Here is a 40,756-nt window from a genome sequence, read left to right on the forward strand (position 1 = left end):
CTTCATTCGAGGCAAAAAGCGCCTCGTAATCAGGAGTTCCAACACCCTCCTGTTCTGAACGAGCCGCTTCCGCTTTTAAATGATATCCAGCTCCGGTGACTAGAACAGTCGGTCATTTCGCGCCTTCCTGTGAGGCAAAAAACGCCTCTTCGTCAGGAGCTCCAATGCCCTCCTGTTCTGAACAAGCCGCTTCCGCTTTAAAGTCTATTATTGATTCAAGAACGCGCGTAGCATCCAAGCGTGTTTTTCTAGTTCTGTGTAGATGCCTAGTAGTAGGTCAGATGTCATTTCGTCATCAGAGTCTTGAGCGATTTCCATGCCTTTTTTCAGTTCGACTAGCATCATTTCGTAGTCTTTCATGATTGCTTCGACCATCCCTTCTGCAGTTTCTCCGTATGCTGCTTCTTGAATAGAAGATATTTCTAAGTATTCTTTCATTGTTGCTACTGGTTTGCCGCCAATTGCTAAAATACGTTCTGCAATTTCATCGATGTGAGTAGCTGATTCTGTGTAAAGTTCTTCGAATTTCTCATGTAATGTGAAGAATTGAGGTCCTTTTACGTACCAATGGAAGTTGTGTAATTTTGTGAATAAAACGCTCCAGTCTGCTACTTGTTTGTTTAATACTTCGATTACTTGTTTGTTCATTATGATCAATCTCCTTTTGAGTTGTTATGTGATATCAATTACTAATTTATAATAATTATAATGTAGTAATTCGTATAAATCAACCCTTTTGTTGGAATTAATTTGAACAAATTATGAACTGTTGTACATGAAAATCCCTATTACGTTGAAGTAATAGGGATTTTGTTTGATATATAGCTGTTGTTCTAAACGAGCTGCTTCCGCTTTTAGGTGATATCCAGCTTCAGCGGCTAGAATGTTCGGTGGCTTCGCTTTTTCCTGCGAGGCAAAGAGCGCCTCTACGTCAAAAGCTCCATCCCCCTCACATTCTGAGCAAGCCGCTTCCGCTTTTATTTGTTACACAGCCTTCTGTTTTTCTTCTACATCCTGTCCATCCCAGCACTCTGTATTTTGTAAGCCAGGGATAGAGCTTGCAATGAAAACAGGATCTTTTCCTTGTTTCTTTTGCTTCATATAGTCTACTAATGCTGCATAGGCGAATTTGCTTAGGAATGAGATGGCAATTAAGTTTGTCAATACCATTAGTCCCATGAATAAATCAGCTAAGCTCCAAACTGTTTGAAGGGCAGCGATTGATCCGAAGAATACCATTCCGACAACTGCAACGCGATAAATCATTAACCATGTTTTGCTTTCTTTAATAAATGCGATGTTTGTTTCACCATAATAGTAGTTTCCTAGTAAAGAACTGAACGCGAATAGGAAAATAATAATTGCTAAGAAAGTACTTGCCCATGGTCCGATTTGTGAACTTAATGCATTTTGTGTTAATTCGATACCTTGTAAGTTTGTTCCTTTGTAAAGGCCCGAACATAATACGATAAATGCTGTTGATGTACATACTAAGAACGTGTCTACGAAAACACCTAATGCTTGAACAAGTCCTTGTTTAACAGGGTGAGATACATCTGATGTTGCGGCTGCGTTAGGAGAGCTACCCATACCTGCTTCTGTTGCGAATAGACCGCGCTGAATTCCGAACTTAATTGCTGCTCCAATACCACCAGCGATAGCTTGGTCTAAGCCGAATGCACCATTAAATATTTCCATAAAAATGCTTGGTAACATAGTAAAGTTGTTAATAACAACAAAAATAGCCACACCAATATAAATGATTGCCATTGGAGGAACAATCATTTCCGTAATACGTGAAATGCTCTTAATACCACCGAAAATAATAACTGCAACTAATAAAGCTAATAGAGCTCCTACGATCGTTCGCTCTAGTCCAAAAGCATTTTCAAATGCTATTGTTACTGTGTTTGCTTGTACAGAGTTGAAAATTAATCCGTACGCAACTGTAATAAGAAGTGAGAACCAAACACCCATCCAGCGTTTGTTTAATCCTTTTTCCATATAATATGCTGGGCCACCACGGAATCTGCTTCCATCTTTTACTTTATAAATTTGCGCGAGCGTACATTCTACGAAACTAGTAGCTGCTCCAAGGATAGCGATAAACCACATCCAAAATACTGCGCCAGGTCCGCCCATTGAGATAGCTAATGCTACACCAGCTAAGTTTCCGATACCGATACGTGCAGCTGCACTTAAGCAAAATGCCTGGAACGGGGAGATACTATCTTTCTTTTTTTCTTTTCGATTAAATCCTTTACTAATTAAACCGACCATCTCACCGAAATGAGTAATTTGGACAAACTTCAATTTAAAAGAGAAATAAAGACCGAAGCCGATTAGCATTGCAATAAGAATATATGACCATAAAATATTATTCGTTACCTCAAGGAATCTGCTAAAGATATCAACCATATAATACACTTCCTTTTTTCCGTAATAAGAAAATTATATGCAAAAAATATACGAGAATCAATTTTTCTAAAAAATTATGTTACTTAAAGTTATTTTATGTTATGATTATGTTACATCATAATATTTTTAGAATTATTTACATTTTAAAAAACTAAATGTAAAGCGAGAAAGAGGGGATGATTTGAAAGAAGAAACTTTATGGAAAGTAAGCCTTAAGAGTTTGAAAATGAGAAGTAATATATTTTTTATCATTACATCTTTAAGTATCTTTTTAGGAGCCACTTATTATTACAATAAAAGATTTCCAAATCATAGGTATCCTGAATGGTTAGAGTTTCTAAAGTTGATTGGATGAATAAAAGACAGAAAAACAGAAAATTTAAATAAAAATGTTGTGGAGGAGCTAAATATGAATATTAGAGAAAGTGAACTTCCGGGTATTGGTTATAAGTTTCAAATCGTTACGAAAGGTAACGAGAAGATGGTGATTGTTATTCATGATGACGGGCGTAGAGAAATGTATCATTTTGATTCAGACCATGAAGAAAGTATCTCAAGTATTTCATTACGTGACTCAGAGGCGAGACAAATTGCAGCAATATTAGGTGGAATGGTGTATAAACCTAGAGCATTAGAAAATGTTGAAATGGTCTTTGAAGGTTTAGCGATTGAGTGGTTTAAAGTAGAGAATGCAGCGCCAGCAATTGGAAAAACAATTGGTGATCTTGAAATAAGAAAAAACTATAGCGTAACGATTATTGCAGTTATGAAAAAGAATATGAAAAAGCTATTTAATCCAGGACCAGAAACAGTAATTGAGGAAGGCGATATGCTTGTAGTTTCAGGCGAGAGAGAAGAAATTAAAAAAATTATTAATGAGTTACTTTCGAATAGGGGGACTGACTAGATGGATACGTTAATTTTTGAAGTGGGTACAGCGTTAGTATTAGTTGCAATTGCGGCAGTAATTGCTGGAAAGTTTAAATTCTCAGTCATTCCGTTTCTAATTGTTCTTGGAATGTTAGTGGGGCCACACGCGCCGACAATAGGTGTGATCGATTTCAAGTTTATTGAAAGTGCAAATGTCATTTCGTTTCTTGGACGGATTGGCGTTCTGTTCCTTCTGTTCTATCTAGGACTAGAATTTTCGATGAAAAAACTAATTAAATCTGGACGTTCTATTGCGATTGGCGGAACGATCTATATTTTAATTAACTTTTCACTTGGGTTATTGTACGGATTTATAATGGGATTCCCTTTACTAGAAATCTTAATTATTGCGGGGATTATTACGATTTCTTCTAGCGCTATCGTTGCAAAGGTGTTAGTGGATTTAAGAAGAACTGGTAATAATGAGACCGAATTAATTTTAGGAATTATCATGTTCGAAGATATATTCCTGGCTGTATATTTATCAGTCGTTTCTGGATTAGTTCTAGGGGATCACGCTTCATTCTTGGGTGCCCTTACTTCAATTGGAATTGCTTTAGGATATATGCTTCTATTCTTTATTGTAGCTAGAAAGGCGACGCCGTTATTAAATAAATTGCTCAATATTAGTTCGGATGAAATTTTCATTATTGTAGTATTTGCTTCATTATTCTTTATTGCAGGATTTTCGGAAACAATTCACGTTGCTGAAGCAATTGGAGCACTTCTTTTAGGGTTAGTTTTCTCTGAGACAGAGCATAGTGACAGAATTGAACATCTCGTTGTTCCATTTAGAGATTTTTTCGGAGCTATTTTCTTCTTCAGTTTCGGATTAAGCATTGATCCGTTCTCACTGGGCGGAGCGATATGGTTAACGTTAGGTGCTGTCCTTCTTACAATCATCGGAAACTTTATAGCAGGGATGATTGCAGGACGACAAGCTGGATTATCTCATAAAGCGTCAACAAATATTGGATTAACAATCGTTTCAAGAGGAGAATTCTCCATCATTATGGCCAATATCGGTATCGCTGGTGGTTTAATGTCAGTCTTGAAGCCATTTTCAGCACTATACGTGCTTATACTATCTATCTTAGGTCCACTTCTGACGAAAGAGTCAAAGAATGTATATAAATTTTTAAATAAAGTCTTTAAGTGGGATATGAAGAAGAGCTAAATTTTTAAAAATCAAAGTACAAAATATGTATGAAAAAGGGATCTATGTCGACATAGATCCCTTTTTTTATTGGCATTTTTTTAAGGATGAAAGAATACGTTTAATATTTACCATATTGTGGCATACATATAGAAAAAGGTGCTTGGAAAGGGGAATAAAGAGAAATGGAACTCCAGTTTCAAAATGTATATCAACAAGTGGAGAATTGGTATGTGTTGGATTCGGAGCTTCCTTGGGATGTCAAAAGGCTTAGAGATGATTTGTTTTCACTTATTGAAATATGTAAAACGCCAGTTATTTTTTGTGATACGTGTGATGCGAATCATGTACTTCGATCATTAGGGGAAGAGGAGGAAGAGTTTCTATTCCCGATAGGTGGTTTTTATCATAAAGAAAAACAATTAATTTTTGTTTGTATGTGGGAAGAGTATGAGCAAGTGCTCAAAACACTGCTGCATGAATTTCGTCATGCGATGCAACATAAGAGAGATGTATTGTATGTTGGAAGTGAATTGTACGAAGATAGATGGATTGAGAAAGATGCGAGAAAGTTCGCGGAGAGGAAGCTGGATGAATATAAAAATAGAAAGTTAATGTAAAGCATAGTGGAGAAATGACGCTGTGCTTTCTTTGTTTCTTACTAAAAATAAGTAATTGACTTTTATAAAGTTTAGTTCTAAACTAATGGTATAAAACGAGCGAGGTGATGAAATGAAAACAGAAGATAGACTAGGTTTACTACTATGGTTTCGTTTATCACGTTTTTATAATAAAAGTATTCGTGAGACGAATCAGCATTTGAAAGAATGGAATGTATCTGCCGCGCAGTTTGATGTACTAGCTCAAGTTGGAGGGCATGATCGTTTAACGCAGCAAGAGCTTGGAAATAAGCTATTTGTTACGAAGGGTAATATTACGCAGCTTTTAAATAAAATGGAGCAACTCGAGTGGATTCGTCGTGAACAAGAAGGTACTACAAAATATATTTCGTTAACTGAAAAGGGAAAAGCTTTATATGAAGAAATCGTCCCGCCTCAAGAAACATTTCAAGCGGAGCAGTTTCAAAATTTAAATGTAGAAGAACAACATCAATTATTACAATTACTAAAAAAGTTACAGTAAAAAATTTTAAAATAAATCTTGAATTCGAGATAATATGAGGTGAAGGGTATGTTTAGAAAAGTTGATCATAAAAATATGGGAAGAGCAAATCACGGTTGGTTAAATACACATTTTCATTTTTCCTTTGCAAATTATTATAATCCTAATAACATGAACTTTGGTGCATTACGTGTAATTAATGATGACCTAGTAGCACCGCAAACTGGCTTTGATATGCATCCACACCGCGATATGGAAATCATTTCGTATGTTGTAGACGGTGCTTTAACACATGAAGATAGCATGGGGAACCGCGGAACAATTGAGCGAGGACATGTTCAATATATGAGTGCTGGCACAGGTGTATTTCATAGTGAGCATAATTTAGGAAATGAAACACTACGTTTATTACAGATTTGGATTTTACCAGACCGTGCAGATCATAAGCCAAACTATGGTGAATTTAAATTTGATTGGAGTAAGCGTGAAAACGAATGGTTCCATATGGTATCTCCATTAGAAGGAGAGGCTCCAATTCAAATTCATCAAGATGCGAATTTATATTCTTTATCGTTAGAAGCAGGAAAAGAAATTCATTTTCCTGTGAAAGAAGGTCGTCAGTTGTATGTTGTTCAAATTGAAGGAAGTAGTGTAATCGATGGTGAGACACTTGTTATGCGTGATGCGGCAGAAGCGATTGAAGAAGATATTCATATTGAAGCGAAAGAGCAATCACACTATTTAGCAATTGAATTGAAAAAGCAATAAAATGTTTATAAAAAAGAGGACGTCCGATAGGATGTCCTCTTTTTTTGAGTGGAATTGTCAGAAAAAACTTTCTCAAATTATGGAAAAAGGTATTAGCTAAAAAAATAAGAATTGTATAAAAGTGTCAAAAATCTTTAGGGAATGGGGAATGTTATAGTGAAAAAGCAAGTCATTTCATCAGCATTAGCGTTAACTGTTATCGCCGGGGGATTTGGAACATTTGGAGCAACGACAACGAAAGCGGAAGAACAAAAAATTCAATACCATCAAGAATTTAAAACGCCTGCATACATAGGTGAAGAATGGAAAGCACCGGAAGGACTAGATAAAAAAGAAACGGTCTTTCAATATTTAGAGAGTAAGAAAGATATGTTCAAATTAGCAGGAAATATTGATAAACACTTTAATGTCGTTGGGGAAGAAAAAGATGCTGAATCCGGTACAACACACGTGAAGCTAGTTGAGAAACATAATAACATTCCTGTGTACGGTTCAGATCAAACAGTTACACTAGATAAAGAGAATAATGTAAAAGCATTCTTCGGACAAGTTATTCCGAATTTAGAGGATAAAAATATTCCTGCATTTGCAAAGATTAGTGCAGAGCAAGCAGAAACAATTGCAAAGGCAGATATTGAAAAAGAAGTTGGTAAAGTAAAGAATTATGACGGTGTGAAAAAAGATTTATATGTGTATGAAAAAGATGGAAATTACTATCTTGCATACTTAGTGAAAGCATCGATTTCAAAGCCAGCTCCAGGGTATTGGCATTATTTTGTTGATGCGACAAATGGAAATGTGATTGAGAAATATAACGCTGTAGATCACATTACTGGATTTGGTTACGGAGTATTAGGTGCTAGACAATCATTTGAAATTGCTCAAGATGAGAAAACAGGACAATTCAACTTGTTTGATGGTAAACGAGGACAAGGTATTCATACATTTGACGCAGAAAATATGGATGAAAACTTGTTTAATTTATTCTCGCAATGGCTTGGATATACAGGAGAAGAAGTTGAAAGTAAATCTAAGTTCTTCGAAGATAAAGCTGCAGTTGATGCGCATGTAAATGCAGGAAAAGTGTATGATTACTACAAAAAGACATTTAATCGTAACTCTTTCGATGATAAAGGTGCAAAGCTAATTTCTACTGTTCACGTTGGAGAAAGCTGGAATAACGCAGCTTGGAACGGTGTGCAAATGATGTATGGTGATGGCGATGGTAAAACATTCATTCCATTATCTGCTGGACTAGATGTTATCGGTCACGAATTAACGCATGCTGTCACTGAGCATACAGCAAATCTTGTTTATAAAAATGAGCCGGGTGCGTTAAATGAATCGTTATCTGATATTATGGGTGTTATGGTTGAGAAGAAGAGCTGGGATTTAGGTGCTGACATTTATACACCTGGTAAACCTGGTGATGCACTTCGTTCATTGAAAGATCCAGCGTCTATTCCAAACCCATTAAAACCAGGTGAAGGTTACCCAGATCATTACAATAAACGCTACACTGGAACAGCTGATAATGGCGGCGTTCATATTAACAGTAGCATTAACAATAAAGCTGCATACTTAGTATCTGAAGGCGGGGAGCATTACGGCGTGAAAGTAACAGGAGTAGGCCGTGAAGCGACAGAAAAAATTTATTACCGTGCTCTTACGAAATATTTAACTGCAAACTCTGACTTTAAGATGATGCGTCAAGCAGCACTTCAGTCAGCTGAAGATTTATATGGTAAAAACTCTAAAGCTGTACAAGCTGTAACGAAAGCTTATGATGCAGTAGGCGTAAAATAATAAGAGAAAAAGACCTGACTAGGATGTCAGGTCTTTCTTTATCCCGCTTTTATGGGCAGTGGGGATGAGGAACCCCCCACTGATTCAAGTTTCACTTTATTTAGTCGCGAATACCTAATGCAATTTTCGCCATACGTGACATGCGTTCTTTCGACCATGGTGGATTCCAAACGACATTTACTTCTATTTCATTGACTTCAGGTACGTTCGTTGATAATACTTTTTTAACGTCTGATACAATTTGCCCAGCCATTGGACAACCGATAGAAGTCATCGTCATCGTAATGATAGCATTATTATTTTCATCTGCTGTAACGTCATAAACTAATCCAAGATTAATAATATCAACACCGAGTTCAGGGTCAATAACAGCTTCTAAGTTTGCATATAACTTTTCTTCAAATGCTTGTTGTGACATGTGTAGCACCCCCTACATATTAATGATATCGATTCTCATTATAACGGATATATGTATAAAGTGCAGGAAATGAGCTCAAAAAAATATTCCTCTTGGAAGAGGAATATTTTTGGAATGGCTATTCAGTTTTAAAATGAGATACGAGTTGATCTAATTCTTCAACTGTTTGTTTCATTTTTTTAGCTGTTTGTGTCATCTCATTCATCGTAACGACTTTTTTCTCAGCAGATTGTGCTGTTGCCGCTGTTTCACTAGATACTTCAGTAGAAATAGAAGCGATGTTATTCAGTGAAGCGTTCATTTCTTCAGCACTTGCAGCCATTTCTTCAGCAGTTGCTGAGATGTCTTGCATTTGAGTAGATACTTTGTTTACTTGTTCTACAATTGTTGTGAAAGAATTGCCAGCTTCGCGAATAACATGAATGCCTTCAGATGCTTCCGAACGGCCTTGTGACATCATAGAGTTAGCAGTTTCAGTGTCTTGTTGAATTTGATGTAGTAGCTGGTTAATATCTGTTGCCGCTGTTTTAGATTGTTCAGCAAGTTTTCGAACTTCGTCAGCCACGACAGCGAAACCTTTTCCTTGTTCGCCAGCACGAGCTGCTTCAATAGAGGCGTTTAAAGCAAGTAAGTTTGTTTGTTCTGCAATATTAGAAATAGATTGTACAGCTGTATCAATATATTTTGTATGAGTGATTAGACGTTCGACCACTTCTGATGTAGCATTTACCGCGTCGTGTATCGTTGTCATTTGTGAAACAGATTTTTGAATAACAGTATTTCCATCGTTAGCTTGTTCAGATGTAGCTACAGCAAGTTCAGTTACAGATGAAGCAGATTCAGCAATGCGCTGAACACTTACTGTCATATCGTCCATTGCAGTTGAGCTTTCTTCCATGCTAGCAGATTGTGATTGAATACTTGCATTTAAGCTAGACATCGAGCTTTGAACTTTTATTGTTGCCTCACGTGATATATTCGTCTTTTCTAGCATATTTTCAGAAGCGTTTTGTACTTCTACAGATGTTTTTTGAACACGGTTAATGATATGTTGTAGGTTTTCTAACATTTTATTAAATGATGTTGCGATCGTACCAATTTCATCATTACTATTTACTTGTAGGCGGGCTGTTAAGTCACCTTCTTGAGATGATAATTCTTTTAGTTTACCATCAATTTGTTGAATTGGTTTTACAAGTTTACCAGAGAACCACCATGCAAGAATCATAGCTACAATAATACAAATAACAAGTGATAAGAAAATAACATATTCAATTTGTAGTGAAGATTGATCAATTTTTTTAATAGATTGATCACGTAACTTAGCTTGTTCATTACTGTAATTTGTGAAGTCACCAATTACTTTATATACAGTACCATTTTCTGCATAAGCTACTTGCAGGGCCTCTTCCCACTTTTGTTCTTTTGCAAGAGTGAAAACTTTCTCTTCAATGAATTTTCTCCAAGTGGATCCTGATTCCATTGTATTTTTTACAGATTGAGAAAGGTTAGGATAAGAAAGAAGCTCATCTTTCTTATCTTCAAGAAGTTTACTCATTTCGTTAAATTTGTCTAATTCAACTTGATCATGTTGTAATAAATACCCTCTTAAAGCAGAGAGCTGTACTTGATAAGCATCCCCGCGCTCTTTTAATTGTGTTGCAAGGGGGGAAATCTCTTTTTGTAATGCTTCAGCTTGACGAGATTGATCAATAGCAAAAAACAAAATAAAAGCTAAGGCGATTCCAAATAAAGCGCAAATCGTTCCCATCATGAACATTAGTTTTTTTCGAATGCTAATAAAACTCATATCATAAAATCCTCCTTTGTGAAATCATAGTATTAGAATTAATTAATGTAAAAAATTGAAAGAAAGCTTTACTCCGTTTGGAATAAAGCTTTCTTCTTTCCTTTAGGAATTATAGCAGACGGAATGAGAGATAGAAAGAGATATTTTAAAGTGAAAAAAGAGAGATTGTAAATCTCTCTTTTTTCACTTTAAGCATTTGTTTTAAAATGGGAAACGAGGACTTCAAGTTCTTGTACGGTCGTTTTCATTTCAGATGCTTTTTTAGCAACGACACTCATTTTGTTTACTTGGTCACCAGCTGAAGTTGCTGTTTGTGATGTTTCGGCGGCAACTTCATTTGAAATAGAAGCGATGTTATTTAAAGCTGCATTCATTTCTTCAGAACTTGCGGCCATTTCTTCAGCAGTTGCAGACACCTCCTGCATTTGTGTAGAAACTTTGTTAATGTGGTTAACAATTTCTGAGAATGAAGATCCAGCAGTACGAATGACTGTAATGCCTTCAGAAGCCTCTGACTGACCTTGCGTCATCATTTCATTTGCTATTTTTGTATCTGCTTGAATTTGATGAAGTAAATGGTTAATATCAGTTGCTGCTAGCTGAGATTGTTCAGCAAGCTTTCGTACTTCATCGGCAACAACAGCGAAGCCTTTTCCATGTTCACCAGCACGAGCCGCTTCAATGGAAGCATTTAAAGCGAGTAAATTCGTTTGTTCCGCGATATTAGAAATAGATTGAAGTGCAGTATCAATATGATTTGTATGTGTAATGAGTCGTTCTACTACTTGTGATGTAGCGTTCACAGCTTCATTAATGGTATGCATTTGTGTAATAGATTTCTCAATGACTTTATTCCCACTATCAGCTTTTTCTGAAGTCGTAACAGCTAGGCTAGCAACAGAAGAGGCGGATTCTGCAATACGTTGAACACTCGTTGCCATATCGTCCATTGCAGTTGAACTTTCTTCGATGCTGGAGACTTGTGAACGAATATTATGCTCAAGAGCATTCATAGTTTCCTCAGTTTTTGCTGTATTTTCCATAGAAGCAGTTGTTTCGATAAACACATTTTCAGATGCTTCTTTTACACTTGTTGATGTTTGTTGCACTTGTTTTATTATACGTTGTAAATTAGCGAGCATTTGATTAAAGGAATTGGCGATATCACCAATTTCATCTTTACTCGTTACATGCAATCTAGCAGTTAAATCACCATCTTGCGAAGCTAATTCTTTTAATTTCTCATCAATTTGTCGTATCGGTTTAACGAGCTTACCAGAGAACCACCATGCTAATAAAATAGACGTTACTGTACATGTAATGAGTGAGAAGAAGATAATATATTGAATAAGGGATGAAGAAGATTCCACGTCAGCAATTAATGCGTCACGTTTATCATTTTCTTCATTCGCATATTTCGTAAAACGACTTAAAAGGTCGTTTACGTAATCGGTTTGAGCTAAAGCGATTTTAGATGCTTCGTCCCATTTTCCTTCGCGAGCGAGAGGGAGGACTTCATTATCTATGACGCTTCGCCATTTTCCGCCCATTAAAATGGCTTCTTTCATTCCTTCTGGGAGTTTTTTATCACTTGTTACTTTTTCTCTCGTATCAGCTAGTTTTTTTCCTTCTCGGTTGAATTTATCCAATCCTTTTTGATCATGTGATAGTAAATATTCTTGTAAACCAGCAACTTGTGCTTGGAACCAATCACCGCGTTCTTTTAAAATCGTTGCTCTTTTGGATACGTCATTTTTTAACATTTCAATTTCGCTCGCTTGGCTCATAGCGAATGAAAGAATAACAATAAGAGCAATGCTAAATAAAGAAGAAATGCTTAAGAGTGTGAACAGTAGTTTTTTTCGAATACTAACATATTTCATCGTTACCCCTGCCTTTTAAAAACTGTTTATTATAATTTATAAATATCGAGAGCAGAATTAATAAAAACATCATTATGAAGTTATTAATCTGTTCAATGAAAATTATAGCAGATAATGGAATATGGCAGATTGATATGAGTAAATGTTCTTAAAATGTATACATTTGTATATCAAAAAATTCATAAATAAAAATGAGAAATGCTATTGTAATTTGAAATAACATCATGTATACTTCTAATTAGTTGATAACGATTATCAGTATCAACTAAAGACATTACTCTTCGTTATGTTGGTCATACCCCTTTTTGACGACGTAAGTCAGAGACGAAATGTTGAAATATCTTGTGTCCTATTCTACAGAATTATGGTAATCTCCAACCTCAACTTATATGCGTGAGCATGCAAAAAGGATCCTATCCGTGAAGGGATCCTTTTTTGCATGCTGTCGCAATTAATGTATAGAGACCCGGCACACGCTCTTCCATTCCTTCCGGTGCAGTAGAAGGGAAGACCCATCTTTGATGAGGCCCGTGTTCTTCAACTAGTTTTTCAATTTTAAAATGTTCCCCCGCAAGTGTTGTAATAATTTCTCCTAGCGTCCAGCGACGGATGGTTGTTTTCGGTAACGATTCTTTCTGCGCTTCTGTAAGAAGGATGCTATAAGCAACATCCTCTTCAATTAATTCTTTATCAAAATAATTTCCATTGGCCCGAAATGATGGATGGTCGACTCCTAATAATTTCGTGTAAACAGGGTGATAGTCACGAAGGATCAGCATTCCATCTTCTTTAAGTAAAGTAGCAATTTTTTGAAAGAGCGGTTTTAAATCTAAAAAATAATGGAGTACACCGAGTTCCAGCAATACGATATCAAATGATTCGGAGAGCTGCGCATGTAATACATCAGAAACGACATACTGTATAGAGACACCTGCTGCTTCTGCAAGTTCATTTGCATATTTTGCATTACTTGCTGAAATATCAACAACTGTTACGCCAGCTCCTAAAAGAGCGAGAGCAACAGCTTTATTCCCTTTTGATCCGAGTAAATTAATAATACGTTTTCCTGTTGGAGATTGTATGTAAGGTAAATAGTGATTTACCTCGCGCATAGGGTCTTCCATGATTTTTTTCGCATAATCAGCTGGTGCCCCGTGGCGATTCGTCCAAGCTTCATAAGCAGCTGCATTCCAGCTTTTTTCATTACGTGTGCTTAGTTGTTTTTGATTCAATCATATCACTCCTTTCGTGAACGTATAGGTATTCTATGAGAGGATGGGATTTCCTTTTCTTTTTGAATAAAAGTTTGATTTTTCTGTTATTAAGTCGTACAATACATGTTATACGTAAAAGCGTTGAAAAGGAAAAGTAGGATGAACACATTCTTTCCAGAGAGCTTCGGTAGCTGAGAAGAAGCAAGAATATTCATTTGAACAATGGCCTTTGAGCTTCGTCCTGAACTTATCAAATGATAATAGTAGGCGGCGACGAGAGTTGGTACTCGTTATCAAAACCACAGTATAAGAGCATATAGCTCCGTACTTGTTAAGGCTAATTATGTGAGTAATTGGCGAAATAAGGTGGTACCGCGACTGTTTATACAGCCCCGCCCTTATCTTTTTTAAGATAGGGGCGGGGCTTTTTATATTTAAAAGGAGGAATGTAAGATGAGTATTTTTATTGGAGGCGCTTGGCCGTATGTAAATCTCCTTGAACCGTTTTTACCATTTTCAAGTGAAAAAATTAGAAACACATTATCGATTGTGAAACGAAATTGGGAGCCTCAAAACACGTTGCCGAATAGAATTGATAGCGTGCAGCCACTATTTGAACGGATTGATGTAAAACAAATTGAGCATGAGATAGAGAAATTATATGGAGCAGTAAAGTGAGATAGAGAAAAAGACCTTTCAAATACATGAAAGGTCTTTTGTTATGCAGTAGGATTCTCTTTCTTATCTTTTAAGAAGAACAGCACAGCAAGGATTACGAGAATAATAGCTGCAATATCATATGTTATTTTGAATGTGGTATTAAAGTTTAAGTACTCTACTAAAGGAGTTTTGACTGCCCCAGCATATATGCAAATGGGAATGAGGAGCACATCGTAAAATTTCTTTTCTTTCATATATCTTATTAGGAAGAAGATACACATAATAGCAAAAAAGGCTACGCTTAAAATAGTCATTTATACCTCCAAATAGATTTAAAATTATATCACATTGTAACTGCATTTACATTTATATGCAAGTTGCTATTTTCATGCGCTATGCACGCTACTCTGATTCTTTTCTTTCCTAGCCGTAAGTAACTGAGGAGTGAAAATCCCAAGTAGTATAAAGATGATCCCAATCCACTGCATAAACGTTACGACTTCATGTACAAGTGTAATAGAAGCGATAATGGCGGTTGGTAATTCAGCTGCTCCTAGTATTGTACCAAGTCCTGTTCCTACTTTCGGTACACCAATTGAAAAACAAATGACAGGTACGACAACGCCGAACAACCCGAGGAAGAAAGCATATTTCCAAAGGCCGGCTTGCAGGGCACCATCGGTTAAAAAGGTTGGCGGGAAGAATAGGCATACGATAAGAGTAGCGCTTGTTGTCATAAGAAAGCTTTTCGTATAAGGCGGAACTTCTGTAGCAACACGCCCGCTTGCAAAAACATAGAATGAAAAAGAGACAGCGGCTAATAGACCAAAGATCATACCTTTCGTGGAAAAGCTTTGCCCGAGGCCTTCAAAGACACCGCCTGCAAACAATGTACCAGTAAATAAAATAATGATAGATATAACTTTCTCACGGCTTGGAAATGTTCGGTTTGCAATTGCTTCAATAACAACACCAATCCATGTGAACTGGAAAAGTAGGACGACAGCGATAGATGCTGGTAGTTCTTCTACAGAAATAGCGTAGAAGATACCGGTCATACTCATCGTTGTGCCAACTGTTAGTAAGGAAAAGAATTGCTTTTTTGTTACTTTATGACGTGAAACGAAAAGAACGAGCAGAAGAAGACCGATCCACCCGAAGACATATTGACCTCCTAATAGTTGATGGGCTGAAAATCCATCAATGAATCCGAGTTTGAAAATAGTTGAAAGTACGCCGTAGCTACAAGCTCCGAATAAAACGAGTAATGAATACTTAAATTTCTCCATGAAAATCCTCCTTTTACATAATAAAAAACGCCCGCTATCCAAATAAGGATAACGGGCGAACGAAACAGAGTCATATACTCTACAAAATTCCGCCACTCATACGAAGTATGAATTTGGGATATGAAATTGTAGTAGGTTTTTACATTGCTTTTGGGAATACAATAGAACATTTTACACCTTGAGGCGTGTTTTGTATACCATAAGGAAATTGATGTTTATCTAGTATTTGTTTTACAATGTATAACCCAAGACCACTGCCTTGTACTAAGCCATGTTTGTCAGGGTTTGCGCGATAGAATGGCTCAAATAAATGGGCAAGTTTATCCTCATCTATTTGTGAACCTGTATTTAATACTTCTAATGCGTAACCGTTTGGCTTTTCATAAAGCTTTATATATACATGCTGATGGTCAATTGTATAATGAATTGCATTTGAAATAATGTTAAAAATGGCAGTTTGAATAAATTTAGGATCAGCTAAAACTTGTACATCTTGTTTAATGTTAGATTGAACATTTAACTGCTTTACAGATACGAAATAATCTACTTTCTTCATAACGTCCTCAATAATATTAGTTAAGGAGATAACTTTTAAATCAGGTTTAAATTGAGGGTTTTGTATTTTGGATAATTCCGACATTTTTTCCGTTAATATGTTAATGTCTTGCATCATTTCATAGGAACGTTTTAAATATTTATCTCTATCTTTATAAGCTCCAATTCCGTGAATCATGCCATCTAGTTGTCCCATAACGGCTGCGATTGGTGTTTTTAATTCATGGGAAACCATAGACATAAATTCTTTACGAGATTGTTCTAATTGTTGTTCCTTTTTGAGTTCATTTCTTAAATCTTGATTGCTTGCATGTAAATTCTTCACTATATTTGGTACTTGTGAAGCAGCTACTTGTAAATCAAAATCTGTTTGATCCGTATTTTTGTTGAGTAGCTTTTTATCTGAGAAATCAAGATTCATAATATCTTTTAAAGCATCACTCATATATTGAAAAGGTTTAGCAATTAGTTTTGCATAAATTAAAGATCCGAGCAAAGATAATGCAAGCATTGTCGCGCCAATATGTGGAGCTAACTGCTGCAGTGCGTCTGTTAATTTTGGATCATCTTGTGCATCATTTGCTTTACTTGCTGCATTTTGTTTATGTAAGGCATCATTAGTAGCGACTTGCTTTTCCGTTTCTGTAGATGGAGCAGAAGCGCTATTTTTCCCCGAAATATTTTGAGTATGTTCTTTTGCTTTTGCAGTTTGGCTAGGCTGCAAAAGATGGTTGATAGCTGTAGAGAGAGAATTATAATCTATAATAGAAGATTGGAAATTAAACATATCCCCCTGTGATACAGCTTTATTTTGATTCATTTTACTTTGGTCGTTTTGTTCATCTGAATCCGCTTGTTCTGTAGTATGCGTTCCATTTTCTTTCGCAAAACGTTCTTTATCGTAGTTTGAAGCTAAGAAGTAAATAACTTGATAAAGACAAAGTGATAAAAGAATACAAAATAATAAGGTTTTGATGAAAATATTTTTGGTGATGTTGTCTTTGCTACGATTCGATTTTGTAGCCAATGCCTTTCACCGTTTTAATATAAGGAATTCCTAATTTTTTTCGTAAGTTTTTAATGTGTGTATCTATAACTCTTACATCACCATAATGTTCATAGCCCCATACCTTATTCAACAAATCACTTCTTGATAATACTTTTCCTCGATTTTGCAGTAAAGTATAAATAATTTCAAATTCTTTTGTTGTCAATTCAATTTGATTACCATGAACATAAGCGGCGTATGCTGTAGAATTTAACATCAATTCATGGAATTGTAGTATAGTCGCAGCTTCGGCTTCCTTCGTTGCTGCCCTTCTTAATACAGCTTCTACACGTTTAATAAATACGGTGTAATGGAACGGTTTCGTAATATAGTCATCAATACCTAATTCAAATCCTTTAATTTCACTTTCTTCATTATGTAAGCCTGTTAACATAATGATTGGTACATCAGATTGTCCTCGCATAATTTTACAAATACTATAGCCATCTATATCTGGTAACATCACATCAAGGAGGACAAGATCGTATGAATTTTTTTGGAAAAGAAGTATACCTTCTGTTCCAGCACCAACGACATCAACAGTAAAGTTTTGTGCCATTAGAAATTCACGAATTAGTTCTTGTATATCTGGGTTGTCTTCAATCACCAGTATATGCGTCATAGTAACACCTCCTAAATAACGCTTTTAACTGCAATATTCGAATTCATCATTTTTCCGATGACTCAGATTGTTTATACATATAATAAGCCCCTGCCATAAAATAATCATGAAAGTAGCAAGGGGAGTTGTTTAGTGAAACTGAATATTTAAGAATTACAGTAATTCTATTATAGTATGTATTATAAAATTTATAAAATATTATAACTGTATAATTTTAATATCCATGTTTATCAATGTTTGGATGTTACCTAACACAATCTATTCCTATTATATATGTAAATACAGTTGTTTTGCTACTGTAAATGAAGAAATAAAATAAGCCAAGACATAAAATTCTTGGCTACACGTAAATCGCGCTTTGAGGTTATTTTACAGTGACAGTAGCTTGCTGGGGAATACGCTCAAATAACCAGTGTATATCATTGTTATACATACGAATACAACCTAGTGTTGTCCACTTACCAATTGCCTGATTATTGTTCGTACCATGAATCGCATAAGTTGTTCCGTAAGTTCCTGCCATGTTTAGTCCGAGCCAACGGTCACCAAGCGGATTACGTGGATCGCCGCCTTTAATTTTGCCTGTGTAATAAGGGCGATTTTTAATTTTATTTACGATTTGAAAAGTACCTTTAGGTGTAGGAGTAGCTGCTTTTCCAGTAGCGACAGTAAAACTTTTTATGAATTTTCCGTTTTGATAGTAATCCATTTTATTTAACTGTGTATTCACGATAAGCTGGTCATTTGTTGTAGCTGCCTCAGCATTTGTGAATGGAATAGTTAAAACTCCTAATGATAATAGTGCGCTTAATAATAGTTTTTTCATTTTATTCTCCTTTTTACTATTGTAATAGTCTTACATACAATGAATTTGCAATCCTCGTAATACTTTATTTACATTTTCATCTAATGTTTCAAAGAAGGTAGTAATTTTGGCATTGTGTTTGTTGTTTTTATCAATAAGTAATCTTTCATTTAATAAAAGTTCGCCATGTAGTCCAAAACTTTGAACTTGAATATTTAATTCATCTTCCGTTTCAGAAATAATTGGTAAGAAGTAGTGAAAAGCTTTCGTTGGAATGATGTAGCTTTTGCCAATCATGCTTTCTTGATTTGAATTAATCCATTTTTTCGTAACAATCTTAATGTTCTTTTTTGAAACGATAAAAGATAGTGTTGTAGACTTTGTTAAACTTACGTCAAATTCATTTGTTTCACATATGTGTAAATTAAAAACGGTTTCATTTTGGTGAGATTCAACATTTGTATTAATAAAATCGTGCATTTTATAAGCTTCCATTTTTTATTCACCCTTTTTTCAATTTCGAAAAGCGATTAATATTTATTCAAATTAATGTTTAGTCATATATTGGTTAAATTTTTCAACAAATTCCGATATAATCTTACAATACGTATATGAAGCTAATATGAAGTTAGTATGAGTTTGTAGTGGTTTTTTATTAAGAACAAAATATAACGATTTTCAAGTGTTAAAAAATGGATAAAAAGTGCATATTAAGGCCCTCATTTTTCGCAGTGTATACTTGTTAAATTGTTTTAAAATGAGAGTACATAATGAACGTAAAAGTTTAGTGAGAGTCTTACAAAAATGTAATAAAAATGTAAGCTATTGTGATAGTTATTTCGACAATTTTTTTATACAATATTAGTAAGAAGTTGCACGTGATTGAGAGGAGAGATGACATGGAATGGATTCATGAATTATTTCAGCAATACGGGTACTATGTTGTACTTGTTGGTTTGCTGTTAGAATATATTGCACTTCCGTTTCCGGGAGAGCCAACGTTAGCATATGCGGGATTTTTAGCACATAAAGGTGATTTAAGTTTACCGATTTTAATTATCCTATCCTTCATTGGGACAAGTGTAGGAATGACGATCCAATACTTTTTAGGAAATAAATTAGGAATGCCCTTTGTTCAAAAGTATGGGAAATACGTATTTTTAACACAAAGAAAAATCGACTTAACAAGAATGTGGTTTGATAAGTATGGATACTTCTTGATTTTTATCGGTTTCTTTATTCCTGGTGTACGTCACTTTACAGGATACTTTGCAGGAATTATTAACTTACCATTCCGCCGTTTTGCAATTACAATTTACTCAGGTGCTCTATTTTGGGTATCATTCTTCTTAATCGGTGGTTACTGGTTAGGTGGAAACTTACATGATATTTTTGGAGCGTTAGAAGGTCACATCGGTAAAATTATTTTTGGAGTGATTGCCATTGTAGCAATTACGTTAGGAGTTCGTTTCCGCAAACAGTTAAAACGAGCATTCTTACAAAACGCAAGTTAATATGGAATCCATTCTATGTCAGAATTTAGGAAGGCAGTGCAAATGCACTGCCTTTTTTATTTGATGTTCCAATCTATTTTCAACTTTCCTTTTAATTGATTTCCGCTAACTATAATGTAATAAGTACCTGTCTTAATTGCTGCGAAATGGTACGTATTAGGACCAGCTGGAGCTAAATAATTTTCTTCCTCTTGAAATTCACTAGCCATTTTTATGTCCCCTATATAGCCACTCGAATTATCAGTTCGTGATTCAATAGTGAATTCTAATATATCCCCTCGTTTTAGTTCAATTGGGACTTTATGTTCACCACTAAAATGTTGAAAAGATGCTTCGAAAGAGTTATCGGTTTTTGTTTCGACCCATTGTTCTTTTGATGTTCCAAACTTTTCTATATCTATTAAGTTGATTGTGATAAATATAATAAGCATAATGCTTGGTACGAAATACGGTATCCACTTAAATTTTGTTGCTATAACTGTACATAAATAGAAAAAAAGAGAACATATTGCTCCAATTGATCCGAGAAATAAGAACTGTATTAGACTAGCTTCTTTAAATATTAGGAATGGAAGAGAAAATAAATAGCCGCAAAAAATATAAAGGCACAATGTCTTCAGACTCGTATATGTTTTTAATTTCAATTTATCGATACAAATAGAACAAAAAATTGCATATGCCGCAAGAATAGGAACGAAGGGAATATATAGTAGTTCTCGTAATCCAGCTAAGAAACTATATAATGTTTGTTGACTAGTTGTTAAGAGAAGCGTGCTAATAAGTAATAATAACAAGAAAGTTGCTGTAAGCTTAGTAAGAATGTAAGAAAAGGTAGATGTTTTATTCATAGGTCACTTCCTTTGTTTAATATTTCATATTCATTATATAGGTTATTTCCATCATAATATATCTTTATTTTTGTCAATTATTAACGTCAAAATGACAATTATAATTGACAAAAATAAGGGTATTATTTACAATTTGATTAAATAAATGAAAAAGAGGGAAGACATGAAGCTTCAAAATCGAGTGAGAGAATTGCGGGCAAAGCATCGTTTATCACAAGGGGATTTAGGGAAAGCGATTGGATCATCGCGGCAAACGATTAGTTTAATTGAGCGCGGAGATTATGCACCATCTATCATATTGTCGTTAAAAATTGCACAAATTTTCAACGTACCGGTGGAGGAAATATTTGAGTTGGTGGAGGGGGAAGAGTAAAGTGAAGGGGAAACAATCAGCAATAGTAAAGTTGTTAGTGGGAGCGGTTTTTGGTGGATTTATAGGGTATGTAGGAGGAGATATTGCGACAACTAGTACTAGCAAAATGCCATCTGTTATAAGTATTGTTATAATGATGCTACTTGGAGTAGGGGCGATATATTATATTGGGAAGCGTACAAGGGCGCTTTTACAGACAAGAGATGAAGAAGAAAGTAGTAGCGGACGAAGGCTTGGAATCGCACTCATTTATTTACGAGTAATGGAAATTGTCGTTATGTCCTGGTTCGTTTGTTCTGTTATTTCTGTTTATAAAGTGTATGTGGCTGCGGGGAATTTATTTTGGGTGATCGTCAGTTTAACGCTGTCTACAGTCGGCTTTATGATAACGACTTGGTTAGGAAGTGTAACGAGAAAGAAATATAACACGTTATACCCAGAACAGAGTGTAACGTATTCACAGTCAATGGAAATGTGGGCGAAAAATGCAGATGAAGGACAACAACAAATTGTACATGAAGCGGGATATAAAGCATATCGCTATACAAATATGACACTTGTTTGTGCATGGTTTGTAGCGATTGTGTATGCGCTGTTAGATGGGAAGGACTTCCTTATGGTTATTATGATTTCATTTATTTGGGTTTTACATGTTGGAACATATATGTACGAAATGCATAGAAAAATGATTTATTAAGGGGAGAAAAAGGTGGATATTTTAAGAAGGCCAGCTGGCTCAATGACAGTGGCGCTAATTCTGTCCATTTTATACGGAGTAATCCGAACTGGGAAATTAGAAGTAATTTTGAACCTATGGGCAATAGTTGGAATTGCATTGTTAGTGTTAACCATTCATGAGCTAGGACATGTAGTAGTTGGTTTAATAGGCGGTTTGAATTTCAAATTTATGACAGTAGGGCCGATTACTTTTCAAAAAGAGAAGGGGAAAGTACGCATTCGAGAAAATAAATTGTGGATGTACTTTGGAGGCGTGGCGATGTTAGTGCCTCCTTCTATAGAGACACCGAATCTTTCAAAAAAATGGGCATGGATGACTTTAGGTGGACCGATTACGAGTTTATTATTTGGTATTACTTCCGGTTACATATACATGGTGAGTTATTATCAATATCTTTTATATTTTTCTGTTTTACACTTTGTCATTTTTGCAGCTACAATCGTACCGATAAAAGGAACGTTTTTGAGTGATGGCATGCAATTTCTTATTTTAATTAAAGATGATGAAAAGGCTAGGCAGCATTTATATAACATTCAAGTATCGAGTGAATTATTTAGTTATAAAAGGCCGAAAGATTGGGATGAGAGATTAATAGAGCTTAGTGAGGAAAAATTAAAAGAGGATAAAAGTATAAGAGATATAATGAGTGGACTTATGCTCGTTTTTTATGCTAGAGCTGATCAAGAGGGAATGGAAAGAGCGATACTGTATGTAGAAACAATTGTTCAACTACCTGTAACGAAAGAAAATAAGTTTTTCGTTAGTAGTTTTCATAGTTGGTATCTTTTATATAAAGCTCTTTATGAGATGGATCGTCTTTCTTTGCAAGAAGCAAAGGAACGTGGAAAGGCTATTACAAAAATAGACTTACATGGGTATTATCGTACACAAGGAATTGTGAAATATGTAGAGGGCGATATGGAAGCTTCCAACGTTTATATGAGGAAAGCCGATAAAGAATTGAAGAGCGCTGAGAAGAGTGAAATGGGATATTTACAATTAGAGAGAGAATGGTTTGAGCAGCTGAAAGAGAGGGTATCTTACGATGGGTGAGGTATCCTCTTTTTTCTATGTCGTCTTATGCCGTTCCATAAAAAGTGTGGGGCGAGTAAAATAAGATGTGAAGAGCAAAGCTTGGAGGAATTCTAGATGGAAATTTTAACGATTATTTTAATCGTCTTGCTCATTTATGCTGTTTTTAAAGTGGCATATGTAGCATTAAAAATACTCGCGATCTTATTAATTATCTTTTTAATCGTAGAGTTCGGCAGTAAATTGCTTGGGGGATAGGGTATGTTGAGCGTCTTAATTGTCGAAGAATGTCGGTAAGTCGATATCCTGTGTCGAACCGTCGATATAATGAAAAAATCGCTGATATAAGTGGAGAAATCGTCGATATATTTGAAAAATCGTTAATATAATCCGGTTGATACTGGATGGGGTATATGGAAAAGAAGTTACCGTGAAGGTAACTTCTTTTTATTTGTTTATAAATTGTTTATTTTTACCTTCTATTCTTAGAGCAAGGAGGCGGTAGAGATGAAAAAAGCGGTTTTAGAAGTAAGAGATGTGACGAAAAAGGTGAAGGGGAGAACGTTGCTAAGTCATATGTCTTTTTCTGTTTATAAAAATGAGATTTGTGGTTTTGTTGGGCCAAATGGTTCTGGGAAGACAACTCTTATTCGAACAATTATGGGGTTAATTCGACCAAATGAAGGAGAGATATTAGTTAATGGTATTAGCGTACAAAAAAATCGGAAAGAAGCTCTTCAGCATGTAGGTGCAATTGTAGAAGCTCCAATTTTTTTCCCTTATATGTCAGGACGAAAAAATTTGCGGAATTTAGGGAGGATTACGTTACGTACTGGTGGAGAAGTTCTTGAAAATAAAGTGCAGCAAGTATTAGAAATCGTCGGTTTAGAAAATCGTGCTGACGATAAAGTTGGTACGTATTCGTTAGGGATGAAGCAGCGTTTAGGGATTGCACAGGCGCTTCTTGGGAATCCAGATTTTATTATTTTGGATGAACCGTCTAATGGATTAGATCCAGTTGGAATTAAGCAGCTTCGTAAAATTGTACTCGATTTACAGCGTGAGAAGGGAATTACTTTCTTTATTTCTAGTCATTTAATTCGTGAATTGGAGCTTATGTGTGATTCATGGGTCATGATTCGAGAAGGATCATTAATATGGCGGGGAACGACGGAAGAATTGCAAGGAAGGAATAAAGAATTAGAAGATATTTTTGTGGAGATGATGAGCTCATGATGATGTTAGTACGCTCGGAATGGGAGCGGCTTTGGGCGAAGAAAGTAACATGGCTTTGTTTTTTGATGATACCAGTGATGTTACTTGGGGCTGCTAAGTACTATTTAAAACATAATCAAGAGGTCGAAAGGATAGCGGTTGATTATACATATGCGAATTCGTTCCCCGTCCTTGCATTATCTGAAATGCTTATGAGTATATGTAATCTTGTTTTACTCGTTTTAATTGTTCTTGTGTTTGCTCAAGAGTATCATAGCGGTCAAATTAGGATGGTAATCCAAAGATCATATACGTATTCGGAGGTTTTGATTGCAAAAATAATTACGATAGTAGCGGTAAGTTTGCTATTTATAAGTGTTTATTTTATTTGCAGTTATTGTATTGGCTATATTTTCTTTGAGCATGAACCGAATATTCTTTTGTTTTATCATACGGAAAAAACGAATGCACTTGGCGTGTTCTTATACTGTATTTCTTATTACGGAATTGCTTATCTTACTTTAATAGCAATGGCTAGCATATTAATTATGCTGTCGGTTATAAGTAAATCGACAACAAGTGCGACTCTTCTTGGTATGGGATTCATTATATTTTCCTTTGGATACCCAGCGATGGCGTTAGTGATAGGCCAATCCCCGACTTTTCTTTATATTAATTATTCTTCTTTAATTAAATTGCAACATGAAGGAATTGCTATATCTTTATCTGGTAGTTCAAGAATGATTCTTTTTGGATCTGTAGTTTTACTACTATACATTGTTGTTTGTAATACTGTAACAGTTTATTGGATAGGGAAAAAAGATAATTTTGTGTGAGGTGTGAAGAATGAGACAAATACTTATAAGTGAATTTGAACGGATTTTTAATAGAAAAAAGACGAAAGCATTAATAGTTATTTTTGGGCTGCTACTTATTTTGCATAGCGTATGGGTTCATACTTTTGGAGTTGCCATTTATGATACAAAAGGAACAGAAGCAATCTTAAGTAATTTAAACTTTCCTGTCGCAGTTACAAGAGAATGGTATTTTACGTTATTCTTATTAATTTTTCCAATCTTATTTATTGATAGTTTTAATAGTGAAATTTCATCTGGTGCGTATCGGCTTGTTATGATTCGTCCCGTAGGTAGATGGGAATTATTATTGGCGAAATGGATTACTCAAATGAGCATTGTAAGTTTGTTTTTGTTAATGGCATTCATTGAGAGTTATATATATGGAACATTTTTTATAAGGCGTGCAGAAGAGACATTCTTTTTAGATAAACAAGTCATTTATAGTGCGAATGCTTCTATTTTATATACTGTAAAATATTATTTAATACTATGGTTTATAGCAAGTGCTTTAACAATGTTGAGTAGTTTTGTAAGTCTGTGGTTTCAAAACGCTATCATTACGTATTTTGTAATAGTTGGTTTATTAGTAGCAAGTTTATATGTGAATGAAGAATTAAGTTATTTTGTAATTGGAAGTGGATCAATTCTAAGAATATTAAGTGAGGGGAAAGGAACATTTTACCTGATAAATGGTACAATTTTAGGAGGATGTGCAATAGCGGCTATGTTTAGTTGGTGTAAAAAAGATATATTTAATTAGGGGGGACTTGCCGTGACGAGCAAAATACTACTTGTAGACGATGAACCAGATATTCTTACATTTATTGAAGATAGTCTTGTCATGGAAGGATATGAAGTAAGAAGTGCATTAAGTGGTGAAGAAGCTTTGAAGAAATTAGATAATAGCGTGGATCTCATTATTTTAGACGTTATGTTGCCAGATATGAATGGGTTTAAAGTTTGCGAGAAGATGAGAGAGTCTTATGCATGCCCAATCTTATTTTTAAGTGCGGATAGTAGTGAACGGTCTCGGATAGAAGGTTTATTGATTGGTGGAGACGATTATATTAGTAAGCCATTTAGTTTAAAAGAGTTGAAAGCAAGAATTGTTGCCAATTTGCGCCGTACGACAGATTTAAGAATGGTAGATCAAAAGGAATTTCTACGCTATGGAAGTATATTAATAGATTTGCAAAACTACGAAATAATGAATGGGAAAGAAAAAATTCATTTTACAAAGAAAGAGTATGAAGTTGTGAAAATGTTAGCACTTCATGCTGGTCAAGTTTTGACGAAAGAGCAGCTGTTTGAAAAGATTTGGGGATATGATAGTGAAAGTGATGTCTCTACTGTAGTTGAGCATATAAAGAAAATTAGAACAAAGCTTAGTGTATATGACAGAGAAAATACATATATTCAAACGGTGTGGGGAATTGGATATAAGTGGAGTGTACAGAATTGATGCAAAGGTTAAGGATTAAACAACAGCTAGTAGCTGGCTTCTTAATAGTTCTACTTGGTAGTTTAATACTAACGGTTTTAACAGCGGCTAGTGGTTGGTATTGGCTAACGAAGAATGGGAAAGTATTTCCTGCGAATTATTATGAACAGAAAATCCCTATGATAAAAGAATATGTAAAAGATAAAGGCATACTATTGTTAAATGAGAAAGAGCGAAATGGATTAGAGAAAATTGTCCCTAAAGAGGGAATTAAATATCAAATTGTTAATAGGCAAGGAGATATTTCTTATGGTACATATAACAAGAAATTAATAACAAATGAGAGACCGATTTCGAGTGTTATTAATACAAATATTTATGGTGAAGAAGATGATAATGAAGTTACGACATATCTGCCTTTAGTAGATAGGAATGGAGATTTACAAGGAGCGATAGGGTTTAATTATCATTTAACAATATCTACTGCTTCGGCAGTTGATTCCTTTTTTGTAATCTTATTTTTAGCTTCACCCTTTATATACATTACAATTTTGTCCTACATTATTTCAAATCGAATGGGAAAAAGAATAAAGAAACCACTAGTTGAACTATCAGAGGCCTCAAAAAGAATTCAAGAGCAGGATTTAAATTTTCATTTAGAGTACAACGCGAAAAATGAAATTGGTGAATTAGTCAGTTCGTTTGAAAATATGCGTGCAGCGCTAGCTACTAGTTTGTCACGACAATGGGAGTTAGAAGAAGAAAGGAGAGAATATATTAGAGCTATTTCTCACGATTTGAAAACGCCATTAACGATTGTGCAAGGTCATACAGAAGGTTTGCAAAGTGGTTTATGGAAAAATGAAGATTTGTTACATCGGTATTTACAAACGATTGAAAGAAACACAAACAGAATGACAAAGCTTCTTGAGGAGTTCCAAATAGTAAATGAGCTAGAGAGTTTCTCATTTCAATTACGTTTAAATAAAGTACATATAAATCCATTCTTTCTTAAAAAACTAGAAGAATATGAATGCATAGCTAGAAAAAAAGAAATTGATTGGGATGTCATCTTTGAAAATAATGAGGATATACAAAGCTTAGTATTTGATCAAGAGCGAATCAGTCAAGTAATGGACAACATCGTAATGAATGCAGTTCGATTTACTCCGGTGTCAGGGAAGATGCTTTTGAAAGTATGTGCTTGGCATGAAGCAATAGAGTTTCATGTATATGATTCAGGGCCTGGTTTTCAAGAAGGAGATTTTAAAAAAGTATTACAACGTTTTTATCAGGGAGATCAGTCGCGTTCAGGAAGCAAGGAGCATTTTGGACTCGGGTTATATATTGCTAAGACAATCGTTGAGAAGCATGGTGGTAAAATTCAGGTAGAAAATAGTGAGGTGAGAGGCGGGGCACACGTTTCGTTTCGGATTCCGAGCGGAGGTATATAGATGAAAATTGATTGTCGAAAAATGTCGGTAAGTCGATATTCTGTGTCGAATCGTCGATATAATGAAAAAATCGCTGATATATTTGAAAAATCGCTGATATAATCTGGTTGGTACTGGATGGGGTATATGGAAAAGAAGTTGCCGTGAAGGTAACTTCTTTTTATTGTGATGCCGTGGTATGCACAACAACATAAAAAAGCTGGAAGAACATCTTCCAGCTTACGAGTTACTTTCAATTTGGCGACCGTTTTCTTCTTCGTTGTCTTGTAATAGGTTGAATACATCTGCTAGACAGAATGCAATGAACCAAGTCCATAGACCGTGGAAGAAAGCTGAGCTTAATTGAAGTGGTAATGTATAGTTAGTCATTGAGTAGGAAATACATCCGCCAACGATTCCGATCATTGTTAATAACATTGTTTTTTGCGCATTTTCTTCTGGATTAAAGAGGAAGAAAATGTATCCACCTAAAATTGAAGCGCTTACAAGTGTTTCGATTCCATTAAAAATGATATTCTCTCCAAGCTGAGTGTTTGTCCAGAAGCAGATTGTTCCGCCGATAATAGCAAACAGGACAGCTATTGTATATCGTATATATTGATTCATATGTTCATCTCCTTATGTAATAAGATGATTTGGAAGTCAAAAAGGTAGGTATAGTATATTGAAGTGAGTTTTAGTTGTACGTATCTTTTTATAAAAAGATCATTGAAGAGTGATCGGTTTTTTAAACCGTTACGTGTATGGTGATTGAAATATACCCGACTTCTCGTTTCTTTTTGTTTGTAAAATATGAGAAACTTCCAAGTCTATATACTCTTTTTTTGTGAGTCTGTTTTCATTATAACACATTTAGAGGCATAATAATAGAATTATCTGATTTTGTAATAAGTGTAAAAAATAAAAAGCGCAAAGAAATACCAGTAACGGTGCAGTTTAGAGGAAGAAGGATTTTCATTTACTATGATGAAATATGTAATCAAGGTGGGATATAAGAAGGGGACTTAAATACTATAAAAATGTTTTATGCCATGAATGGAAGGGAGGAGAGCTAACTTGGAATTCACAACAGAAAGATTAACAGTTAGACCTTTTAAGAGTACCGATTTACAGGATGTATTTGCCATTTATAATAATGATGATACATGTAAGTTCCTATTACATAATAAGTGGACTCATGAAGACATGCAGAAAAGATTTAATAAGAAGCTAGAAAATAATGTACTTACTAAAGATTCAATATTAAGTTTAGCAGTTATATACAAAACGAAAGTAGTTGGTGATTTATCTGTATGGTACACAAATATGAAAGACACTGTTGAGATTGGTTATAGTTTTTCAAATGAAGTAACTGGAAGAGGTTTGGCAACAGAAGCAGTAAGTCGTTTGGTATTTAAATTATTTAATGAATGTAATGTACACCGTATACAAGCTAATCTTGATGCACGAAATACAGCTTCACAAAAATTGTGTGAACGAATAGGCATGAGAAAGGAAGCACATTTCATACAAGATTTCTGGAATAAAGATGAATGGACAGATAGTATTGTATATGGAATGCTATCCTCCGATTTGTAGTAATAAACTTAATGATTGTATTATGCTAAAGGGTACGTGAGTTGAATAACAAAGGGCATAACATACTATATGTTATGCCCTTTCATGTATTGACCTTTTTATATGCGTTTGAAACGGCCGACAATTTCAACTGTTTCAGTAATGTTCATAAATGCTTTATTATCCACTTGACGGATAATACGTTTCATTTCGCCTAACTCATAGCGAGTCACGACAGTGTAAATCATTTTTTTCTTATGGTTTGTATAGCCGCCGACAGCATCTACCATTGTCACGCCACGTATGCCGTGATGTAGTAGGGCGCTTTTTATTTCCTCGCCTTTTTCTGTAATTGTCATTATCGTTAATTTAATATGTTTCGTATGCACAGCATCGATCACTTTGCTGACTACAAATCGACTAATTAACGTATAAAGTGTAATATCCCATCCGAAAATAAATCCTGCTACAACAAGTAAGATTAAGTTGAATACAAATATGATTGCTCCAATTGAAACATCTCGATATTTCGCTACAATCAATCCAACAACATCAAAACCACCTGTTGAAGAAGCAAATCGGAATATGATTCCTGAAGCTGCTCCGCAAATTACACCGCCGAATACAGAAGATAGTAAAATATCATCTGAAACTTGGTGTACAGGGATAATGTTCATCGCTAACGATGATACAGCTACAAAGTACGCTGTTAAAAAGGTTGTCTTCTTGCCTAAGTAAAAGTGACTTAAAATAAGAAGAGGAATGTTTAGTAAAAAGATAAGTGCACCGATATTGTAGTGCATTAAATAACCGATAATCATCCCTACTCCAGCAAATCCACCGCTAATCATGTTATGCGGGATAAAGAACATATTCATAGAAATTGCATACAAAATAGAAGCTACGAAAATAACAACCAACTGTATGATAAATTCTAAGTGAAATGTTTTAGCTGCTGGGAAGGATAAAAAGGCGGTGTCGGGAACGTAATCGGCGTCTCCTAGTTGACCCATAGTATGTTTCATCTCCATATTCATTTTTGATTACAAGAAGAGAATAAAGGTTTTTTCAAAAACTGGCAATAGTTTTATTATAATGCAAAAATTTTATAAATTTCTAATAAATCAAGCCTATTCATTGATGTGTGTGAATATACTAAAGAAAGCGAATACAATGTTTCTTAATTATTATTTTCTTGAGAAAATATGCAAAATACTTTTTTTTGACGATAAAAGGAAATAGAGAATGTTTGCCGAATGTGCTAAAATGACCTTATTAAGGATGTGAAGCGATGGAATTTTTATTGCAGGATGCAATTCTATATATATCGTTTGTAACGACAGCACTTTGTTTATTAGAAGTTTTCTTCCTTGCTAACGTTTCTCGCTTTGTGCGTCAGCAAGCATCGAGCGGTAGACAAAGAGCATTTGCGTTAGTTGATACATGTGAAGATAGTGCGGGGAATGTACCGCTATTTTCTATTTTTTATAAATATGGAATGATTCGTTCTGTGCGCAGACAAGAATCGAGTGAAGAGAATGACGAGGTCGGTCCGTATACACCAATGTTTCGCTAAATAATTACGAAACATTGGAGGAATGAACATGTTAAAATCATACCGAGCTGTGCTCGTTAGTTTATCATTATTACTTGTTTTTGTTTTATCTGGTTGCAGTAATGCAGCCCCAATTGATGCACATAGTACGGGAATTTGGGATCATTATTTTGTCTATCCAATCTCGTTTATGATTCAATTTGTTGCTCATCATATACCGGGAGCTAGCTTCGGGATTGCTATCATTATTATGACGCTCGTTATTCGTTCAGCAATGATTCCATTAGCTGTTTCGCAATATCGTAGCCAAGCGAAAATGAAGAAAATGCAACCTGAATTGCAGAAGTTAAAGAAAAAATACGGTGATGTAAGTAAAAATCTTGAAAAACAAAAACAGTATCAAAAAGAAATGTCAGAACTAATGAAATCAGGCGGTTGGAATCCACTTGCTGGTTGCTGGCCAATCTTTATACAAATGCCGATTTTCTCTGCTTTGTATTATGCCATTAGCCGAACAGAAGAGATTCGCACATCTTCGTTTTTATGGGTGAACTTAGGACATGCAGATCCTTATCATATATTACCGATTATTGCAGCATTAACGACATTTATTCAGATGAAAGTTTTCCAATCTAATATTACACCTGGAGAACAAGTACAGATGCTAAAGATGCAGCAAATTATGATGCCAGCAATGATTCTATTTATGGGATTCGCAGCACCATCAGGACTTGTGTTGTACTGGATAACAGGTAACTTATTTACAATGACACAAACAATTGTATTAAGAAGAATAATGGAACGTGAAGAATTACAATTACAAAAAGCATAGAATAACGCCGCTCGTGATGAGCGGTGTTTTTTTGTGAAGTCGTTAAGGAAATGTTAAGAAACCAACATTACTATAGGCATTGTATACGAGAGTGTACATGCATTAGAAATATGAAGGAGGAAATTTCCTATGAAGAAGAAAACAGTTGGGTATTTAGCGATTGCAGGTGCTTTATCATTCGGAATCATTGGGGGAGTCGGCATCCCGGCATTCGCGGCAACGAATACTCCAGCAGCTGAGCAATCTACAAAAACGGCGAAAAAAGATTTAGATGACGCTACAAAACAAAAAGTAAAAACGATTATGAATGATACAAAGAAACAGTTAGAGGAGCTAGGTGTAAAGCTTCCAGAGAAAGAAAAACATAAAGAAATGTTTGCGGGATTAGATGAACAGGCGAAAGAAAAAGCGAAATCAATTTTAGAGCAAGAGAAATCTGGAAAATTAACAAGAGAACAAGCAAACGAAGAATTAACAAAACTAGGAGTGAAGTTGCCGGAAAAGGGTAAACACAAAGAAATGTTTGCGGGATTAGATGAACAGGCGAAAGAAAAAGCAAAATCAATTTTAGAGCAAGAGAAATCCGGCAAATTAACACGTGAACAAGCAAAAGAGGAATTAACGAAGTTAGGCGTGAAAATGCCGGAGAAGGGTAAGCGTAAAGATATGCTTGCTAATTTAGATGAACAGGCGAAAGAAAAAGCAAAATCTATTTTTGAACAGGAAAAGTCCGGGAAATTAACACATAAGCAAGCAAAAGAAGAATTAACAAAACTAGGTGTGAAACTTCCAGAGAAAGAGAAGCATGAAGACATCTTTGCGGGATTAGATGAGGCAACAAAAACAAAAGTAAAAGCGATTTTAGATAATGAAAAGAAACAATTAGAGGCATTGAATGTCGATCTTCCGCATCATAAGTTTTTTATGAACAAAGAAGATAAATAAGCGAATTACATATCTTTCGTGTGGGCAACCGGAAGATACGTATGCGAGGAGGCTGTTTTTGGAACAGTCTCCTCTTACTTATTGTCGTTTTTTGTTGGTAAATCGATATATTTCGAAAATCGCCGATATAAATTAAGTTGCGGTCGATATATTTTGAAAATCGCTGATATAAATTAAGTTGTGGTCGATATATTTGAAAAATCGCTGATATAATTTTTTATCGCTACACTGTTCCAAAGATACTAGGAAATTAGAGAAGTGTCGTAACTTCTGTTATAATATAAGAAGAGAAATATTTCGCATGTTATATAAAAAAATATATTGATTTTTTCTAACAATTCAATATAATGAACAATAACTACAAAATTCGACATCGAGAAGTGATGATGAGGACACGATCAATTTTTTACGATTCTCAGAGAGGGAAGCCTTTGGCTGTGAGCTTCCTAATACGAAAAAATGGATTACCACCTCTGAACTGCAGCAGTGAACGAACATCTAGTAATTGCTTGCCGGCAAAAACCGTTATTTTAGACTTGAGAAATTGGTGAAGTGTGTTACTTTGCGAATTGAAACAAGGGTGGAACCACGAATATAACACTCGTCCCTTTTTTAGGGAGGAGTGTTTTTTTATTTCATTTTTGCATCACACTAGGATTGGAAGGAGGATACGCAGCATGCATCATGATGAGAAGAACAAAATTGGTTTAACGGTAGCACTTTCTATCGTAGTAGGAACGATTATTGGGTCTGGTGTGTTTATGAAACCAGGCAGCGTATTAGATTACTCAGGGAGTTCTAATATGGCGATTCTTGCTTGGGTAATTGGTGGTCTGTTGACGCTAGCAAGTGGTTTAACAGTAGCTGAAATAGGAGCGCAAATCCCGAAAAATGGTGGGTTGTATACGTACTTAGAGGAGATTTACGGAAGTTTTTGGGGATATTTATCAGGCTGGATGCAAACAATTGTTTATGGGCCAGCTATTATTGGAACATTAGGGCTATACTTTAGTTCTTTAATGATTAATTTTTTCTATTTAGATAAAGTATGGAATTTACCAATTGCGATCGGAACAGTTGTGTTCCTTGGCGTTGTAAATAGTATGGGAACAAAATACGGAGGTATCGTTCAAACGATTACGACAATCGGAAAGATGATTCCAATCGTATTAATTGTTGTGTTAGGTTTTTGGAAAGGAAATAGCGATATCTTTAACGTAGTTGTGCCAATATCAGAAAATCAAAGTATCGGGATGGCAATTTTAGCAACGTTATTTGCTTATGACGGCTGGATTTTACTTGCTTCGATTGGTGGAGAAATGAAGAATCCAACAAAGTTATTACCGAAAGCTATGACAGTTGGGATTTTAATTGTAACAGCTGCTTACGTATTAATTAATTTGGCGTTACTGAATGTATTACCAGCAACGCAAATTGTAGACCTTGGAGAAAATGCAACAGCGACAGCTGCAGGAATGCTACTTGGAGAATACGGCGGGAAAATTATTAGTATCGGTATTATCGTTTCTATTTTCGGTTGTTTAAATGGAAAGATTTTAACGTTCCCACGTATCCCGATGTCGATGGCAGAACGTGGACAACTTCCATTTGCTAAGTTTATTGCGAAGGAAAGCCCAAGATTTAAAACACCAGCAAATGCGATTACTGTTGAAATCATTTTAGGAATTATTTTAATGATTATTAGTGATCCGAATAAGCTATCTGAGATTTCCGTATTCATTATTTATATTTTCTACGTAATGACGTTTATTGGCGTCTTCATTTTAAGAAAGCGCAATAAGAATAAAGAGCGTGCATACAGTGTACCGTTATTCCCAATCGTACCAATCGTTGCGATTTTCGGCTCGCTCTTTGTAATTGGTAGTGCCATTATCAATGATCCGGTAAGTTGTTTCTTATCAATTGGAATTGTCTTTACTGGGCTGCCGGTGTATTGGTATTTAAATAAGAAGAATAAAGTGTCATGATTGAAGGGTAGGCGTATAATACGCCTACCTTTTTTACTGTAAAAAAATTGTACTTGTTTTCAATTTCTATTTTGGTTACTATAGTCGTAGTAACCAAAATAGAAAGCGTGGGGAAAGACTTGAATTTTCGTGTGTATATTTTAGCTATCGCGGCTTTCGTAGTCGGAACGGTTGAGCTAATTATAGGAGGAACGCTTGATTTAGTTGCCAATGATTTAGGTGTATCTATTAGTGCAGCTGGTCAGCTAATCACAATATTTTCAGTAGTATTTGCTTTATCAGGTCCTGTTTTATTAGCATTAACAGGAAAGTTTGACAGAAAAACATTGTATGTTGGGGCATTATCAATTTTCTTAATCGGAAATATTATTTCAGCATGTAGTGTGAATTACGGGATGTTAATGTTCTCAAGGGTGATTTGTGCGGCGAGTGGTTCGCTTATTATTGCACTGTCAGTAACACTTGCTTCTAGCGTTGTAGAACCGCATTTTCGTGCGCGTGCAATTGGAATCATTTTCATGGGGATTAGTGGATCACTTGTACTTGGAGTACCGCTTGGCCTTGTACTCGGAAATGCATACGGATGGCGTGCACCATTTGTACTCATTTCAATCTTAACAGTTATAGCAATCGCTTGTATTTCTCTATTTTTAACGAAAGTACCACCGACATCGGTATTATCAATAAGAGAGCAAATTGCTACGTTAAAAGATAAAAAAATCGTCAGTGCACAGTTAACGTCATTCTTATTTTTAACAGGTCATTTAACACTATATGCATATTTAACACCATTTTTAAAAGATGTTATGCATGTGGAAGCGAATTGGATTAGTGTATTTTACTTCATTTTCGGAATCGCAGCGGTACTTGGAGGCGGCCTTGGGGGCTTTCTTGCTGACAAATGGGGATCGAAGAAAAGTATTATCTCAATTATTATCGTATTTGCGTGTGCAATCTTCCTATTGCCGATGATGACATTCTCATTCCCGCTGTTCATTATTATGATGGGACTTTGGAGTATGCTGAGCTGGGCTATTTCGCCAGCACAACAAAATTATTTAATTGAAATTGCACCGGAATCAGCTGGTATTCAGCAAAGTTTAAATAACTCTGCCCTTCACTTAGGAATTGCGCTCGGTTCAACAGTAGGCGGAGTTGTTATTGAGAAATCGTCTGTTATATATAATGCTTGGGTAGGAGGCGGCTTTATTATATTAGCGCTGCTTTGTGCAATTTTCTCGATTACGAGAGGACGTTCTACTCAGTTTGCAAAAGAAGAATCTATCGTTTGATAGGTTCTTTTTTGATTTGTAAAAAATTGCAGGTTTTGGTAGGCGAATGGAGAAAGTTGTATATAGCGAGGTGATAGAAAATGGCATATGATTTAGTAGGAGTGATACTAAGCCTTATACCAATATTTGTGGTCACGTTTATTTTTAGATGGGTCCGTTTCATTTATCAAAATTCAGAGAAACAAGTGGAGCAAAATGAGAAAATTATTGAGCTGTTGATGGAGATAAAGGAAAAAGATAAGTAATATGTATTCATTTGAAATTTGTTTCTCGTAAGATATGAAGGCACTTATAAAGTGCCTTTTTTAGTATGTTTGAAAATTGAAAATATGTAATGTTCATTTGTCAATAGCAGCATGAGAACAAACAATTTTAATGTTGCTTATTACTTTGAAACTTTCTCAACAATTCGACAAGATACTACAAAAAAACCACCTATTCTCTTTTTTTCACTATAAGTACAATGAAACAGTAAGATTGCTTCATGTAGAAATTTATATATGGTGGTGGAGAGAATGAAACGAAAGATGGTAGGGAAATGGTTTAGTTTTTTAAGTGCTCTTATTATTTTATTAGGAATTGCAATGCCGCAAGTGAAGGCAGAAGTAATGAACAGAGAAACATATAAAATGGATTGGAGTTATAGTAAGTCGAAACAGCGTGAAATAAAGACAGAAATAATTAAAACGGCTTCGGGTAGTATTGCGTATTGTTTAACGCCTGATTTACGTTCTCCCAATGGGGATGATTTGCCTGAAATGGGGAAAACATCCGATGCTGTATATCGTATTTTATTAAATGGATATCCTCAAAAAAGCCCATCTGAATTAGGGGTAGTGACAGTAGAAGAGGCGCATTATGCTACACAATTAGCGGTATGGATTGCAGCAAATGAATTAACGGAAGAAGATTTAGTTGCAAAAAATGAACGAGTACATAATCTTATGAAGCGTTTAGTAGAGGTTTCAAAAAAAGAAACTGAATCACAAGATATATTTTTTAAAGTTAATCCTGTAGATCCACAAACTGCTACACAAAAAGGGAATTATTTAGAAACAGGATTTTATGCAGTGCAAACAAATGCGATTTCTGGCTCTTATACAATTCTTCCTGAAAATGCTCCTAAAGGGCTTCGAATTGTAAATGAAAAGGGAGAAGAAAAAAGTATATTATCAATTAACGAAAAATTTAAAATATTAATCCCGAAAGATACGAGTAGTGGTAATTTTAAAATGAAAGTGAAGTCTACTTTAACAAATTTACAAGCAATAGCTTTTAAAGGATCAGAAAAAGTTCAAAATACAACGGTATTGTTACAAAGAAATAGTGAGAAAATCAGTACAGATTTAGTGGTAAATTGGGAATCAGTAGGCTCTTTAAAGATTATGAAATTAGGAGAAAAAAAGGAATTATTAAAAGGGGCGGTGTTTGAAGTTTCTAATGAAAACTTTAAACAAAATGTTACGACTAATGATAAGGGCATTGCGGAGTTAGGTAATCTTCCAATCGGTATATATAGCGTCAAAGAAATTCAAGCGCCAGCTGGATATGTGTTAGACGGAAGTGTTAAAAAAATTGAAGTGAAAACTGGTGAAACTGCTGTATTAGAGTTGAAAAATGAAAATGTAAAAGGTGAATTAGAAATAACGAAAGTAGATATAGCGGATGAGAATACAAAATTACCGAATGCAGAATTTACAATCTACAACGAACAAGGGAAAGAAGTAGTAAAAGGGAAAACGGATGAAAAAGGTATAGCGAAATTCAAATTATCATACGGAAAATACACGTATAAAGAAACAATAGCGCCAAATGGATATGTAATAAGTGAAGAGACATTCGCATTTGAAATAAAAGAGGATGGAGAAATTATTAAACATATCGTTCAAGATAAAAAAGTAGAAGGTGAATTAGAAATAACGAAAGTAGATATAGCGGATGGGAATACGAAACTGCCGAACGCAGAATTTACAATCTACAATGAACAAGGAAAAGAAGTAGTAAAAGGAAAAACGGATGAAAAAGGTATAGCGAAATTTAAACTACCATACGGAAAGTACACGTATAAAGAAACAATAGCGCCGAATGGATATGTAATAAATGAAGAGACGTTCGCCTTTGAAATAAAAGAGAATGGACAAATTATTAAACATATTGTTCAAGATAAGAAAGTAGAAGGTGAATTAGAAATAACGAAAGTAGATATAGCGGATGGGAATACGAAATTGCCAAATGCAGAGTTTACAATCTACAACGAACAAGGGAAAGAAGTAGTAAAAGGAAAAACAAATGAGCAAGGTATAGCGAAATTCAAACTACCATACGGAAAGTACACGTATAAAGAAACAATAGCACCAAATGGATATGTAATAAATGAAGAGACGTTCGGATTTGAAATAAAAGAGGATGGAGAAATTATTAAACATATTGTGAAAAATAAGAAAGAAGAAAAGCCATCACTTCCTTCTAAGCCGAATAAGCCAACATCGAATGGAGAAGTGAAACCTTCCGCTGATGTGAAGCAGGTGCAACAACATAATACTCATAATGAAGTGCGATTACCAGCTACTGGTGGCGTCGGCAATGAATTTACGGTTTTATTCGTTTTAGGAATTAGTTTTATTATTGCTGGTGCTTATGTGTTAAGAATGAAAAATAGAAAAGAAATGTAGAAAAAAAACGCCTTGTAATAGAGGCGTTTTTTTAGTATCTCAACTTCATCAATAAACTTTTAATTTCCTCATCTTCCATAAAGAGGTCATGGTGTTTCTGGGTAATCTTTGCAAGTGCAACGTCGTGATAGAAAAATTCTGTAAAGAACTTTACGAAAGGTTGTGACATTGTTTTCATCGCTTGCCATGACTCTTGCTCTACACCAGCAAATAAAATTTCACGATCGTCAACGATGAGCAGTAAGTATCGCTCTAGCGCGTTAGGCTCTTCGGCTGGGATTAGAAAATGCATGTTTTCTAAGTCTGTTTTTACTTTTCCAACTATAAGGGATTCGGTTTTGACGCCTTGTTTTGCTTTTTCTTCTAATAACGGAAGATATTCTAAAAGAGTATCGTTCCAAGCTGAAATGCGAATTGATTCTTTTGCACTTTCGATGAGCTCTTTACTTTGAACGCGAATAGAAGATTGCATTTTTAAGCTCCACACACGGTCATCTGTAAATGATTTTTTCGATATAGTTGTCTCTAATTCTTTAATATTGGATTGAAATTCTGTCGTTAATTTTTCAATTGCTAGCTTGAGTGGTAATGCTGTATACATCTTTTTCTTCTCCGAAACAGAATCCATTACCATTCCTTTATCGATTAGACGTGCAAGCACTTCATATATTTTTGCTTTTGGCACGCCAGAATGCTTCACAATCGTTGTAGCATCTAATGGCTCGTTGCTTGATACGACAACTTCGTAAGCTTGGCTTTCATATTGTGAGAAACCGAATTTTTGTAACATAGTTACCTGGTTTAAAATTCTTATAAAAATCTATAAATCGTTGGCGAACCAAGTCAAATGCCAACTACCGAAAAGGAATCTCACCTTTTTCCTGTCCGTAAGGGTTGTGACCTTTTTATCCACCTAGTGTGAAAGAATGACGGCAGGTTCCTGTTAGGAACGATCTGTCCTTGCATACTACCATTCATCCAAGTCAGTAGTATGCAAGAGGTTATAAGAAATAAACCAGTCCCCCCCTTCTCATTTAAATTTTAAATACGAATTGTTGATTGCTCATATAAACAGTTTTATGAAGAATGCTCCACAATTTCCAATTGTGATATTCCTTCCACGTTTGAATTGTTTGTAACCATTTTTTATATACTTTTTTCGTATTCTTTTTACTTTCTTCCATGGAAGCAACAAGAATACGCAGTTTTGTTGTAATTTGGTTTTTTAATAATAATATAATCTCTTTTGGTACTTGTTCTTGCAATTCTAATCCACGTCTTGCGATCGTGAAGGCGGCTGCTTCATGAACGCTAATACCGAAATTTTTACTGTATTTTAATTTTCCCATCACACTTGTATAAGCGGGGTTTACTGTTTTAACAGAAAATCCGTTACGAAGACCCATACGAATTAAACTGTTCAACATCTTTTTATACGTAAATTGATGGAAATTACGATTACTGTATGTATCAGTATCATGAGATTGTTGAAACTTTAAATCTTCTAAAACAATTCCACCTACATTGTTTTCCAATAACCATGTTTTAATTTGTTGTACGATTTGTCCAATTATCGTTGCGCGTTTGTTTGTTGAAAACGTATTCAGATTGTGTAGATAAAAAATTTTTGAACCTTTAAAATTACCTTGTTTTGTACATAAACTAACTGCAATGCGGTCCGGATTTACATCAATTCCTGCAATTACATCTGATTGTGGTGTTTCCTTGAAATCTAGTACACGACCTATTTCTGTTTCATCAAACGTAATATTTACATAAAATTCATTTTGTTTACGAATGATTTCTACACTATATTTTTGATGCTCTATAATCGGTTTTCCTTTTGGATTTACACCGATTCGCTTTCCCATAACGACATTTGTGATTTGATGATAAAAATGATATGGAATGATAATCGGAACTTTGATTCGTGGGCTT

General features: G+C 35.1%; 41 protein-coding genes, 1 pseudogene and 2 other annotated features. Of the genes and pseudogenes, 25 read left to right on the top strand and 17 right to left on the bottom strand.

Translation table 11 applies throughout. The features are described from left to right. Nucleotides 1-207: 207 nt before the first annotated feature. Both FH036_RS25675 and FH036_RS25680 read right to left on the bottom strand, forming a co-directional pair. Nucleotides 208-648, bottom strand: a complete 441-nt coding sequence (locus tag FH036_RS25675) for a Dps family protein (protein WP_001041889.1) — start codon at nt 646-648, stop codon at nt 208-210. A gap of 336 nt (nt 649-984) precedes the next feature. Continuing rightward, nucleotides 985-2,418: an alanine/glycine:cation symporter family protein gene (locus tag FH036_RS25680; protein WP_000227569.1), complete on the bottom strand. Its 1,434-nt coding sequence runs from the start codon at nt 2,416-2,418 to the stop codon at nt 985-987. Between the two features lie 409 nt (nt 2,419-2,827). Here FH036_RS25680 and FH036_RS25685 point away from each other — a divergent pair, with 409 nt between their 5' ends. The 6 genes from FH036_RS25685 to nprB all read left to right on the top strand — a co-directional run bounded on the left by FH036_RS25685 (nt 2,828) and on the right by nprB (nt 8,200). Then, the gene (locus FH036_RS25685) at nt 2,828-3,325 is read left to right on the top strand and encodes a cation:proton antiporter regulatory subunit (protein WP_001026067.1); all 498 of its coding nucleotides are present in this window, start codon (nt 2,828-2,830) and stop codon (nt 3,323-3,325) included. Further along, nucleotides 3,326-4,525, top strand: coding sequence for a cation:proton antiporter (locus FH036_RS25690; protein ID WP_044791150.1), 1,200 nt, complete (start codon nt 3,326-3,328; stop codon nt 4,523-4,525). A 164-nt stretch (nt 4,526-4,689) separates the two neighbouring features. After that, the gene (locus tag FH036_RS25695) at nt 4,690-5,124 is read left to right on the top strand and encodes a DUF3920 family protein (protein ID WP_042513409.1); all 435 of its coding nucleotides are present in this window, start codon (nt 4,690-4,692) and stop codon (nt 5,122-5,124) included. Nucleotides 5,125-5,236: 112 nt separating this feature from the next. Next, nucleotides 5,237-5,647 carry a MarR family winged helix-turn-helix transcriptional regulator gene (locus FH036_RS25700; RefSeq protein ID WP_000845456.1) on the top strand — a complete coding sequence of 137 codons (411 nt, stop codon included), beginning with the start codon at nt 5,237-5,239 and terminating at the stop codon, nt 5,645-5,647. 48 nt (nt 5,648-5,695) lie between these two features. Next, nucleotides 5,696-6,394: a pirin family protein gene (locus FH036_RS25705; RefSeq protein WP_139896370.1), complete on the top strand. Its 699-nt coding sequence runs from the start codon at nt 5,696-5,698 to the stop codon at nt 6,392-6,394. Nucleotides 6,395-6,550: 156 nt separating this feature from the next. Beyond that, on the top strand, nt 6,551-8,200 hold the full coding sequence (gene nprB / locus FH036_RS25710) for a neutral protease NprB (protein ID WP_000745134.1): 1,650 nt from the start codon (nt 6,551-6,553) through the stop codon (nt 8,198-8,200). Nucleotides 8,201-8,300: 100 nt separating this feature from the next. Here the strand turns inward: nprB and FH036_RS25715 are convergent, their stop codons facing one another. The 4 genes from FH036_RS25715 to FH036_RS25730 all read right to left on the bottom strand — a co-directional run bounded on the left by FH036_RS25715 (nt 8,301) and on the right by FH036_RS25730 (nt 13,543). Continuing rightward, on the bottom strand, nt 8,301-8,618 hold the full coding sequence (locus tag FH036_RS25715; protein ID WP_000082520.1) for a metal-sulfur cluster assembly factor: 318 nt from the start codon (nt 8,616-8,618) through the stop codon (nt 8,301-8,303). A gap of 118 nt (nt 8,619-8,736) precedes the next feature. Next, nucleotides 8,737-10,428, bottom strand: a complete 1,692-nt coding sequence (locus FH036_RS25720; protein ID WP_044791148.1) for a methyl-accepting chemotaxis protein — start codon at nt 10,426-10,428, stop codon at nt 8,737-8,739. Nucleotides 10,429-10,616: 188 nt separating this feature from the next. After that, a complete protein-coding gene (locus FH036_RS25725) occupies nt 10,617-12,311 on the bottom strand; it encodes a methyl-accepting chemotaxis protein (RefSeq protein ID WP_138320787.1) in 1,695 nt (564 codons plus the stop codon). Nucleotides 12,312-12,724: 413 nt separating this feature from the next. Further along, nucleotides 12,725-13,543, bottom strand: a complete 819-nt coding sequence (locus FH036_RS25730) for a class I SAM-dependent methyltransferase (protein WP_001072272.1) — start codon at nt 13,541-13,543, stop codon at nt 12,725-12,727. 114 nt (nt 13,544-13,657) lie between these two features. Then, nucleotides 13,658-13,928: a binding site (T-box leader), on the top strand. An 80-nt stretch (nt 13,929-14,008) separates the two neighbouring features. On the opposite strand from FH036_RS25730, the pseudogene FH036_RS25735 reads away from it, so the two are divergent. Next, nucleotides 14,009-14,203, top strand: a pseudogene (locus tag FH036_RS25735) (methionine--tRNA ligase); the annotation flags it as partial. Nucleotides 14,204-14,244: 41 nt separating this feature from the next. Here the strand turns inward: FH036_RS25735 and FH036_RS25740 are convergent. From FH036_RS25740 to FH036_RS25765, 6 genes are all read right to left on the bottom strand, one after another. Further along, nucleotides 14,245-14,499 carry a hypothetical protein gene (locus tag FH036_RS25740; protein WP_000154154.1) on the bottom strand — a complete coding sequence of 85 codons (255 nt, stop codon included), beginning with the start codon at nt 14,497-14,499 and terminating at the stop codon, nt 14,245-14,247. 72 nt (nt 14,500-14,571) lie between these two features. Next, complete coding sequence (locus tag FH036_RS25745; protein WP_000410500.1) at nt 14,572-15,474, bottom strand: EamA family transporter; 903 nt, start codon at nt 15,472-15,474, stop codon at nt 14,572-14,574. 139 nt (nt 15,475-15,613) lie between these two features. Further along, nucleotides 15,614-17,056, bottom strand: a complete 1,443-nt coding sequence (locus tag FH036_RS25750) for a sensor histidine kinase (protein ID WP_000201970.1) — start codon at nt 17,054-17,056, stop codon at nt 15,614-15,616. Continuing rightward, a complete protein-coding gene (locus FH036_RS25755) occupies nt 17,034-17,699 on the bottom strand; it encodes a response regulator transcription factor (RefSeq protein WP_000148833.1) in 666 nt (221 codons plus the stop codon). Before FH036_RS25755 ends, FH036_RS25750 begins: the two co-directional genes overlap by 23 nt. Nucleotides 17,700-18,063: 364 nt before the next feature. Continuing rightward, nucleotides 18,064-18,525, bottom strand: a complete 462-nt coding sequence (locus tag FH036_RS25760; RefSeq protein WP_000735065.1) for a L,D-transpeptidase — start codon at nt 18,523-18,525, stop codon at nt 18,064-18,066. 30 nt (nt 18,526-18,555) lie between these two features. Beyond that, nucleotides 18,556-18,999 (bottom strand): DUF3978 domain-containing protein, encoded by a 444-nt coding sequence (locus tag FH036_RS25765; RefSeq protein ID WP_000388752.1) that lies wholly within the window; start codon nt 18,997-18,999, stop codon nt 18,556-18,558. Nucleotides 19,000-19,403: 404 nt separating this feature from the next. Between FH036_RS25765 and FH036_RS25770 the strand changes: the two genes are divergently transcribed. Next, on the top strand, nt 19,404-20,018 hold the full coding sequence (locus FH036_RS25770) for a DedA family protein (protein WP_000454756.1): 615 nt from the start codon (nt 19,404-19,406) through the stop codon (nt 20,016-20,018). A gap of 56 nt (nt 20,019-20,074) precedes the next feature. On the opposite strand, the gene FH036_RS25775 is transcribed toward FH036_RS25770, so the two are convergent. Beyond that, nucleotides 20,075-20,866, bottom strand: a complete 792-nt coding sequence (locus tag FH036_RS25775) for a hypothetical protein (RefSeq protein ID WP_139896371.1) — start codon at nt 20,864-20,866, stop codon at nt 20,075-20,077. A 163-nt stretch (nt 20,867-21,029) separates the two neighbouring features. Here FH036_RS25775 and FH036_RS25780 point away from each other — a divergent pair, with 163 nt between their 5' ends. The 9 genes from FH036_RS25780 to FH036_RS25820 all read left to right on the top strand — a co-directional run bounded on the left by FH036_RS25780 (nt 21,030) and on the right by FH036_RS25820 (nt 27,977). Continuing rightward, a complete protein-coding gene (locus tag FH036_RS25780) occupies nt 21,030-21,239 on the top strand; it encodes a helix-turn-helix transcriptional regulator (RefSeq protein ID WP_139896373.1) in 210 nt (69 codons plus the stop codon). A gap of 1 nt (nt 21,240) precedes the next feature. Next, nucleotides 21,241-21,936 carry a DUF3169 family protein gene (locus FH036_RS25785; protein ID WP_000676873.1) on the top strand — a complete coding sequence of 232 codons (696 nt, stop codon included), beginning with the start codon at nt 21,241-21,243 and terminating at the stop codon, nt 21,934-21,936. 42 nt (nt 21,937-21,978) lie between these two features. Further along, on the top strand, nt 21,979-23,031 hold the full coding sequence (locus tag FH036_RS25790; RefSeq protein ID WP_138322587.1) for a M50 family metallopeptidase: 1,053 nt from the start codon (nt 21,979-21,981) through the stop codon (nt 23,029-23,031). Between the two features lie 96 nt (nt 23,032-23,127). Continuing rightward, nucleotides 23,128-23,268 carry a DUF3985 family protein gene (locus FH036_RS25795; RefSeq protein ID WP_000404782.1) on the top strand — a complete coding sequence of 47 codons (141 nt, stop codon included), beginning with the start codon at nt 23,128-23,130 and terminating at the stop codon, nt 23,266-23,268. 249 nt (nt 23,269-23,517) lie between these two features. Next, nucleotides 23,518-24,246, top strand: a complete 729-nt coding sequence (locus tag FH036_RS25800) for an ABC transporter ATP-binding protein (RefSeq protein WP_000710432.1) — start codon at nt 23,518-23,520, stop codon at nt 24,244-24,246. Beyond that, nucleotides 24,243-25,061 carry an ABC-2 transporter permease gene (locus FH036_RS25805; RefSeq protein ID WP_000980091.1) on the top strand — a complete coding sequence of 273 codons (819 nt, stop codon included), beginning with the start codon at nt 24,243-24,245 and terminating at the stop codon, nt 25,059-25,061. The genes FH036_RS25800 and FH036_RS25805 overlap by 4 nt, the downstream gene beginning before the upstream one ends. Nucleotides 25,062-25,071: 10 nt before the next feature. After that, a complete protein-coding gene (locus tag FH036_RS25810; RefSeq protein WP_087994663.1) occupies nt 25,072-25,842 on the top strand; it encodes an ABC transporter permease in 771 nt (256 codons plus the stop codon). A 12-nt stretch (nt 25,843-25,854) separates the two neighbouring features. Next, the gene (locus FH036_RS25815; RefSeq protein ID WP_000202047.1) at nt 25,855-26,544 is read left to right on the top strand and encodes a response regulator transcription factor; all 690 of its coding nucleotides are present in this window, start codon (nt 25,855-25,857) and stop codon (nt 26,542-26,544) included. Beyond that, nucleotides 26,544-27,977, top strand: coding sequence for a sensor histidine kinase (locus tag FH036_RS25820; protein WP_014481785.1), 1,434 nt, complete (start codon nt 26,544-26,546; stop codon nt 27,975-27,977). The genes FH036_RS25815 and FH036_RS25820 overlap by 1 nt, the downstream gene beginning before the upstream one ends. 219 nt (nt 27,978-28,196) lie before the next feature. Here the strand turns inward: FH036_RS25820 and FH036_RS25830 are convergent, their stop codons facing one another. Beyond that, the gene (locus FH036_RS25830) at nt 28,197-28,583 is read right to left on the bottom strand and encodes a DUF3938 domain-containing protein (RefSeq protein ID WP_001077770.1); all 387 of its coding nucleotides are present in this window, start codon (nt 28,581-28,583) and stop codon (nt 28,197-28,199) included. A gap of 450 nt (nt 28,584-29,033) precedes the next feature. Here FH036_RS25830 and FH036_RS25835 point away from each other — a divergent pair, with 450 nt between their 5' ends. Continuing rightward, nucleotides 29,034-29,555 (top strand): GNAT family N-acetyltransferase, encoded by a 522-nt coding sequence (locus FH036_RS25835; RefSeq protein WP_000397317.1) that lies wholly within the window; start codon nt 29,034-29,036, stop codon nt 29,553-29,555. 98 nt (nt 29,556-29,653) lie between these two features. Here FH036_RS25835 and FH036_RS25840 read toward each other — a convergent pair whose 3' ends face one another. Beyond that, the gene (locus FH036_RS25840) at nt 29,654-30,547 is read right to left on the bottom strand and encodes a YitT family protein (protein ID WP_000530037.1); all 894 of its coding nucleotides are present in this window, start codon (nt 30,545-30,547) and stop codon (nt 29,654-29,656) included. 278 nt (nt 30,548-30,825) lie between these two features. Here FH036_RS25840 and FH036_RS25845 point away from each other — a divergent pair, with 278 nt between their 5' ends. From FH036_RS25845 to FH036_RS25870, 7 genes are all read left to right on the top strand, one after another. Then, nucleotides 30,826-31,110, top strand: coding sequence for a hypothetical protein (locus tag FH036_RS25845; protein ID WP_000394930.1), 285 nt, complete (start codon nt 30,826-30,828; stop codon nt 31,108-31,110). A gap of 28 nt (nt 31,111-31,138) precedes the next feature. After that, nucleotides 31,139-31,921, top strand: coding sequence for a membrane protein insertase YidC (yidC, locus tag FH036_RS25850; protein ID WP_000920533.1), 783 nt, complete (start codon nt 31,139-31,141; stop codon nt 31,919-31,921). 129 nt (nt 31,922-32,050) lie between these two features. Then, nucleotides 32,051-32,866 carry a hypothetical protein gene (locus tag FH036_RS25855; protein WP_087963624.1) on the top strand — a complete coding sequence of 272 codons (816 nt, stop codon included), beginning with the start codon at nt 32,051-32,053 and terminating at the stop codon, nt 32,864-32,866. A 374-nt stretch (nt 32,867-33,240) separates the two neighbouring features. Further along, nucleotides 33,241-33,478 (top strand) — a binding site (T-box leader). 65 nt (nt 33,479-33,543) lie between these two features. Further along, nucleotides 33,544-34,854 (top strand): APC family permease, encoded by a 1,311-nt coding sequence (locus FH036_RS25860; RefSeq protein ID WP_000546315.1) that lies wholly within the window; start codon nt 33,544-33,546, stop codon nt 34,852-34,854. Between the two features lie 47 nt (nt 34,855-34,901). Continuing rightward, entirely contained in the window at nt 34,902-36,146 is a 1,245-nt protein-coding gene (locus FH036_RS25865) for an MFS transporter (RefSeq protein WP_154982590.1), read from the top strand. An 80-nt stretch (nt 36,147-36,226) separates the two neighbouring features. Further along, nucleotides 36,227-36,391 carry a hypothetical protein gene (locus FH036_RS27250; RefSeq protein ID WP_000312827.1) on the top strand — a complete coding sequence of 55 codons (165 nt, stop codon included), beginning with the start codon at nt 36,227-36,229 and terminating at the stop codon, nt 36,389-36,391. 270 nt (nt 36,392-36,661) lie between these two features. Continuing rightward, the gene (locus tag FH036_RS25870; protein ID WP_000823857.1) at nt 36,662-38,818 is read left to right on the top strand and encodes a SpaA isopeptide-forming pilin-related protein; all 2,157 of its coding nucleotides are present in this window, start codon (nt 36,662-36,664) and stop codon (nt 38,816-38,818) included. A 31-nt stretch (nt 38,819-38,849) separates the two neighbouring features. On the opposite strand, the gene FH036_RS25875 is transcribed toward FH036_RS25870, so the two are convergent. Both FH036_RS25875 and FH036_RS25880 read right to left on the bottom strand, forming a co-directional pair. Next, nucleotides 38,850-39,608, bottom strand: a complete 759-nt coding sequence (locus FH036_RS25875; protein WP_000939492.1) for a TrmB family transcriptional regulator — start codon at nt 39,606-39,608, stop codon at nt 38,850-38,852. A gap of 244 nt (nt 39,609-39,852) precedes the next feature. After that, nucleotides 39,853-40,756 (bottom strand): IS200/IS605 family accessory protein TnpB-related protein (locus FH036_RS25880; protein WP_139896374.1); only part of this gene is annotated, 904 nt, incomplete at its 5' end.

This window comes from Bacillus sp. CD3-5, assembly GCF_006349665.1.
GTDB classification, from domain to species: Bacteria; Bacillota; Bacilli; order Bacillales; family Bacillaceae_G; genus Bacillus_A; species Bacillus_A paranthracis.

What these genes read in the sequence shown, in the direction of transcription:
- FH036_RS25720 (WP_044791148.1), bottom strand. Translation starts at nt 10,428, where the DNA reads ATGAGTTTTATTAGCATTCGAAAAAAACTAATGTTCATGATGGGAACG.
- FH036_RS25715 (WP_000082520.1), bottom strand. Translation starts at nt 8,618, where the DNA reads ATGTCACAACAAGCATTTGAAGAAAAGTTATATGCAAACTTAGAAGCT.
- FH036_RS25705 (WP_139896370.1), top strand. Translation starts at nt 5,696, where the DNA reads ATGTTTAGAAAAGTTGATCATAAAAATATGGGAAGAGCAAATCACGGT.
- FH036_RS25875 (WP_000939492.1), bottom strand. Translation starts at nt 39,608, where the DNA reads ATGTTACAAAAATTCGGTTTCTCACAATATGAAAGCCAAGCTTACGAA.
- FH036_RS25855 (WP_087963624.1), top strand. Translation starts at nt 32,051, where the DNA reads ATGAAGAAGAAAACAGTTGGGTATTTAGCGATTGCAGGTGCTTTATCA.
- FH036_RS25795 (WP_000404782.1), top strand. Translation starts at nt 23,128, where the DNA reads ATGGAAATTTTAACGATTATTTTAATCGTCTTGCTCATTTATGCTGTT.
- FH036_RS25675 (WP_001041889.1), bottom strand. Translation starts at nt 648, where the DNA reads ATGAACAAACAAGTAATCGAAGTATTAAACAAACAAGTAGCAGACTGG.
- FH036_RS25820 (WP_014481785.1), top strand. Translation starts at nt 26,544, where the DNA reads ATGCAAAGGTTAAGGATTAAACAACAGCTAGTAGCTGGCTTCTTAATA.
- FH036_RS25845 (WP_000394930.1), top strand. Translation starts at nt 30,826, where the DNA reads ATGGAATTTTTATTGCAGGATGCAATTCTATATATATCGTTTGTAACG.
- FH036_RS25725 (WP_138320787.1), bottom strand. Translation starts at nt 12,311, where the DNA reads ATGAAATATGTTAGTATTCGAAAAAAACTACTGTTCACACTCTTAAGC.
- FH036_RS25775 (WP_139896371.1), bottom strand. Translation starts at nt 20,866, where the DNA reads ATGAATAAAACATCTACCTTTTCTTACATTCTTACTAAGCTTACAGCA.
- FH036_RS25695 (WP_042513409.1), top strand. Translation starts at nt 4,690, where the DNA reads ATGGAACTCCAGTTTCAAAATGTATATCAACAAGTGGAGAATTGGTAT.
- FH036_RS25680 (WP_000227569.1), bottom strand. Translation starts at nt 2,418, where the DNA reads ATGGTTGATATCTTTAGCAGATTCCTTGAGGTAACGAATAATATTTTA.
- FH036_RS25755 (WP_000148833.1), bottom strand. Translation starts at nt 17,699, where the DNA reads ATGACGCATATACTGGTGATTGAAGACAACCCAGATATACAAGAACTA.
- FH036_RS25780 (WP_139896373.1), top strand. Translation starts at nt 21,030, where the DNA reads ATGAAGCTTCAAAATCGAGTGAGAGAATTGCGGGCAAAGCATCGTTTA.
- FH036_RS27250 (WP_000312827.1), top strand. Translation starts at nt 36,227, where the DNA reads ATGGCATATGATTTAGTAGGAGTGATACTAAGCCTTATACCAATATTT.
- FH036_RS25790 (WP_138322587.1), top strand. Translation starts at nt 21,979, where the DNA reads ATGACAGTGGCGCTAATTCTGTCCATTTTATACGGAGTAATCCGAACT.
- FH036_RS25745 (WP_000410500.1), bottom strand. Translation starts at nt 15,474, where the DNA reads ATGGAGAAATTTAAGTATTCATTACTCGTTTTATTCGGAGCTTGTAGC.
- FH036_RS25690 (WP_044791150.1), top strand. Translation starts at nt 3,326, where the DNA reads ATGGATACGTTAATTTTTGAAGTGGGTACAGCGTTAGTATTAGTTGCA.
- FH036_RS25760 (WP_000735065.1), bottom strand. Translation starts at nt 18,525, where the DNA reads ATGAAAAAACTATTATTAAGCGCACTATTATCATTAGGAGTTTTAACT.
- FH036_RS25870 (WP_000823857.1), top strand. Translation starts at nt 36,662, where the DNA reads ATGAAACGAAAGATGGTAGGGAAATGGTTTAGTTTTTTAAGTGCTCTT.
- FH036_RS25805 (WP_000980091.1), top strand. Translation starts at nt 24,243, where the DNA reads ATGATGATGTTAGTACGCTCGGAATGGGAGCGGCTTTGGGCGAAGAAA.
- yidC (WP_000920533.1), top strand. Translation starts at nt 31,139, where the DNA reads ATGTTAAAATCATACCGAGCTGTGCTCGTTAGTTTATCATTATTACTT.
- FH036_RS25765 (WP_000388752.1), bottom strand. Translation starts at nt 18,999, where the DNA reads ATGGAAGCTTATAAAATGCACGATTTTATTAATACAAATGTTGAATCT.
- FH036_RS25770 (WP_000454756.1), top strand. Translation starts at nt 19,404, where the DNA reads ATGGAATGGATTCATGAATTATTTCAGCAATACGGGTACTATGTTGTA.
- FH036_RS25685 (WP_001026067.1), top strand. Translation starts at nt 2,828, where the DNA reads ATGAATATTAGAGAAAGTGAACTTCCGGGTATTGGTTATAAGTTTCAA.
- FH036_RS25840 (WP_000530037.1), bottom strand. Translation starts at nt 30,547, where the DNA reads ATGGGTCAACTAGGAGACGCCGATTACGTTCCCGACACCGCCTTTTTA.
- FH036_RS25700 (WP_000845456.1), top strand. Translation starts at nt 5,237, where the DNA reads ATGAAAACAGAAGATAGACTAGGTTTACTACTATGGTTTCGTTTATCA.
- FH036_RS25860 (WP_000546315.1), top strand. Translation starts at nt 33,544, where the DNA reads ATGCATCATGATGAGAAGAACAAAATTGGTTTAACGGTAGCACTTTCT.
- FH036_RS25740 (WP_000154154.1), bottom strand. Translation starts at nt 14,499, where the DNA reads ATGACTATTTTAAGCGTAGCCTTTTTTGCTATTATGTGTATCTTCTTC.
- FH036_RS25830 (WP_001077770.1), bottom strand. Translation starts at nt 28,583, where the DNA reads ATGAATCAATATATACGATATACAATAGCTGTCCTGTTTGCTATTATC.
- FH036_RS25800 (WP_000710432.1), top strand. Translation starts at nt 23,518, where the DNA reads ATGAAAAAAGCGGTTTTAGAAGTAAGAGATGTGACGAAAAAGGTGAAG.
- FH036_RS25810 (WP_087994663.1), top strand. Translation starts at nt 25,072, where the DNA reads ATGAGACAAATACTTATAAGTGAATTTGAACGGATTTTTAATAGAAAA.